At 62.9% G+C, this 57671-nt stretch carries 41 protein-coding genes and 1 pseudogene (2 of these 42 cut by a window edge); 29 read left to right on the top strand and 13 right to left on the bottom strand.

Annotation, left to right across the window (positions count from 1 at the left end; genetic code table 11):
• The 3 genes from glgX to VGG89_00450 form a co-directional block, all read left to right on the top strand.
• Positions 1 to 1169, top strand: the 3' portion of a protein-coding gene (gene glgX, locus VGG89_00460) for a glycogen debranching protein GlgX (protein ID HEY1974999.1). Its footprint begins 955 nt before the window's first position; the window shows 1169 of its 2124 coding nt (coding positions 956-2124); its start codon lies beyond the left edge, outside the window; the stop codon is at positions 1167 to 1169.
• Positions 1166 to 3172 (top strand): 4-alpha-glucanotransferase, encoded by a 2007-nt coding sequence (gene malQ / locus VGG89_00455; protein HEY1974998.1) that lies wholly within the window; start codon positions 1166 to 1168, stop codon positions 3170 to 3172. Before glgX ends, malQ begins: the two co-directional genes overlap by 4 nt.
• 152 nt (positions 3173 to 3324) lie before the next feature.
• The gene (locus VGG89_00450) at positions 3325 to 5826 is read left to right on the top strand and encodes a sugar phosphate nucleotidyltransferase (protein ID HEY1974997.1); all 2502 of its coding nucleotides are present in this window, start codon (positions 3325 to 3327) and stop codon (positions 5824 to 5826) included.
• Positions 5827 to 5911: 85 nt separating this feature from the next.
• Here the strand turns inward: VGG89_00450 and VGG89_00445 are convergent, their stop codons facing one another.
• Positions 5912 to 6259, bottom strand: coding sequence for a hypothetical protein (locus VGG89_00445; protein ID HEY1974996.1), 348 nt, complete (start codon positions 6257 to 6259; stop codon positions 5912 to 5914).
• Positions 6260 to 6496: 237 nt separating this feature from the next.
• On the bottom strand, positions 6497 to 7741 hold the full coding sequence (locus VGG89_00440; protein ID HEY1974995.1) for a glycosyltransferase family 4 protein: 1245 nt from the start codon (positions 7739 to 7741) through the stop codon (positions 6497 to 6499).
• Between the two features lie 58 nt (positions 7742 to 7799).
• Between VGG89_00440 and VGG89_00435 the strand changes: the two genes are divergently transcribed.
• The 5 genes from VGG89_00435 to VGG89_00415 are packed head-to-tail and all read left to right on the top strand — an operon-like array spanning position 7800 to position 11002.
• Positions 7800 to 9284: a GGDEF domain-containing protein gene (locus tag VGG89_00435; protein ID HEY1974994.1), complete on the top strand. Its 1485-nt coding sequence runs from the start codon at positions 7800 to 7802 to the stop codon at positions 9282 to 9284.
• Positions 9285 to 9845: a hypothetical protein gene (locus VGG89_00430; GenBank protein HEY1974993.1), complete on the top strand. Its 561-nt coding sequence runs from the start codon at positions 9285 to 9287 to the stop codon at positions 9843 to 9845.
• 25 nt (positions 9846 to 9870) lie between these two features.
• A complete protein-coding gene (locus VGG89_00425) occupies positions 9871 to 10065 on the top strand; it encodes a hypothetical protein (GenBank protein ID HEY1974992.1) in 195 nt (64 codons plus the stop codon).
• Positions 10066 to 10075: 10 nt separating this feature from the next.
• On the top strand, positions 10076 to 10771 hold the full coding sequence (locus VGG89_00420) for a hypothetical protein (GenBank protein ID HEY1974991.1): 696 nt from the start codon (positions 10076 to 10078) through the stop codon (positions 10769 to 10771).
• A 45-nt stretch (positions 10772 to 10816) separates the two neighbouring features.
• Positions 10817 to 11002, top strand: coding sequence for a hypothetical protein (locus tag VGG89_00415; GenBank protein HEY1974990.1), 186 nt, complete (start codon positions 10817 to 10819; stop codon positions 11000 to 11002).
• On the opposite strand, the gene VGG89_00410 is transcribed toward VGG89_00415, so the two are convergent.
• Both VGG89_00410 and VGG89_00405 read right to left on the bottom strand, forming a co-directional pair.
• Positions 10993 to 11256, bottom strand: coding sequence for a hypothetical protein (locus tag VGG89_00410; GenBank protein ID HEY1974989.1), 264 nt, complete (start codon positions 11254 to 11256; stop codon positions 10993 to 10995). The two genes, VGG89_00415 and VGG89_00410, sit on opposite strands and share 10 nt — an antisense overlap.
• A 14-nt stretch (positions 11257 to 11270) precedes the next feature.
• On the bottom strand, positions 11271 to 12620 hold the full coding sequence (locus tag VGG89_00405; protein ID HEY1974988.1) for an alkaline phosphatase family protein: 1350 nt from the start codon (positions 12618 to 12620) through the stop codon (positions 11271 to 11273).
• 107 nt (positions 12621 to 12727) lie between these two features.
• On the opposite strand from VGG89_00405, the gene VGG89_00400 reads away from it, so the two are divergent.
• Positions 12728 to 13804 carry an acyltransferase gene (locus VGG89_00400; protein HEY1974987.1) on the top strand — a complete coding sequence of 359 codons (1077 nt, stop codon included), beginning with the start codon at positions 12728 to 12730 and terminating at the stop codon, positions 13802 to 13804.
• Between the two features lie 147 nt (positions 13805 to 13951).
• Entirely contained in the window at positions 13952 to 14713 is a 762-nt protein-coding gene (locus VGG89_00395; protein ID HEY1974986.1) for a GDSL-type esterase/lipase family protein, read from the top strand.
• Here the strand turns inward: VGG89_00395 and VGG89_00390 are convergent, their stop codons facing one another.
• Complete coding sequence (locus VGG89_00390) at positions 14714 to 15508, bottom strand: hypothetical protein (protein ID HEY1974985.1); 795 nt, start codon at positions 15506 to 15508, stop codon at positions 14714 to 14716. It lies immediately after the preceding gene.
• A complete protein-coding gene (locus VGG89_00385; GenBank protein HEY1974984.1) occupies positions 15505 to 16758 on the bottom strand; it encodes a cysteine desulfurase-like protein in 1254 nt (417 codons plus the stop codon). Before VGG89_00385 ends, VGG89_00390 begins: the two co-directional genes overlap by 4 nt.
• A 103-nt stretch (positions 16759 to 16861) precedes the next feature.
• On the opposite strand from VGG89_00385, the gene VGG89_00380 reads away from it, so the two are divergent.
• The gene (locus VGG89_00380) at positions 16862 to 17290 is read left to right on the top strand and encodes a hypothetical protein (protein ID HEY1974983.1); all 429 of its coding nucleotides are present in this window, start codon (positions 16862 to 16864) and stop codon (positions 17288 to 17290) included.
• Between the two features lie 3 nt (positions 17291 to 17293).
• Here the strand turns inward: VGG89_00380 and VGG89_00375 are convergent, their stop codons facing one another.
• A complete protein-coding gene (locus tag VGG89_00375) occupies positions 17294 to 17878 on the bottom strand; it encodes a DUF4337 domain-containing protein (GenBank protein ID HEY1974982.1) in 585 nt (194 codons plus the stop codon).
• A gap of 430 nt (positions 17879 to 18308) precedes the next feature.
• Between VGG89_00375 and VGG89_00370 the strand changes: the two genes are divergently transcribed.
• The 7 genes from VGG89_00370 (at position 18309) to VGG89_00340 (ending at position 32015) form a co-directional block, all read left to right on the top strand.
• The gene (locus tag VGG89_00370; GenBank protein HEY1974981.1) at positions 18309 to 19163 is read left to right on the top strand and encodes an SDR family oxidoreductase; all 855 of its coding nucleotides are present in this window, start codon (positions 18309 to 18311) and stop codon (positions 19161 to 19163) included.
• Between the two features lie 22 nt (positions 19164 to 19185).
• Complete coding sequence (locus VGG89_00365) at positions 19186 to 20970, top strand: thiamine pyrophosphate-requiring protein (GenBank protein HEY1974980.1); 1785 nt, start codon at positions 19186 to 19188, stop codon at positions 20968 to 20970.
• A gap of 120 nt (positions 20971 to 21090) precedes the next feature.
• Entirely contained in the window at positions 21091 to 22350 is a 1260-nt protein-coding gene (locus VGG89_00360; protein HEY1974979.1) for a LuxR C-terminal-related transcriptional regulator, read from the top strand.
• 137 nt (positions 22351 to 22487) lie between these two features.
• Positions 22488 to 23987 (top strand): substrate-binding domain-containing protein, encoded by a 1500-nt coding sequence (locus VGG89_00355; protein ID HEY1974978.1) that lies wholly within the window; start codon positions 22488 to 22490, stop codon positions 23985 to 23987.
• Positions 23975 to 27196: a TonB-dependent receptor gene (locus VGG89_00350; protein HEY1974977.1), complete on the top strand. Its 3222-nt coding sequence runs from the start codon at positions 23975 to 23977 to the stop codon at positions 27194 to 27196. Before VGG89_00355 ends, VGG89_00350 begins: the two co-directional genes overlap by 13 nt.
• On the top strand, positions 27196 to 28383 hold the full coding sequence (locus VGG89_00345; GenBank protein ID HEY1974976.1) for a hypothetical protein: 1188 nt from the start codon (positions 27196 to 27198) through the stop codon (positions 28381 to 28383). Before VGG89_00350 ends, VGG89_00345 begins: the two co-directional genes overlap by 1 nt.
• Positions 28383 to 32015 (top strand): DUF4397 domain-containing protein, encoded by a 3633-nt coding sequence (locus tag VGG89_00340; GenBank protein ID HEY1974975.1) that lies wholly within the window; start codon positions 28383 to 28385, stop codon positions 32013 to 32015. Before VGG89_00345 ends, VGG89_00340 begins: the two co-directional genes overlap by 1 nt.
• Here the strand turns inward: VGG89_00340 and VGG89_00335 are convergent.
• Positions 32012 to 33520, bottom strand: a complete 1509-nt coding sequence (locus VGG89_00335; protein ID HEY1974974.1) for an adenylate/guanylate cyclase domain-containing protein — start codon at positions 33518 to 33520, stop codon at positions 32012 to 32014. The two genes, VGG89_00340 and VGG89_00335, sit on opposite strands and share 4 nt — an antisense overlap.
• A gap of 61 nt (positions 33521 to 33581) precedes the next feature.
• Here VGG89_00335 and VGG89_00330 point away from each other — a divergent pair, with 61 nt between their 5' ends.
• From VGG89_00330 to VGG89_00320, 3 genes are read left to right on the top strand one after another with little or no spacing between them, the layout of a single operon-like run.
• A complete protein-coding gene (locus VGG89_00330) occupies positions 33582 to 34559 on the top strand; it encodes an NAD-dependent epimerase/dehydratase family protein (GenBank protein ID HEY1974973.1) in 978 nt (325 codons plus the stop codon).
• On the top strand, positions 34556 to 35227 hold the full coding sequence (locus VGG89_00325; protein ID HEY1974972.1) for a 2OG-Fe(II) oxygenase: 672 nt from the start codon (positions 34556 to 34558) through the stop codon (positions 35225 to 35227). The genes VGG89_00330 and VGG89_00325 overlap by 4 nt, the downstream gene beginning before the upstream one ends.
• A gap of 35 nt (positions 35228 to 35262) precedes the next feature.
• Complete coding sequence (locus VGG89_00320) at positions 35263 to 37914, top strand: tetratricopeptide repeat protein (protein ID HEY1974971.1); 2652 nt, start codon at positions 35263 to 35265, stop codon at positions 37912 to 37914.
• Here the strand turns inward: VGG89_00320 and VGG89_00315 are convergent.
• Positions 37911 to 38051 carry a hypothetical protein gene (locus VGG89_00315; protein ID HEY1974970.1) on the bottom strand — a complete coding sequence of 47 codons (141 nt, stop codon included), beginning with the start codon at positions 38049 to 38051 and terminating at the stop codon, positions 37911 to 37913. The genes VGG89_00320 and VGG89_00315 overlap by 4 nt on opposite strands.
• 237 nt (positions 38052 to 38288) lie before the next feature.
• Between VGG89_00315 and VGG89_00310 the strand changes: the two genes are divergently transcribed.
• The 5 genes from VGG89_00310 to VGG89_00290 all read left to right on the top strand — a co-directional run bounded on the left by VGG89_00310 (position 38289) and on the right by VGG89_00290 (position 46290).
• Complete coding sequence (locus tag VGG89_00310; GenBank protein ID HEY1974969.1) at positions 38289 to 39374, top strand: enolase C-terminal domain-like protein; 1086 nt, start codon at positions 38289 to 38291, stop codon at positions 39372 to 39374.
• Positions 39371 to 42415 carry an FAD-linked oxidase C-terminal domain-containing protein gene (locus VGG89_00305; GenBank protein HEY1974968.1) on the top strand — a complete coding sequence of 1015 codons (3045 nt, stop codon included), beginning with the start codon at positions 39371 to 39373 and terminating at the stop codon, positions 42413 to 42415. The genes VGG89_00310 and VGG89_00305 overlap by 4 nt, the downstream gene beginning before the upstream one ends.
• Positions 42412 to 44856: a hypothetical protein gene (locus VGG89_00300; GenBank protein ID HEY1974967.1), complete on the top strand. Its 2445-nt coding sequence runs from the start codon at positions 42412 to 42414 to the stop codon at positions 44854 to 44856. The genes VGG89_00305 and VGG89_00300 overlap by 4 nt, the downstream gene beginning before the upstream one ends.
• Complete coding sequence (locus VGG89_00295) at positions 44853 to 45719, top strand: sugar phosphate isomerase/epimerase family protein (protein HEY1974966.1); 867 nt, start codon at positions 44853 to 44855, stop codon at positions 45717 to 45719. The genes VGG89_00300 and VGG89_00295 overlap by 4 nt, the downstream gene beginning before the upstream one ends.
• 259 nt (positions 45720 to 45978) lie before the next feature.
• Positions 45979 to 46290, top strand: a complete 312-nt coding sequence (locus VGG89_00290) for a GIY-YIG nuclease family protein (GenBank protein HEY1974965.1) — start codon at positions 45979 to 45981, stop codon at positions 46288 to 46290.
• 532 nt (positions 46291 to 46822) lie between these two features.
• Here VGG89_00290 and VGG89_00285 read toward each other — a convergent pair.
• Together VGG89_00285 and VGG89_00280 are read right to left on the bottom strand one after the other, a co-directional pair.
• The gene (locus tag VGG89_00285; GenBank protein ID HEY1974964.1) at positions 46823 to 47071 is read right to left on the bottom strand and encodes a hypothetical protein; all 249 of its coding nucleotides are present in this window, start codon (positions 47069 to 47071) and stop codon (positions 46823 to 46825) included.
• A 1-nt stretch (position 47072) separates the two neighbouring features.
• The gene (locus VGG89_00280; protein HEY1974963.1) at positions 47073 to 48116 is read right to left on the bottom strand and encodes an SDR family oxidoreductase; all 1044 of its coding nucleotides are present in this window, start codon (positions 48114 to 48116) and stop codon (positions 47073 to 47075) included.
• A gap of 223 nt (positions 48117 to 48339) precedes the next feature.
• On the opposite strand from VGG89_00280, the pseudogene fdh reads away from it, so the two are divergent.
• From fdh to nrfD, 3 genes and pseudogenes are all read left to right on the top strand, one after another.
• Positions 48340 to 51432: pseudogene (fdh, locus tag VGG89_00275) on the top strand (formate dehydrogenase).
• Complete coding sequence (locus VGG89_00270; GenBank protein HEY1974962.1) at positions 51429 to 52277, top strand: 4Fe-4S dicluster domain-containing protein; 849 nt, start codon at positions 51429 to 51431, stop codon at positions 52275 to 52277. Before fdh ends, VGG89_00270 begins: the two are co-directional and overlap by 4 nt.
• Positions 52274 to 53146 carry an NrfD/PsrC family molybdoenzyme membrane anchor subunit gene (gene nrfD, locus VGG89_00265; GenBank protein ID HEY1974961.1) on the top strand — a complete coding sequence of 291 codons (873 nt, stop codon included), beginning with the start codon at positions 52274 to 52276 and terminating at the stop codon, positions 53144 to 53146. The genes VGG89_00270 and nrfD overlap by 4 nt, the downstream gene beginning before the upstream one ends.
• 40 nt (positions 53147 to 53186) lie before the next feature.
• Here the strand turns inward: nrfD and VGG89_00260 are convergent, their stop codons facing one another.
• Positions 53187 to 56660: a choice-of-anchor Q domain-containing protein gene (locus VGG89_00260; protein ID HEY1974960.1), complete on the bottom strand. Its 3474-nt coding sequence runs from the start codon at positions 56658 to 56660 to the stop codon at positions 53187 to 53189.
• Positions 56661 to 56663: 3 nt separating this feature from the next.
• On the bottom strand, positions 56664 to 57671 hold the 3' end of the coding sequence (locus VGG89_00255) for a choice-of-anchor Q domain-containing protein (GenBank protein ID HEY1974959.1). The gene runs 2652 nt beyond the window's last position; only the last 1008 of its 3660 coding nucleotides appear in the window; its start codon lies off the right edge, out of view; it ends in the stop codon at positions 56664 to 56666.

Raw genomic sequence — 57671 nt, 5'->3', positions numbered from 1 at the left:
TCAACCTCGACCATCCGCGGGTTCTGAAGATGGTGACCGATTCGCTGCGCTACTGGGTCAACGAAATGCACGTCGACGGTTTTCGTTTCGACTTGGCGACCACGCTCGCCCGACGCGACGGTCACTTCTCGCCTAACAGCAACTTTTTGGCCTCGCTCGAGCAAGATCCGGTGCTTTCGCGCGTCAAGCTCATTGCCGAACCGTGGGATCTCGGCCCCGACGGTTATCACGTCGGCGATTTTCCAGCCGGATGGTCGGAGTGGAACGACCGGTTCCGCGACGGCGTGCGCCGGTTCTGGCGCGGCGACGGCTCGGTTCCGGACCTCGCGACGCGGCTGACCGGCTCGAGCGACATCTTCGATCGTCGCGGACGGCGGCCGCGCGCGAGCGTCAACTTCGTTACCGCGCACGACGGATTCACGCTCGCGGACCTCGTGTCGTACGACGGCAAGCACAACCTGGCAAACCTCGAGGACAACCGCGACGGCACCGATGAGAATTTGAGCTGGAACTGCGGCGCCGAAGGAGCCACCGCCGATCACGCGGTTCTGCAGATGCGCAAACGGCAGAAGCGAAACTTCTTTGCAACGCTTCTGCTCTCGCAAGGTCTGCCGATGATGCTGGCGGGCGACGAAATGTCGCACACGCAGAACGGCAACAATAACGCGTACTGCCAAGACAACGACTTGAGCTGGATCGATTGGCACGACGACGAGCTCGTTCCCTTCGTCCGCCACCTCATCGCGATTCGCCGCTCGCATCCGGTCTTGCGGCGGCCGCGCTTCTTCCGCGGCGTCGCCACCGATCTGCCGCTCAAAGACATCACCTGGTTCTCGCCGGAAGGCCGCGAAATGACCCAGAGCGACTGGGAAGACTCCGGCCGTCGCTGCTTCGGCGCAATGCTCGGCGGCGATCCCGGCGACCGGTTCATTAGCCTGCACGGCTATCCCGAGCTCGACGACACCTTCCTCATTCTCATCAACGGCCATGTGGACCCGACGGAGTTCGTGTTGCCGTCGACGCCCGGCATCGCCCGCTGGACGGCACTCGTCGACACAGCCGTCGCGGAGATACCGCCTCGCCGTAAGACGTTCGCGCCTGCCGAAACGCTCCCGATGATCGGCCGCTCGTTGGTGGTGCTCGTCGGCGACGGCGCTTTGACCGCGTGAGCGCGGCGTTCGAGCGTCTCGCCGAGCTCGCGGGCATCCAATCGAGCTTCGCCGACTACTTCGGAAAGGTTACAGGAGTCGACGACGACACCAAACGGTCGTTGTTGGTCGCGATGGGCTTCGATGTATCGTCGAACGCTTCCGTCGCCGCCGCCGTCGACGAACTCGAAGCACAAGAACGCAATCCCCCTTGCGTCTTCCTGGACCAATCGCAAACCGATCTTCCGCTGGGATACCATCGCGACGGCCAACGCACCGTGATCGTGGCGCCGTCGCACTGTTATTTGCCCACCGAGATGCGCGACGGACGCATTTGGGCACTGGCAACGCAGCTCTATGGCCTGCGCTCGGAGCGCAACTGGGGCGTCGGCGACTTCACCGATCTTGCTTCGTTGGCGCGACTCGCCGGCGATGCGGGCGCGCGCGCGATCGCGCTCAATCCCCTGCACGAACTCCATCCCAACGAACCGCTGGCGTGCAGTCCGTACTCGCCGTCGAGCCGCTCCTGGCTTAACTCGCTCTACGTGGACGTTGCGGCCGTTGCGGATTTTGCCGAGTCGGGTCAAGCCGGCGACTACGCGCCGCTTCGCGACGGAGCGATGGTCGACTATGGCGGCGCGGCGCGGGCGAAGCGCATGGCGTTCGAAATCTGCTTCACATCGTTTCGGCGCCGGCACTTGGAGCGCCCGGGCGACGCCCGCGCGGCTGCCTTTCGCGCGTTCGTGCGGGGCGGCGGCGAACCGCTCGAACGGCTCGCACTCTACGAAGCGCTCACCGAGCATTTTCGCGCGCTCGACGCAAACAGCTTCGGCTGGCTGCAGTGGCCGGGGTCGTACCAGGATCCCACGAGTTCCGGCGCCCGAGCGTTTGTCCGAGCACGCCGCGATCGGGTGGATTTCTACCTTTACCTGCAGTGGATCGCCGACGAACAGCTGCGCGCCGCGGCCGCGAGCGCCGCGTCGTCGGGTGTCGGCTTCTATCGCGACCTCGCCGTCGGCGTCGACCGCAACAGCGCCGACGTTTGGGGCGACCGCGAAACGATTTTGGAAAGCGTATCGCTCGGCGCACCGCCCGACGCGCTCAACGCCCTTGGGCAAAACTGGGGCTTGCCGCCGCTGTCGCCGCACGCGCTGCGGGCACAGGGATACGCGCCGCTGGCGCGGCTGCTGCGCGCGAACATGCGCCACGCCACGATTCTTCGGATCGATCACGTCATGGCGTTGCGGCGAGCGTTTTGGATACCGCTCGGCCGTGCTCCGCGCGACGGAGCGTACGTCAACTACCGGTTCGACGAGATGCTCGCCGTCGTCGCGCTCGAAAGCACGCTCAATCGCTGCACTGTCGTGGGCGAAGATCTCGGCACCGTCCCCGACGGCTTTCGCGAGCGCATGCAAGAGACTGGCATCCTCTCGTCGCGATTGGTGTATTTCGAGCGCGATTATCACACGGGCCGGTTTGCGCCGCCTTCGTCGTACCCCGAGCTCGCGGCCGCGAGCATCGGCACGCACGATCTGCCGCCGCTGGCCGGCTGGTGGACCGGTGACGATCTCGCGCTGCGCGCGCGCATTGGGCTGTTTCCCGACGAGACCAGCGCGCGCAACGCGACCGACGAGCGGCGCCACGCGCGCTTCATGCTCGTCGAAGCGCTCGAGCAGAACGGCTGCGCCGACGCCGAAACCGCCCGGCGGCTGCGCGCCGACGCGGAGACCGGGCCTACGCTCGCGGTCTACGATCTGCTGATGCCGGCCGTCTATCGCTTCCTCTCCAAGACGCCGTCGCGGCTGGCCGTCGTCGCGATCGAGGACGTGATGGGCCAGGTCGATGCGATCAACGTTCCGGGCACGACCGACCAGCATCCCAACTGGCGCCGCAAGCATATCGCCACCCTTGAAGAACTAGAACGAACGAATCTCCTGAAAAAAATCGGGTCACTTTTCAACAACCCAAGCGCGCAGCGTTTCAACGACCCAGGTGCGCCTGGTTTCAACGACCCAGGTATGTAGAAGCAATCCGTCAATTAGGGGGGCCCTAGGGGAGACTTTCGCATGCCAATCAAGTTGAATGCCCCCCATGGCCCGGGGGCCCCAGCGCAGCTGGGGGGCGCCCTTCGACTACGCTCAGGACAGGCTCCGGCTAGGCCGGAGTGCCTTAAAACGTGAAAGCAGTAGTTATGGCGGGTGGCGAGGGTTCGCGCCTTCGGCCGCTGACCTCGAGCAGACCTAAGCCGCTCGCGCCGGTCGCCAACAAGCCGGTGATGCATCATATCGTCGATTTGCTACGCCGGCACGGCATCACCGAAGTCGTCTCGACCCTGCACTACCTCGCCGACGAAATCGAAAACTATTTCGGCGACGGTTCCGAGATGGGGATCGCGATGTCGTACGTCGTCGAGGATACACCGCTGGGAACCGCGGGCGCCGTCAAGCTCGCCGAACCGCTGCTGGGCAAGCATCGCTTCCTCATCATTTCGGGCGACGCGCTTACCGACATCGATCTCACCGAGCTCGTCGAGTATCACGTCAAGCGCGGTGCGGCTGCGACCATTGCGCTGCAGCGCGTCGCCAACCCGCTCGAGTTCGGCGTCGTCGTCACCGACGAGCACGGCCGCATCACGCGCTTCTTGGAGAAGCCGTCGTGGGGCGAAGTCTTCTCCGACACGATCAATACCGGCATTTACGTGCTCGAGCCCGAGGTCTTCGAGTACATGGAGACCGGCAATAACTACGATTTCTCGCGCGACATCTTTCCGTCCTTGCTGCGCGACGGCAAACCGCTGTACGGTCACGTTACGAGCGGCTACTGGAGCGATATCGGCAATCTGCAGCAGTACGTGCAAGCCAACTACGACGCGCTTTCAGGTGCGGTTCGGGTTGAGATTCCCGGAACGGAGATTCGGCCGGGCGTATGGGTTGGTGAAAACGCTCGCATCTCCGCGGACGCCCACATTCAAGGACCCGTTTGCATTGGACGCAACGTGACGGTCGAGCCTGGCGCGGTCGTCGAAGAGCTGACGTCGGTCGGAGCCTCGTCGATCGTCGCGGAAAACGCGCGCCTGCATCGCGCGATCGCTTGGGAAGACGTTTACGTCGGCGAAAACGCGTCGCTGACCGGCTGCACGCTCGCCGACCGCGTCATCGTCAAAGATCGCGTGACGGTGATGGAGGGCGCGGTCATCGGCCGCGGCAGCACGCTCGGAAGCGGCGCGACGGTACCGTCGAACATCAAGCTTTGGCCCGACAAATCGGTCGCGGCCGGTTCGATCGTGTCGATGTCGCTCATCTACGGCATCAAGTGGCCGGGATCGCTCTTCGCCGCCGACGGCGTTTCGGGTCTGGCCAACATCGAAGTGACGCCGGAGTTCGCGCTCAAGCTCGGACAAGCGCTGGGATCGGTATTGCGTCCCGGACAAAACGTCATGACCAGCCGCGACGCGCATCCGGCGTCGCGCTTGACCAACCGCTGTATCATCGCCGGATTGCTCTCGGTCGGGGTCAACGTGCAGGATCTGCGCGAGAATCCGACGCCGGTCTCGCGCTATGCCGTGCGCACCTCGGGCGACGCGGGCGTGCATACCGGTATCTCGCCACACGATCCCGATCAGTTCTTGATCGAGTTTTTCGACTCGCACGGCGTCAACATCGACAAGAACACCGAGCGCAAGGTCGAGAACATTTTCTTCCGCGAAGATTTCCGCCGAACGCCGATGGCGTCGGTCGGGACGTTGAGTTTTCCCGAACGCATTATCGAAGCGTATACGAGCGGTTTCTTGGACGCGCTCAAGCCTCAAGCGATAACCGCCACCAATCTGCGCGTCGTCATCGACTACGCCTACGGGAACGCGTCGCTGATCCTGCCGCGCATCCTGAGCAATCTCGGGATCGAGATGGTCGCGCTCAACGCGTTCTTCGACAACGCGAAGGTGTTGACGTTCGGACAGAACCGGCGCAAGCACCTCGACCAGCTCAGTAACGTCACGACGTCCTTGGGAGCGACGCTCGGCATTCTGCTCGACCAGCACGGCGAGGCGCTCGCGCTCGTCGACGACCGCGGCCGCATTATAGAAGGAAGCCGGCTGCTGGCGCTGCTGACGGTTCTCGTCGCGAGCAGCGTCGCCGAAGCGCGGATCGCCGTCCCCGTGATGGCGCCCACGGCGATCGAGACGGTTGCCGAAGCGTACGGCGCGTCAGTCATCCGCACGCGCACCGATCGCCGCTCGCTGATGGCGCTGGCCGCCAGTGCGGGCGACTCACTGTCGTTTGCCGCCGGCGCCAACTACGAGCTGATCTTTCCCGAGTTTCAACCCGTCTTCGATTCGCTGTACGGCAGCGCCAAGATCATGGAGCTCATCGCGAGCGCCGGGCATCCGTTATCGGAGATCGTCGACGAGCTGCCCGAATGGCATCTCGCCACGCGGCGCGATCACTGCCCGTGGGAACGCAAAGGGCAAATCATGCGCCGGCTGCTCGACGAAACCGACGGTGAAAACGTCGATCTCACCGACGGCATTCGCGTGGGTCGCGAAGGCGGCTGGGTGCTCGTGATTCCCGACGCGTCGGATCCGCTCTTCAACGTTTACGCCGAAGGCCGCTCCGACGACGAAGCGCACAAATACGTCGACGAGATCGCAACGAGAATCGAAGAACTCGCCCGCGGCTAGACGCTCCAGCTTTGTCATCCTGAGCCCTAAACGCCTGTCCGGGCGGCTGGAGATCACCGTTGCCGACCTCGCGACGGAGGGCTGCTCAAGCCCCGCCGCACCAGTGCTCGGCGTTCGTGTAGACCGCAGCGTTATCGCTTTGACGATCGGGATCGCTGGTATAAACGTAAACCAAGAACTCACGTCCACGACCATCCTTGGCTGGATCGCAGCCATCGTGTTTCTTCGGCACACCGAGAAGGCACACACGCACGCGCTCGTGCCAACCTGCGACGGGGTGATCGCCGGGGGCAACATACAGTTCGCGAATCCCCGGCGCGATAGCGTCGCGAAACTCCATGTGGCCGCCCTCGGCCATTGAGCTCCCCGTCGGCGCAGCGGACCGCGTGACGATCGTTTCCACACAACCGAGGGGAGTCTCGATCTTGTTCACAGGCTGTGTTTGGTCAGTGGCGGCGCCCACGGCCCTCGAGAGCAGAAGCGCAGTGACTCCACCGATGGCGATGCGGGCGAGGATCGAGCGAGTTGCGTTAGCCACGGAAAGAGAATTGACCCGTGCGATAACTAGTCCTGCGATGCGCCTGCCCTTCGACTTCGTTTATCCTGAGCGAGCGAAGCGAGTCGAAGGGCTCAGGATGACAACGCGGGAAGCCGCCCGCTATGCAACTCGCTAAAACTCGAGTTTACGGGCTAAGACGTCGAGGACGATCGGCCATGTGAAATGCTCGGCAGTGGCTTCGCCGGCGATGCGAATCGAGCGTGCGAGCACGGCGTCGCCCAGGATAACGTCCAGATACGCCGCCAGTTCTCGGCCGTCGCCGGTATCGCAAACGATCGCGTTCTCGAACTGCTGCGCGTAGTCTTCACCGGTCGAGCCCGTCACGGCTAACCCTCCGGCCGCCATGACTTCGAGTCCGACCAAACCAAACGGCTCCTTTCCGCTGTTGGCCAGCACCGCGTCGGCGATATGATACAGCGCGAACAGCAGCTCTTCGGGAACGTAACTGCGGATGTTGACGATCGGTGCGGTCGACGCGGCAAGTTTTTCCAACAGCGCTTGCGGCTCGCGGGACTCCGCGCGCGCGTCTTCGATATCGAGCCCGAGCGCGCGCGCGCGCGCAAAAATCGTTTCGCCGTACGGCTCTCGTCCGCCGCGCACGACGAGCGTCGCTCGCGGATGCCGCTGCCGAACGAGCGCGAACGCTTCGAGCGCCTGCATCCACCGTTTGTCTTCGTCGTAGCGCCCGACTTTCACGAAGAGCGGCCGCGCCGCGAGCGCCTCGCCGGCGGCTTGTATGAGGTCTTGCGGCGGTCCGCCGATAAGCCGTTCGGGAATGCCGTTGGGAATCACCAGCGAATCGATTCCGCGCGCCCGCAGCTCGAACTTCATGTAACGACTCACCGTCGTCACGGTAGCCGCATTCGTCAGCGCGCCCCAGTTCATTGCGTCGAAGCCGTACGTATTATTGGCGTTCCACTGCAGGATCGCGCTATTGCGCAGTCCTGCGACGCGCAGCATGCGATCGAGCTCGATCGCCGCCGGCGCCGTTTGCCAATCTTCGGCGATGACGAGCACGCGTTCGCCGCGCTCTGCCGCCGGACGCACGATCGATTCCACCACGAACGGCGGCACGCTCACCTTGAAATCGTCGCTCTTGCCGTGCTCGCCGTCGTAAACGTTCCCGGGATGATACTCCGAAATCCACTGACACCACCGCCGATACTCGAGGTGCGGCCCGACGCGCTCCGCCGGCGGTTTGGCAGGATCGCCGACAAAGACCAGCGTCGTATCGATCCCCGCATCCGCCAGCGCCGCGCTCAACTCGGCGACGCGCGTCCCGAGGCCTCCGACCATCGAGTACGGATCGGGGCCTTCGAACGATAACAGTACGACGTGTTCCGGTAAAGAAACCATATCGCGCCATTCGGCCTTCGCGGGAGACGTCCCGGCCGCAGGGAACCTCCGCTCTAACATGGCCAACTCGGGCTCACGCGCGCCGTGGCTCGTCGCGTTGCTGGTCGCGGTGCTGGTTCTCCCGATCGTTTCAATAACGGTCTACTTCACCGTCGGCATCGAACGGCAAATCGCTAAAGCGCAAGAGGAGCGCGAAGGGCTCGGACAGCTCGAGCGTCTCCAAACGTTCTTCGCCGATGCCTCGACGTGGGCCCAAGCCGTGCGGTGTCCGGGCGTCCCGGCAGCGATGGTGTCCGCCGCAAACGCGCGCACCGAACAGGATCTCTCTTTTATAGAAGACCCAGGTCCGCGGCGCGCATGGCGCGCGTTGCGCGCGACCGGACCGACGGATCCCGCGCTCGATCATCTGTTTTCGTCGCTGTACGACTCGACGATGTCGCTGTCGGATCAGACCGGACTGACCTTCGATCCCGCGATTGCAGGCATCGATTTGAGCGACTCGCTCGCCTATCGCATTCCCAACGCGCTCGACGGCTTGCAGCGCGCGCGACGGATGTTATGTACGGCCCGAGGTCCGATGATGACCATCGCCGAGCGCGTCGCGCTGGTCAAAAGTCAGACGCGCGCCGAGCAGGCCATGGCCGACAACACGCAAGACGTTTCCGATGCGCTCGCCCGCGACAGCACCCTGCGCGACGTCGCGGGTTTGTCGTCGTCGCTTCGCCGCGCGCAGGCGGACGCTGCAATCGCGAGCGACCGTCTCGATCGGCTCGTCACCGAAACGTCGCCCCGCGAACGCACCGCGACGGTACGCGCGCTCGATTCACTGGTGGCATCGCTCTACGCGCTCTGGCACGAAGAGACGCCCGTTTTCCGAACGATGATCGCGCTGCGGATCGACGAATACGGGCGTCAGCGCTTGATCGCGCTCGTACCGGGACTTATCGGCGTCGTCGCTGCGGTCCTCGTCGCGTTTCTCACCATGCGACTCATCTACGAGCATGCGGCAAAGCAAGTCGCCGAGCATACCGCCGCCGAACACGAACATACCGCAATGCACGATCACTTGACCGGCTTGCTGAACCGTCGCGCGTTCATGGGCGTGCTGCAACGAGCGTCTGAATCCGGCAGCGGCGGCGTGGTCTGTCTTTTCGATCTCGACGATTTCAAAGGCATCAACGATACGTACGGGCACCTTGCCGGCGACGATCTCCTGGTGAACGTCGCGCGGATCATCGAAGCGTCGGTGCGCAGTACCGACGCGGTCGCACGGCTGGGCGGCGACGAGTTTGCCGTCTTCCTCCACTCGCCGATCGACCGGCCCGGTACCGAACGCGTCCTTTCCGCGATCGCCAATGAGGCGGCGTCGCCGACGATCGTTCGCGGCGAGACGATCCGCAGTTCGATCAGCGCCGGCGCGGCGATGGTCGACTGCGGTTTCAACATCGAAGAGGTGTTGGCCGCGGCCGATCGAGCGCTCTACGACGCCAAAGCCAACGCGCGCGGCGCGTTTCGGTTTGGGGAGATGGGTACAAGCGCATAGATGCGAATCCTGGCGCTCTTTTCCGCCACGGTGCTGCTCGCGGCGACGAGCGCGCCCGTCGATCAGTATTTCGGCAAGCTCAAAATGAGCGCGCTGCGCATCCGGTACGAAGTCGTGTCGATTCGCGACCGCTACGAGACGCACAAGATCCTTCCCGAAGATGCGCTGCATCTCGCGCTGCTGACCGAGGATGCGTTCGACGATTGGGCGCGTAAGTATCCCAACGATTCGTGGCTCGCCTCGACCGGCTACATGTTTGCGAAGGTCTATGCGGAGATGCCCGGCGCCATCGCGCGCGGTCACGCCGTCACGCTGTACACCTTCGTGAAATCGCGATTCCCCACGACGCGTTACGCGAATGAGAGCCGCGACGCGCTCCATCGCGGCGTGCCGGTCCGGCCCGACCCGGCGTGGGCCGCACAGCGGCGAGCGGCTTCTCCGGCGCCGTCCCCGTCACCGTCGCCGTCGCCGTCATCGTCCGGAGCGGCCTCTGCGGCACCCTCGCCGGCCGTTTCGCCCGCGCCGTCGCCCACACGCAGGGGGCCCTGGATTCGGCCGTAAACTGCCCTCCTCTCGGAGGTGCACTATGCGAAACATCCTTTTGATTGGCGGTACGCCGCTCGTCGGTATCGGCGACCAAGTGGATCCGGCCAAGATGGTCGCATTACCCGCCGGTTCGTTCGTCTCGGTCCCGGCCGGCCTGCATCACTACGCTAGGGCCAATACGATCCTTCAAATACATGGCGTGGGCCCATCGTCCATGCCCATGGTCAAAATGTAGCCGAGATCGAGTGGAACGAAAGGCCTTTATAGCCGCGTCGGCCGTCGTTGCGGCGCTGGCAACGGATGCCTGCGCCAAAAGCGCCTCGGCACTGGAAATGGTCGAGACGAAAGCCGAGTTCGATTACCCGGCTTTCGTGCGCCTCGTCAATCGTCCGTTCGACGTGCGCCAGTTGTGGGACGTCAACGGGTACGTGCCGACGGCGTTAGGCGCGATGAAGCACGCCTTTAACGGCTATCAGTTCGGCTACGCCATTCCCGCGGAGCGCATCGGCATTGCCGCCTGCCTCCACGGAACCGCTACCGCGTTCGCTTACAACGACGCGATGTGGACGAAGTACAAGCTGGGCGAAGCCTTCGGCTTCAAGGATCCCAGCGGCGACGTCGTGAGCACGAACATCTTTTTTCATGCCCGCTCTAAGAACGATCCGAACGCCGATGCCAACGACCCCGCCTCGATGTATCAGGACGGGACGCTCGAGGCGTTGCAGCGGCGCGGGCTGATCGTGCTCGTGTGCCATACGGCGGCGGCCGAGCAAGCGCGCTCGCTCGTCGGCGCCGGCGCCGCACCGCAATCCACGTCACCGGGTGACGTACTGCGCGACCTGCTCGCCAATATCGTACCGGGAGCAAGCGTCGTCCCCTCAATGGTAGCGACCGTTGGAATTCTGCAAAGCCGGTTTAAGTACGCCTACACCACGGAATAAATCAGAGCAGTCCCTCACCAGCTTCCCTTGGAAATGGCTGTGACGATGAACGCTTTGAAGTCACCCATCGAAAACGAAGAGCGGCGATTCACGCTGCCGTGCGGCTGCGTTGCCGTTACGAAAGACGACGCCTTTGCGGTGCAGTGGTGCCCGCATCACACGATGCTGCACGGCGTGCTCCCGGTCGATTTCGCTAAAGAGAGTCGCGCGGAACAGCGCGCCTATCGCTGAACCGCCCGCCAGCCTCCGCCCGGACCGTCCACCCACTCCACGAACCAACCGCCTCCGCAAGGAAAGGCGGGTTTTTCCAGTTGGCCGGGGTCGATGCCGAACGCCATCAGCACGTGCTTTGACGCCTCCCCCATCTCGCTTTTCCACCGTTCCATCTCCGGCGTCGAACTCTGCACGAGAACGCTCTGCGTCGCTTTGGCGATGCCGTTGAGCCCGTCGGCGATCGAGGTCGCTACGGTTTTAGAATCGATCATGTCGACGCTATTCGTTATTCGTCGTCGGGGGCCCGCAGCGACGGTTTGCGGGTAATGAAGAACGACGGCGGATACGGCGCCGGAATCTTCTTGAACGCACGCGGCCGCATCGAAAAGTCGAAACTGTCGGCGATGCTGTTAGCTCGCCGATCGGTATAGCCTCCGCTTTGCGGACCCAGCTTGGGCAGCCCAAACGTTTCCTCGACGAACTTCAAGATGCTGCCGAACTCGTACTCGGTGTGCGATACGTGCGGGCGCACGTACGGCGAAACGATGAGACAACCCACGCGAATCCCGAGCCCGCGAAAGTCCTTTTGAGGGGGCGGCACATTGTCGTAAAAGCCGCCCCAGTCGTCCCACACGATAACGATCGCCGTCGAACTCCATTCCGGCGACTTGCCGATTGTGTTGACGAGGGAAGCGATCCACGACGGTCCGTACGGCGACCCCGAATACGGATGATCCGACCAGTCGAAGTCGGGCACGACCCACGAAACGTTTGCGAGGTTGCCGCGCGCCGCGTCGACGAGAATCTGCCCCGGAGGCGAGACGACCTTCGACCAATCGGCCCCGTAGCGCACGGACGATATTGCATCGAACGACGACCAGAGGTCGCCCGAGTCGCCGCCGCCGATGACGGGCGCGTAATACTTCCACGATACGCCCGCTGCGTCGAGCGTGTCGGCCATCGTGTGAAACTGCGTAAAGCACGGCTTCGGTCCGCCGTAGGAGATCGCGCGCTGCGTGTTGACCGTCGCCGTGGTGGTGTTCGACGGCGCGTCGCATCCCCACGGCGATTGCGTAGGAAAGTCGACTTCGGACTGGCTAGGATTCAAATCTGCATTGCCGGCAACCAGCGTCAAATGCGCGGTAAAGCTCGGCCCGAACATCGTCGGAAACATGCGATCGGCCAGAACGTAGCGCTTGGCAATCGCCCAATACGGTTTGACCGCGCTGCGCTCGAGATGCGAATACGCAAACGCACCGATGGTATGTCCGGCCGACGTCCCGTTCAAGTCGAACTGGTTCATCTTGCCATTATTCCAATCCATGACGCCCGCGGCGAACCCGTGATCCATGTCGTGGACTTCGAAAGGAATCGGCGTAAGCGTCTGCTTCGTTCCGTTCGACATGTAGCCGTAGGGCAGCGTATCGGCTCCCGGAAAACCGTCGAAGACGTTATCGAAACTGCGGTTTTCCTGTACGGCGATGACGATATGTTTGATGTATCGCCCCGGGCCGCGCGCGAAAGCTACCTGTGCGGACGCATTGGGCAACGGTAGTGCGGCCGGCGGCTGCGCCCCGCACCCCGACATCGCTAAGCAAAGAGCCGCAAGAACGCTCGCGGAAATCCTGGACCGCACGCTACCCTCCGACCGGCAGGTAACGAGCGTACCCCTTAAAATCGCAACCCTAACAAGCACGCGGACGACCGGCGTCGGTCGAACGGCTTTCGGGCAAAGACCTGGCGATGGAGCGGCATCTCGACGCAATCGACGGCCTGCGGGGCATCGCTATCGCCCTGGTCGTTGCGTATCACTCGTGGCTGGTCTACGGCTTCAGTGCAGGCGTCGTTTCCCAGGGGGGCTTCCTGGGGGTCGAGCTCTTCTTCGCGTTGAGCGGTTTTTGCATGTTCTATCCGTTCGCGCGCTCGCGGTTCACGGGCCACGCTGCGCCGTCGTGGGGCTCCTACGCATACCGGCGTGCGATCAAGATTCTTCCGTCGTATCTTCTTGCGCTAACGGTCTTCGCACTCGCGTATTCGCATCGCGACGGTCTCCAGCAAACGGCGTACGCATACGCGGCGCACCTGCTCTTCGTCCACCCGTTTCTGCCCCACGAGTTTCAAGCGATCAGCGGACCGCTGTGGACGATCGGCGTCGAGGTGCAGTTCTACCTCATCTTCCCGGCTCTGTGCGGCCTATTTATGCGCCGCCCGCTCTACGGCGCGCTGCTCGTCGCGGGCTTCTCCGCCGCGTATCGCGGCTTCGTCGTAATCACCCACACCGACCCGGGGTTTTTCATCAGCAATCAAGTCTTCGCGTTCCTCGATCTCTTTGCCGCGGGCATGCTGGCCGCGTACGTGGTCGCGTGGGCGCAGACGCGTCCGCGAACTGTCGCACTTCCGGCCATCGCAACCGCCGGAGCCGTGGCCGCAATCGCCTGCGGCATCGCCGGGATGATCGCATTCACACATTCGAGCGCGATGAACGACAACGGCGATTTCTTCTTGTGGCAGATGCACTGGCGCCTCGGCATCGCCGCACTCCTGTTCGTGCTCGTCGCGGCGACGACGCTTTCGCTGCCGGCGATCCGGCGCGTCATCGCCAATCCCGTGACGGGTTTCCTTGCGATCATTTCGTACAATCTGTATCTGTGGCACCTGGAGGTTCTGTCGCTCGCGCAGCACGTCTCGCTGCCCTTGCCCGTCGCCCTGCTATGCGCGCTCGCGGTTGCCGCGCTGGTGACCTATGCGGTGGAACGCCCGCTGATGGGCGGACGCCGGCATCCCGCGCCCGCTCGGCAGCAATCCGTGCAGACGGCTTGATGTAATCATTACAGCGTAGCAACAGAGTGCACTCCTGCAGGCGTCGAAGTCAGGGCGCCGGTGAACACTCTCTCGCTACGGTCATTATTGCGGCGCGCTTTCTTTTGCGCGACCGCCTTTGCTCTGCTCGGCTTCGGAGCAATCCCCTTGCAAGCCCAACAAACGGCACAAGCGCCGCTGCGCGTGCTCCCGCTGGGCGACTCCATTACCGCCGGAATCGTTGCCGGCGGACATCCCGGTACGGGCGGTTATCGGACGCTGCTGGAACGCTTGCTGGCACAGCTGCCGCGCAAGGCCGTTCTGGTCGGTTCGCGCGACGACATGTCGCCGGAGATGACCGATCCGTGGCACGACGGATGGCCCGGCTACGTGATCCGCAGTACGAGTCCCGGTGCGCCGGGTGAACTGTACGGCGGCCTCGCCAAAGGCGTCGTCGCAGAGACTCATCCCGACATCGTGCTGCTGATGGTAGGAACGAACGACTTCCTTCGCTACGAAGCGACGCATGGAACGTACTCCGTCGACGAGATGGTACACAGCATGGACATGCTGTTGACCGATATTTACTCTGCCGCGCCCAAGACGCACGTGATCGTCGGCGCGATCGTCGACAGCCCCAAGGTCGATGCCTGTTACGTGGAGCGCTTCGATACCGGGCACAGCAGCTGCGATACGGGCTCGCACCCCAGCCTCGCCGGTTTGGTCGGGCAATACGCCGCGCGCGGCTACGCGATCTCCTACGCGAGCGGATTGCTCCACGCCGTTGCGCGGGATACCGAACACTTCCCCGACGGTATCCATCCGGTCGACGGGCCCCAAGGGTACGACGCCATCGCCCGCATCTGGTTCGACTCGATCCAAGGCGTGCTGCACGACACCGACCAAGTAGCGTCGGGCAATAAGAAATAGCTACTGATTCTGTTGCTGCACCCAGAGCGCTCGGTTGACGACGTCGAGCGTAAAGCTGCGGCCTTGCCAAAAATCGTTGCCCACCAGACAGTCGTAGATCAGATTATCGTACTTAACCGGCGGCCGGGTCAACTTCGTTTGAGGTGCGTCCTCGAGTGCTATGGAAGGGACGCCGTCTTTTTTAAAGACGTTATCGAGAACGATATCCTTGCGGGCGGTGTCGATCAGGCATAAGCCGCTGCGTCCGTTGCCGAAATCGAATCGCGCGAAGACGGCTAACGCCGTGCCGAGATCGTCTTGAAGGACCAGCGGAACGCGAGTGGCCGTTCGCCGGCGCTCCGGAAACGAGACCGCGTCTTCGATGATGATTTGGTGCGCGCCGAAGTCGACCGTAGCGTCGGTATCGCGAAACGCTTCGGCCGAGATCAGTCCGTCGACGCCGCGCGCGGCGAACAGTCCGTTCCACACGCCGACGGTCGTATCGCCGATGCGAGCGTCACCGAGCTGCAGCGAGACGATCTTCCCCATCGGCAGGTCGAGTCGTTGGCCGGTAAGGCGCAAGGTGGCGTACTTTCCTTGCAGCGATACCCAGGGCGCCAACCGTTCCGAAAGCACGTCGATGCCCGACCCCAGGTCGAGCAGCATTGGCGTCGGCGGCCTTCCGTCGATCGATGCGTTGAGCTTGATCAACCCGTCTTCGTAAGTGAAGGGAATCGTCTCGACCGCGCCGGCGGCGTAGGGAATCGCGCAAAGCACTGCGACGGAGAGAAGCGTTTGAGCAAATCGACGGATCATCCGATGGCTCCTTTGAGCGCTTCGAGCGCGGTATCGATCTCTTCGAGTGTATTGTAGTGCGCGGCGCCGATGCGAACGACGCCGTCATCCTCCGCGATGCCAAGACTGCGCACGACCTCTAACGCGAAGTTGTGCCCCGACCATACGAACACGTTCACGCGGGCGAGCGCTTTCGCGATCTCGGCCGAGGCGACGCGGTCGTGCGTAAACGAAACCGTCGGCACGCGAGAACGCCCGTCGGACGGATCCGTCAAACCACAGACCGCGACGCCGTCGTAACGCTGCAGTCCGTCGATCAGCCGGCGCGCAAGCCGTGCTTCCCACGCGATACTCGCCTCAAAGGCCGCGCGAATGCGGCTGCGCCGGTCGCCCGCGGCGCCATTTTGCGTTCCAAGCCAGGCGAGGTATTCGACGGTCGCGGTCAGTCCGGAGTAAAGCTCGATTTGCGGCGTACCGGTCTCGAACTTCGCGGGCAGTTCGTCGACCTGCGGCCGTACCTTATAAGGGTGTAGCCGTTGGAGCAGCTCCTCGCGTCCCCACACGATTCCCACGTGGGGACCGAAGAACTTGTAGGCCGAGCAGGCCAGGAAATCGCAGCCCAACGCCGCCACGTCGACGAATCCGTGGGGCGCGTACTGCACGGAGTCGACGTAACTGATCGCCCCCGCTTCTCGAACCAGCTTACACAACGCCGCCACGTCGTTGATCGAACCGGTCAAGTTGCTGGCGTGATTCAAAGCAACGATGCGGGTCTTGGACGATAACGTTTGCGCGAGCGCTGCGGGCTCGATGCGCCACGTCGAACGGTCGAACGGCACCCAACGCACGATCGCGCCACGCTCCTGCGCGATCGCCAGCCACGGCGCGATGTTGCCGTCGTGGTCCATCTTCGTCACGACGATCTCGTCGCCGGGCTCGATTGCGTGCGCGAGACTGCGCGAGAGCGTAAACGTCAACGCGGTCATGCTGGGACCGACGAGGATTTCGCGCTCGGAAGCCGCTCCGACGAGATCCGCCGCGGCGCGGTACCCGTCGGCGACGATTGCGCCGGCGGCGACGCTCGTTGTGAAGTAGCCGCCGAGATTGGCGTTGGTCTCCAGCAAGCAACGGGCAATCGCATCGGCGACCGAAGCGGGAACCTGCGTTCCGGCCGGGTTGTCCAGGTAGACGCGCGCTGCGTCCCCGTCGCGCAGCGACAGGGCCGGAAACGCTCGCCGGACGGCAGCAATAGGAAACGATTCTACCTGCATCGCCTGCGCGTGTTCGCGCTCAGGCAGCCGAGCTCATGGCGTCTGGCGACCGAGAGGAGTATCCGGCGCTGACCGACGCGGCGGTTTTGGGAAAAACGTCGGCATGATACGCACGTTGATTGCCATCCTGGCGCTTGCCGCCGGAACAATTTCTCCCCTTGCCGCGAATGCCGGACCCAACGGCGACACCGTCAAGCTGTCCCCCGTCAGCGGAAGCAGCGCGAGCGGCACCGTGGATTTGATGCAACAGACCGACGGAACGAAGGTGTTCGTTCACATCTTCGCCGGGAGCACCGACGGCCAGCAGGCGCGCATTGCAACCGGCACCTGCGACAATCTCGGCCCTGGGCCCGCGTACACGCTGCAGCCGCTTGCCGGCGGAAAGTCGACGACCGTGCTGCAGGGCGTGCAGCTCAACACGCTCGACGGACGCGTTTCGGGTCAAGCGCCCGACGCTCACTACGCGGTCGTCGTCGAACGCAGCAGCAGCGATCCGACGCCGGTCGCCTGCGGTGAGATCCGCCCCGGATAAATTCTAGGCGAGGAATCCCTCGACGAAGAGCGCGATGCCGCCGGCACCGGCCAGCAACCCGACGTACCACACGGGTTTGACTTTCGACAGGGCGGCAATCGCGCTCAGCGCAATTGCGACCTGAATGAGCCCGACCGAATATTCGAAATAGTGCTGCTTGTAAAGCTGCTCCGCGGATTCGCGTTCGAGCCGTCGCGCTGCGGCCGAACGCTCGAGTTGTTTTCCTATTTCGTCGGCAATCTTGGCGCGATACTGCTTCGCGCGAGACGTCACGCGTGGGGAAACAACGCCTTGGGTATCGAGCATTCCGTCGAGGGCCACCGCGTAGAGATGATATTTTTCGCGCGACGCTTGAAACTCTGCCCACGTGTCGGAGGCCTTAATTTGGCTAATCATCCCTTCGTTAACGAGTGACGTCGCTTGTACCGCCGCTATCGCGGCAAACACCGCAAGCAGCGCAGTGGTCAGCCCAACGTAGTCGAGCCACCCCGCGCGCTTGCGTTCGAGTTGGAGTTCGCGGCGCTCTTCGCGCGCCTCAGAAATAGCCTCCTGGAGCTCCTTCGTATCGACCTCAAGGTGCCCGGGCATCGGCGCGCCTTTGCGCTATCTCGGCTTTTTGCGAGACGGAACCTTACCGCCCTCGCGACGCGCCTCGCTCAAACCGATGGCGATCGCTTGTTTACGGCTCTTGACTTTTTTGCCCGAACGCCCCGAACGCAACTCCCCATGTTTCATCTCGTGCATGGCGCGTTTGACTTTCTTTCCGGCCTTGGCGCCGTACTTTCGCTTCGAGCTCTTCTTCTTACGCCCGGAGCTCTTTTTTCGGCCCGAACTCTTTTTGCGACCGGAGCTCTTTTTGCGACTGGAGCTCTTTTTGCGACTGGAGCTCTTTTTTCGCGTCGAGCCTTTGCGGCGCGTCGACTTCTTGCGGGATTTCTTGGTTGCTGCCATTCCGTGCCCTCCCTATTGCGAGCCTACCCGGCCTTTTGCGCGTGAAACCCGCGGGTACAAGACTGGAATGGAGAACACGATTCTTCCGAGCCAAACGCAGGCTCGCCAGCCCGGCCTGCAATCGGCAATGTCGCCGCAGCCGCGCAGCGATCGCGAAGAACATCCGCGCAGCGACCGCTTCATCGACCGCGTGTTCGTGGTTTCCGGCGGCGATAGCGGCATCGGCCGAGCGGTCGCCGTCGGTGCTGCCAAAGAGGGCGCCGACGTCGCGATTCTCTATCTGGACGAGCACGGCGACGCGGAGACGACCGGTCACGGCGTCAAGGAATACGGCGGCGAGTTCGTCAGCATTGCCGGCGACGTCGGAGACGAAGCGTTTTGCCGATCGGCGATCGATCGGATTTACCAGCAGTTCCAACGTATCGACGTTCTGGTCAATAACGCCGGCGAGCAGCACGTTAAAGAGGATATCGCGCTCGTTGACGAAGCGCAGCTCGAGCGAACGTTTCGCACGAACATCTTCTCGCATTTTTTCCTGACGAAAGCCGCGTTGCCGCACATGCGCGAAGGCAGTGCGATCGTCAACACCGCCTCCGCGACGGCATTCCACGGCAGTCCGCACCTGCTCGACTATTCGTCGACCAAAGGCGCGATTGTAGCGTTTACGCGTTCGCTCTCCAGTTCCGTCGTCAAGCGCGGCATTCGCGTCAACGCGGTCGCCCCCGGGCCGATTTGGACGCCGCTGATTCCCGCGTCGTACGACGACAAGCGTATCGCGGAGTTCGGTAAGGATACGCCGATGGGGCGCCCCGGTCAGCCCGATGAGGTCGCCTCAGCGATCCTCTTCCTGGCTTCCAACGAGGCATCGTACATTTCCGGTGAGGTTCTCCACGTCAACGGCGGCGACGTGGGCAATACGTGAGTTGAGAAAGGGACGTTAGCACGTGAACACCAGTGCATTCTTGCTGCAGCGCTTGGTCGATTGGAAGGTCAGCCGGATTTACGGTTACCCCGGTGACGGAATCAACGGTTTGCTGGCTGCGCTCGAAAAGTTCGAGGACAAGATCGAGTTCATTCAAGTGCGTCACGAGGAAATGGCGGCGTTCATGGCCTGCGCGCACGCGAAGTTTACCGGAGAGATCGGCGTGTGTATGGCCACCTCCGGACCGGGCGCGATTCACCTACTCAACGGTCTCTACGATGCGAAGATGGATCACATGCCGGTCGTCGCTATCGTGGGTCAAGCAGCGACGATGGCGCTGGGCGGATCGTACCAGCAAGAGGTCGACCTGCAAACGCTCTTCAAAGACGTGAGCGAGTACAACGCCACCATTACCAGCCCGATGGCGACGCGCCACATCGTCGATCGCGCGTTCCGCGTTGCAATGGGATTGCGCGGCGTGGCAACCGTTATCTTTCCGAAGGATCTGCAGGAGGAAGACTACACCGAGCCGCCGCGCAAGCACAATACGCTGCACAGCGGCGTCGGCTACAGTAAGCCTGAAGTCGTCCCGCGCGCCGTCGATCTACAGGATGCCGCCGAGATTCTCAACGGGGCTTCGAAGGTCGCCATACTGATCGGCGCCGGCGCGCGCAAAGCGGCCGACGACGTTATCGACGTAGCCGACGCGCTCCAAGCGTGCTGCGCCAAAGCGCTGCTTGGAAAAGACGTGCTCCCCGACGATCTGCCCTGGGTGACCGGCACCATCGGTCTTCTGGGGACGCGGCCGAGCTCCGACATCATGAACCAGTGCGACGCGCTGCTCATGATCGGAACGAACTTCCCGTACTCCGAGTTTCTGCCGAAGGACGGCTCCGTACCGGCGGTACAGATCGACATCGATCCTCGCTATTTGGGTTTACGTTACCCCGTGGATTGCAACCTGGAAGGCGACGCCGGCGACACGCTGCGCGCGCTGCTGCCATACCTGCAGCCCAAAACCGACACGTCCTGGCGCGAGAGCATCGCCAAGAACAAGGCAGAGTGGTATAAGATTGAAGCGGATCGCGCGCAGATCGCCGCCGAGCCGATCAATCCGCAACTGCTCTTCCACTCGCTCAATCAGCGTCTGCCGGATCGCGCAATCGTCACCGGCGACGCAGGCACGCCGACCAACTGGATGGCGCGCCACCTGATGGTGCGCCGCGGCATGAAAATGTCGCTTTCGGGAAATCTCGCGACGATGGGCTCGGCGGTACCTTATGCCATCGCCGCGAAGTTCGCCTATCCCGATCGCTGCGTCATCTCACTTCCGGGCGACGGTGCGATGCAAATGAACGGCATCAACGAACTCATCACCGTTTTCCAGCATTGGAAAAAGTGGAGCGACCCGCGCTTGATCTTCCTCGTGCTCAACAATGCCGATCTCAATCAGGTCACGTGGGAGCAGCGAATCCTTTCCGGCTCGCCGCGCAACATGGAGACGCAGCCGCTGCCCGACTTCGCCTACGCCCGGTTCGGCGAATCGCTGGGTTTTTTGGGGATTCGCATCGACCAACCGGAGGACGTCGACGCCGCGTGGGATCGCGCGCTCAGTGCCGACCGGCCCGTGGTCTTCGAAGCGATGGTCGACGGCAACGTTGCCACCTTGCCGCCCCATATCTCACGCGAACAGGCCATTCACTTCTTCCAGTCGATCCGCAAAGGCGATCCGAACGCCGCTGGCGCCGTGAAGGAGTCGATCAAGCAGATCATCTCCGGAATAGTGCCGCACCGCGAGAAAGCATAAACCGCTCGTAATAGACTCTTAAGAGTCGCTTGCTAGCATCGCCGCAGCATGTCTTGCACGGCGGCCGATGCGATTGAGGCCTTTTTTAAGGAAGCCCGCTTCGAAGAAGCTGCGCGGGTCGTGGCGGCGACGCATGCCGACACGCGCGGCGCAGACGAACCGCTTCGTCGCCTGGCGGCCGGCGTTTTCGCAGCGGACGGGCGCGATCACCGTCTCGCGGCGGTTGCCGATCTCAGCGTGCAGGGATGCCGTACGGTAGCCGACGCGGTCGCGTGGTGTTCGGGCATCGAAGGCGGCGCGCAAAGTCACGACTACCTGACGGCCGCCGTCGTGCTCGCGTGGTCCGGCGATCGCGAAGCCGTCTACGACCTGTTGCGCGAGGCGCACGACCGGGCACTCTACGAGCGGCGGTTTCACTTCGCCGTCGCCGCGCGCGAGCGGCTGGCGCACCACGCCGTCCTCTTCGGCGACACCTCGTATGCGCGTACCGCGCTCGACGAGTCGCTCATCATGGCCGCATCGTACGAGTTGATCGACTGGCGAACGTACTGCAGCTCCCGCCTGGCGGCACTTGCCGTCAATACCGACGACTACGTCGCAGCCGGCGATGCGGTGAGCGTCGCCGCGGGCCTTCCACGCGACGCTGAAACGCTCGCCCTTTTTGCACCGACGGCGATCCGCTTGGCCCTGCGCAACAACGATACCGTCCAATGCGAACGGTGGTCGTCGCCGGAGATTTTGGCGCTCGCCTTCACCGCCAGCGATCCTCGCATCGTAGTCGCCGCCGCCACGTCCTCGCTTCTCGCCGCGGGAACGGCGGCGCCGTTGCAGTCTTCTTCTGCGCGTGCGCTGCGGCGTGCGCTGCTCGCGATCGACACGCCCTCGAGCCACGTGGAGTTTTTGACTCTGGCCGCACGCGCCGGCGACGCCGAAGAAGCGCGCGTCGCTACGTCGATGCTGCGCGCGACGTTCGCGCCCCAACGCCGGTACCTCGAAGCGCACTACCGGCTCGCGCGCGCATACCAGCTACTCCGCGGTGACGACCGGTCCGCCGCGATCGATTCGGCCGGCGACGCCGCTCGCGCGTTCGACGCGATGAGCATGCGACACTGGGCCAACGAAGCGATGCTATTACTGGTCCGCCACGACGAGTTGACGGAGCGCCCGCTGCGACGGCGGCCGAGTGCGGTTTCGCTCACGCGCCGCGAACAGCAAGTCGCACACCTCATCCGGCGCGGCGCTTCGAACCGCGAGGTCGCCCACACGCTGCAGATCAGCGAGCACACCGTGGAGCGCCACGTGAGCTCGATCCTTTCCCGGTTGGGTCTGCGCTCGCGATGGCAGATCGTGGACGTGCGAATCTCGGGCGCCGAACATTAACGTTCGCCGAAGATCCTTATGATTGCGTAATCAGACTCGCTAGCGGATTAACGCATCTGGACTAACCCGGGATGCAGAGCGTCGCCCCTTTGGTTACCATCGTCCCAAACTCTACTTACAACGAGGGGATTCGACTTATGCGAAAGGTCCTTGCTACGTTGGCCCTGGCGACAGTCCCGGCAATCGCGCTGAGCGCGTGCAACGGACCGTCCAACGGGGCCTCCGGAGTCTCCGCCTTGCCGAATACGACGGTTGGGCACGCGAAACTTCGCCCGAACGATTTCAGTTCAAACGACCTCCACGCCGGCGGTGCGACGTTTCCGGCGTACGGCTACAACCTCGGATCGGAACCGGCCGGCCTTGCGACCAAACCGCAAGCACCGCCGGGAACCGGCTCGATCTTCGCATCGATCAAACTCGGCGCGAATGCAACCATCTACTACTGCTTGACCGGAAGCGGCACGGGTCGCGGCATCTTCGAAACGGGCTCGAAAGGCCAGAGCGACGGTTCGACGGCGACGACGACCGGCGCTTGCGGTCCGCTCGGTGCGACCCCCAGCGGCTTCGGCGCCCGCGTCGATCCCCCAGACTTTGCCGGAACCGACGTAGCGATGGCATCGACTGAGTATCCGACGTACAAGACGACGCGCGAGCCTTCGACCGGAACGAATTGGGGCGAGCCGTTCGAGTTCCCCGTCATTGGCGGACCCATCATCTACGCTTATCGTCCGCAGGATTTCAAGAAGTTCGGAGCGCCGCTCCACCTCTCGCGCTGGACGTACTGCGCGATGGCCAACGGCACCGTCAGTAACTGGAACGACGCCGCGATCACGGCGGACAACGGCGGCAAGTCCGTCACCAACGGCGCCAGCCGCCCGGTCACGTTCTACTTCCGCAGCGACGGCAGCGGCACGGGATTCAACTTCACCTCGCACCTCACCCTCGCGTGCAACGCCGCCTTCAAAAAGCCGTACAACGCGGCTCCTTACGAGAGCTCAGGTCACAGCGCGAAGTGGAGCTACGGCGTGAGCCAGAACTGGCCCGGCCCCGGTTCCTTGGCGGTTCCCAACTCGCACTTCGTCGGCGAGAGCGGTAATCCGGGCGTGCTCGCGGCAGTGCAAAGCTCGCCGTACTCGACCGGCTATCTGGAAGGCGCGTGGGCGAAGTCGGCAAATCCGGCGGTCGCGCAAGCGTGGCTCGGCAACGGCAAGAAGTCGGGCGGCAAGTTCGTCTTCGTCGATCCGACCGTCGCCGCCAACACGAACGCATCGTTCGCGAACGTGAGCGCGGCGAGCATCCAGCGCGGTATGGGATCGGACGGAATTCCGCTCGGTTCGTCGCGTCCGGATTGCCAGCTGTATCTCGATCCGGCGGTTTGGAACGGACCGATCGTCCGCGGAAAAGCCGGGCGCGATGCGTATCCGATCATGGCCGCGAGCTACCTGTTGTTCTACGGTAACAACAACAACTTCCACATCGTCTCCAAGAAGAAGATCATCGCGTTCATGGCCGGTGGCAAGGCCGCGAAGATCTGGGCCAACCTCGAATACACGCCGCTCAGCAAGGCGATTCTCACGGCCGCCAAGGATGCCGCCCTGAAGGATCCCGGCGACGGCAAAGGTCCGTGCGTCAAGTAACCACACTCGTTCCCTCCTCGCACGATCACGCGCCGCTTCTGCGGCGCGTGATTCTGTGTGGGTTCCTGACGCTGTGGCTGATCGCCGCAATGTTGCCCAGCATTTCGGCGCTTGCGGAAACCGCCGGCATCGTCAAGGGCGCGGTCACCGACGACCATACCCACGCGCCGCTGGCCGGTGTCGCCGTGACCGCTTCGTCGCCGAGCGCGACGTATCACACGGTCACCGACGCGCAAGGGCGCTACACGTTTTTGACCGTGCTGCCGGACAACTACGCCATTTCGTTCCGCGCGAACGCCTATCAGCCGGCATCGACGGTCATCGTGGTGCTCAACGGATCGCAGCAAACCGTCGATATGGCCCTCTCAAAAGTGCTCAAAGTCATCGCAGTCACCCACGCGCGCTCGGGCGGGAGCGCGTTTCAGCGCGGCATGACGATCGACACCTACACGGTGACCGGCAATCAGATCGCGATGGTTCAAGGGAAAACGTTCAACACCGACGAGAACCAGCTGCTGCGCAGCATTCCCAGCGTGACCATCGATAAATCCGGAACCGTTTCGATCCGCGGCGGTTTTGCGTTCGAGGCCGCGTACGAGTTCGAAGGCATCGACTACACGACCCCCTCGGCAAACCTGCAAAATACGCTGCAGAACATCGGCAACTTCGGGTTGCTCAACGGTGTGGGCAGCGTTCAGCTCATCCCCGGCGGCGGCGACGCGACGCACGGCAACACCGGCACCGGATTGGTGCTCTTTACCGCCAAGCACGGCACGTATCCGGGGTTTTTCAACGTCGATGCGGAAGCACTGATGTTCCCGTATCTGCATCAATTGGGACTCGAATGGGGCTGGGCCGATCCCAAGCAGCGGCTCTCGAACTACGCGGGGTTCATCGGAGTGCGCCGCAACTTTCAATACGGCGTGCCGGGAGTGGCGGCGGCTTCGCTGGGCACCCTCGGAACCAATGCGGCGACGCTCGGCAGCACCATCGACCCAAATCTCGTCTACTACGCGCCGTCGTATCTGAAATCGAACGACTTCGTCGACAATCTCATCTGGCGGTTCGGCAAGAACCAATCGCAGCGGCTGCAGTTCTTCATTCAGAACCAGGCGATCGACCAGGATCTCGACTATGGCGGATTTGCGCTATTGCCGTACATCTCGGGTGGCACGAACCCCGGGCAGTGCTGGTCGTATCCGATCGTCGGGCCCAACGGTCCAATCAATACGCCGCAGCAGAACTACGCCTGCGACCGGCTCATTCCACACTATCCCGGTCAACCCACAAGTTACTCGTACGTCTCGCAGCCGGATCAGCAGAGCAGCCCGTTTCTGGCGTATAAGTTCGAATACGGAACCAGCATCGGCTCGACGTCGGAGCTGACGGCCCGCTACGACCGCACGTTTCTCGAGCAATCGCAGACGATGCCGGCGCAGGGCATCTTCGCTTCGCCGTACGGCGGGTCGCGCACGACCGGCCAGCTCGACTTCGTGACCGCGCTCGGGCTCAAGCATCTCTTGAAAGCCGGCCTGCTCTATCAGTACGCGCGGCCGTTCGGCGACCGATACGATTTCACGTCGTACACGGCGTACACGGTGCCGGCCTACATCGACACCTACGCCATCACGCACCCGAACCAGCCGTTGCCGCTGCCGTATACGTATCAAGGGCTCTTGCCCAATAACAATCCGTCGGCGCAGCAAGGGCTCGAGCAAGACTTCTTCTCGCCCCAGCTCTGCGCTCAGTTGAGCATTACCGCCGGCTGCGGCTATCTGAACTCGTACTTTCCCAACGGCCATCGGTTTCCGTACGAGGAAGACGTGCCGACGGTCGGCCAGCAAGTCTACGGCGCATATCTGCAAGATACCGTCGAGATGTCGACGCGCTGGAAGACCGAGCTCGGCCTACGGCTCGACGGTTATAACTTCCACATCCCCTCGTCGCCCGGCGCTCCACCGACGATCGGAGCGGTCGCGCACCAGCGCCTCTACGAACCGCACTTCGATCTATCATATAGCCCCGATCCGCGCGACACGATTCGCCTGGGCTTCGGTCACACGCTTTCGATCCCGCTCCCGAGCCAGGTCGGCGCGGACGTCAGCATGACGCCGTATCTCCCCTACGAGAGCGTTCCGTCGTACGACAACTCGACGGGAAAAGCGGCGACCTACTGCGGGCCGCTTGCCAATCAAGTCTGCGCTAACTACGCCCAACAACTGTACTGGCTCGCTCGCGACTACCGGTTCGGCAGCTCGACCTTGGAAGCGCCGCTCAAAGGCGCGACGTTTACGAACGTCGATCTTTCGTGGGCGCACGAGTTCCGCGACGGATCGGCGTTGAAGGTCACGCCGTTCTATCGCCGCGGCTACGACGTCATCGAGCAAACGGCGCAGATCATCGGCTTTAGTTACCAAACGGGCACGCCGGTGTACGGCGACGTTCAGTATTCGAACCTCGGCATTCAGAAGGCCGCCGGCATCGAGGCGCTCTACAACCGCGACCTCGCGCAAGGCGTTTCGATGCAGGTCGGCGCCACGTACATTAGCCAGTTCGGAAACGAGCCCCCGGGCGCGTTCCTCGTGCCGGCCGCGCTGGCACTCGGCGTAACGTATCGCTCGCCGGATCTGTCACCGTTCCAGCTCAACGCGGCCCTGGACTGGAAGAGCAAGCACGGTTTTCGCATCAATCCGGTCATCGCCGTCAATAGCGGCTATCCGTACGGCGAGGGCTATTATACCGCGGTGTACTGCAACGGCAAGCCGGTGATCGTACCCAGCACGGCGCTCGCGACGATCTTCTCCCAGACTCCCGGATTCATCGATCCGCTCGATCCGGGAACGTGCACGGCGCCAAACATCGCCGCGACGCGCGGCATTCACGAACCCGGGTTGGCCGGCGGGTTTCTCACCACGCCGCGCGTCAACGTCGACGTCACGTTCGAATATACGCCCGACCGTTCGCGCTCGACGTTCGGCATGCAAGTGAAGAACCTGTTCAATGAAGTCTATAACGTTCCGATTTTCAACGGCTGTTACGGCTCGCCGGTCTCGACGGGCCTCACCAACGGAACCGCGCCGTGTACGTACTCGCTGGCGGCTCCGCAGTTCCAGCCGCCCGATCTTTCGGCGCACGGATCCGCGCCGTACCTTACGTATCCCAATCTCACGCCGATCACGTTCCGCTTCTACTATCAGGTGAAGTTGTAATGCGCCGTTTACTCTTGGCGTTCGTCGCCGTCTTAGCGCCCGCCGCGCTTTCCGCATGCGGAAACGGCGGGGCCTCCGAGCCGCCCGTTACCTCCGTCGATCCAAGTTCGGTGAGCAAGCTGCAGTTTGCGGTTGGTGTCGCCACGATCGCTTCCAACAACGGGCAGAGCGTCGCCTACGGATTGAACACGGTCGTCACGCTGCGCCAGCAAGACGGATTGTCCGGCACGCTCTATAACCAGCCGCAAATCATCGGCCCGTCGAGCTTCAACGTCTTGACCTCGACGCAGACCGGAAATCAGGTGCAGTTTGCCGGAGCCGATCTCGGCACCAATCACATCACCTGGGCGACGCTCAACCAATCGCAGTGGACGGGACCGCCGCGCGGCCTCAAGGCTGCGACGACGGGTGCGTTCGGCTACGGCTTCTGTCCGTGCAACTCCGATGCGGCACCGGTCAACGGCACGGCATCGCTCTACGAAGCCTTCAATCTTCCCGTCTTCGGCAACAATCTCGAGCGATTCTACGGCGGACCGCCGGCGTTCCCAGCCATCGATCCAAGCGTCGCCGCGCTGGGATTTCAAGGATACTCGCTCGGCTTTACCGATTTTGCCGTGAAACCAGTCATCGGAACGTACCATCTCTACGCTGCCGTTCCGCCGGCGTTCACGACGCCGGCGAATCCGACGCCGAGTCCGGGACCCGATGGCACGGCGACGCCGCCGCCCGGCGTTCTTTCCTCGAATGCGCAACTCGTTGCAACCACCGGTCTTCCGCCGTTTTCGACGCCGGCGTTCACGCCCGACGGAAAAGGCGGCGGCACGATTCACATGACGCTTCCGCGCGGATCGCGTGAGGCGCTCGCAGTCGTGCTGGCTTTTGGCGCGAGCGGCGTCGGCAACTGCGTGACGTCGCACACGACCGACACGTATTACGCCGTGCTCGCGCACGGCACCGGGAAACACAGCGTCAGTTTGCCGGATTCGCTCGGCCCGCAGACGCAGTCCGGAAAAGCCACCCCAACGATTTGTCCGCGAGGAACGTACGAGCTTTACGCCGTCGCGGCAAACTATCCGATCTTCGAATCGGCGTATCCGAGTAACTTGAGCCAGTTGCCGAAGATTAGCGGGAACAACGGCCAAGCCGACATCAGCACCTCGGACCTGTTCACGGGGACGTATCCCTAGTGCTTCGCACGCGCGCGACCGTCACCGGCTTCCTGCTCGCGTTGGCGCTGGCCGGATGCGGCGGTTCTCCCAATACGCCGAACGGCTCGACGGTGGGGTCACCCGGAGGCCCGCTACCGCCGCCGCCGTCGCTCGTGAGTGCAAAAGTCACGATAACGCTGCCGCGGCAACGCCGCTCGCGCGCGCGACGCAAACCGTCGTATCTCTCTCCCAACACGCACTCGATCTCGATCGGTTTGGCAAGTGTCGACGGGGGCCCGGTCAGCGGTGCGCGTACGACGGTCGTCAATACCGAAGCGAACGCCCCGGGATGCACGCTTCAAGACGGCGAGCTGAAATGTTCGGCAAAGGTCGACGCGGCAGCGGGCGACGATACGTTCAACGTCACGACGTATGCGTGGAAAAACGCGACCGGTGACGTGTTGTCGGCCGGCACGGTGCCGGCGCACATCGCGCGCGGCGCCGGCGCGGTGCGTCTCGACAGTGCGCTCTCGCTCTCCATCGGCGGCGTGATCGCCAAGTTGTCGATGCACGTCGCGCAGACGTCGATCGCACGCGGACGGTCTGCCGCCGTTCCGGTCGCGTTGGACGCATTCGATCCAAGCGGAGCGCAGATCGTCGGCGCGAGTGCGTTCTTGTCGCCGGTGTCGCTGTCGATTCAAGGCGACGGCATCGGCGCGTTTCACCTGCACGACGGCCACGCGAGCGGGAGCGTCATTTCCGTCGCGCGTCCCGTTTCTTCGCTCGAGTTGGTGTACGACGGCAACCGCCAGGCATCGTCGTCGATCAGCCTGCAGGCTAGCGTCACACAGCCCGACGCCGTCAGTGCAACGGCCTCGCTCGCCGTTTCCGGCACACCGCCGCCGCTGGCGCCGGGCACGATCTACGTGCTCAACGCCGGCAAGAAGGGGGGCCGCGGAGCGACCCTCACCGTCTACGACGGCTCGCACAGCGGAAACGTCGCGCCGGAGCGCACGCTTCAACTGAACGGCACGTTGTACGCGCGCAGCATCACCGTCGACGCTGCCGGAAACGTGTACGTGGGTTACCTGGACAACGAACAAGGATTTTCCACCGTCGCGGGCACGCCCGATGAAGGCAACGAGATTGCCGTCTATTCACCGGGTGCGCACGACAACGACGCACCGGCCTACGTGCTGGGCGCCGACAAAGCGCACGGGACGTCGCTCTTTCCGATCGCGATGGCGCTCGATTCGTCGGGAAATCTCGTCACGTACGGCGCGACGAACCTCGGCGGCACCGTAAGCGACGCCGTTTTGACGTTTGCGCCCAACAGTAGCGGGCCGGCGGCGCCGCTGCGTGCGTGGGCATTTGCCTCACCGTCGATCCGCTATTCGGGCCCGACCGGCCTGGCGCTCGACCTCGCGAACAACGCGTATGTCGACGGCATCCTGCACACGGCCCTCGCGCCCGCTCCCGGCATCTTCGTCAACGCGAGCGCGAACCAATCCAACGCGAGCTCGACCCCGTCGCGAACGATTCCGTGGGATAACCGGACGCAGCTCACGTCGGGGCAAGTCGCCGGCATCGCGCTCGATACCAGCGGTGAAATCTTTACGGGAAATTACGTCATCAATCGCGGGGCGCAGACGTCGTGTCAGGCGCGCGTCAACGTCTTCGCGGGCGGATCGGGAGGCGGAACGACCGACAATGCGCCGCTGCGCGTCCTCACGCTCGACGGCGTCACCACGACCAACTCCGGGTGCTACGCTCCATCCTATCCGCTCGCGGGATTCTATCCCTTCGTTACCGCGTACAGCGACTCGATCTTCGTCGCGGACGAGTTCGGCAACGCGGTCGACACCTTCGATGCAAACGCGAGCGGCTCGGTAAAGCCGAGCGCGACGATCGCCGGCTCGGCAACCGCGCTCGACGTGCCGATCGGCGTGTTCGTGCTTCCACCGGGTAAGACGCACGCGGACGTTGCTTCGGGTCCGGCACAAGTACGTTTCATCGAAGGCGCTCCGTTGCTGGAGACTCGAGTCGGCGGCGCGCCCGTCGGCCTCGGAACGTCGTTCCTACAGGTCAACAAAACAACCGTCGCGTCGTACTTCCCATACGGATGGATTTCGGCGTACTCGGGTTATCCCGCCGGCGTATTGAGCGTTCGGGTACTCGACAGCCTCGGCTACTCGATCGGTCCCTTTAAAACGGCGTCGCTCGCCTCGGGAAAATCGTATTCAATCGCGCTGGTCGGAACGTATCCGCACTATAAGCTGCTGACGTTTGCCGATGCGGCGCCGTCAACGGGAGGCGCGTCGCTGGCCGTCTACGAAGCGTCGCCGGCCGCACCGAAAGTCGATTTCGGCACGTTCAACGTCAAGGGCAACACGGGCTATTGGGAGCTCGGAAGCGCACGTGTGGGCGCGCTGGAAGTGCGATCGCTCGGCAAACGCGTATCGGGTACCGGGGCCTACGTCGGAACGGGCACGACGCCGATGACCGGCGGCACGATCGCGCTGCAGAGCGTCGACAGCTTCGACCGCCGTAACCTCTTGCCGTTTCACAACGTGTCGCGTCTCTCGCTCTTCGTGCTCGACCCGCTTTCCGGTTCGCTGCTGGGGCCGGTCTTCGGGGTTTTGGACGGTGCGAACGCGAGCGAGACTCCAGCGCCCGATAGGCAAGCCGTGCAGCAGCCGGCTCCGGTTGCGACGCTCACGCCGCCGCCGGAACACCTCTACGTCGATCACAACGGGACGTTCTACGAGTACAAGCTGCCGCTGTCGTCGTCGTCGCGCCCGTTAAAAGCACTCGTCGAGGAGCCCGGGTCGGCATTTGCGCCGCAGATCGCCACCGATCAATACGGGAACGTCGCGATCGTTACTGCATCGCAAATTCGGTTCTTTAGGAAGCCGATCGTTTCGTTTGCGCCGAACCGAGCGCACCGCACCGTCGCGCTAACGCCGGCGATGACCGAGATCGGACCGTCCGGCGCCGATCTCGTCGACGTCGAGTACGATCCATTCAACAATCTGTGGCTCTTTAGCGGGCTGGGCGGCGAGATCACCGAGCTGCGCGCTCCCCTTTCCAAGACGAGCGTCGCATCGGTCGTGATTCCGTTCGGCGCGCCGGGGACGAAGACGGCGGCGTACGGTGTCGTGCAAGGACGCTTCGACGTCAACTCGACCCTGTACGTCTACGGTCAGTCGGCGACGTCGGCATCGCTGTTCAAAACGAGCTTCCCGTACGCCAAGTCGATGTCGCCGCTCGACGGCCTCAACATCGCCCAAGCGGCGTTCGTCGATTCGAGCCAGTTTTTACCGACGGATCCCAATCCGGTTTCGGTGATCGTCGGACAGTACTTCGGACCGCTCGCAACGCCTCCGCCGCAGCAGCCTCCGCCCCAGCCGCACAACGTGCTCGCGCAATTCCCGCTGCCGCTCATGCCGGTGCAGGGACTCTTTCCCAACGCTATCGTCGAGGAAGTCGTCGGAGCGGTTGCGGCGGATGCGCCGGCACGGAGCGTCTTCGCCTTAGACGCTGCCAACGGACATCTTTCGGTCTATCCGCTGCCGCTCGTTCCAGGCGGAAAGCCGAACCTCACGCTGCGGTGTTTGGCCGGCGTGAAACACTGCAACGAGAAGCCCGAGCACCTGTTCCTCGCGCCTTAGGTGCGTTTTCCTAACGCATCGAGCGCACGCTGCAGCAGCGACCGCGCGCGCTGCGCGCCCTGCTCGTCGAGCATTCCGACGTCCAGGAAGAGATCGAGTCCGGTCGCGTGCTCGCTGAAGATTTGCGACGTCGCGCCCGTTTCGTCGAGTACTCCCTCGACGGCGTACGGGCAGACTTCGCGGCTGATGCCCTTGACGTGAATCGGATCGAGCGGACGCGCGTGCGCGATGTCGCGGACCAGCGCGTACGTTTCGTAGCTGACGACGATCGTGTCGGGCTCGGCGATGGTTTGCAGCCGCGCTGCAAGGTTCGCTTCGGCGCCGATGATCGTGTAGTCCATGCGGTCGGCCGAGCCGAAATTACCGACGTTGCAGAAGCCGGTGTTAATGCCCATGCGCACGTGGAACGGCTGCTCGATCCCGCGTTTGCGCCACGTCACGCGCAGCTCGGCGATCTTTCGCTGCATCTCGTCGGCCATGCGCAGCGCGGCTTTGGCATCTTCTGCCTCGCCGCGGGTTTCCGGGTCGCCGAAAAAGATGAGGATCGCGTCGCCGACGAACTTGTCGATCGTTCCGCCGTGCTTGAGCGCAATGATCGACATCGCCGTGAAGTACTCGTTAAGCAGCTCGGTCAACGTCTCAGGCTGCAGCCGCTCTGAACTCGACGTAAAATCTTTGATGTCGGAAAAGAAGATCGTCAGCTTCTTGCGTTTCGTTTCGATCTCGGTCGCGGTCTCGCCGCTGAAGATGCTGCGGTAGATCTGCGGGGACAGGTAGCGCGACAGCTTCTGCGAGATCGATCCCAGGAACGTTTTCTGCCGGTACTGGCTCAGGATCAATCCCAAGCCTAGCAAACCGGCGACGATGAAGTACACGACCAAGAACTTAAAGGAAAAGATGTTCGCCGCGAGCGGCTGCGTCACGACCAGCTCTTGAATCCCGCGGACGTCGCCCACTTTCCAATCCCGTTTGGGAGAGTCGGGATCGGAGTTGTGGCAGGCAACGCACGTCGGGCCCATGATGATCGGCGTCGCGAAGCGCGCCTGCGTTGAGAATCCGTGCCAGGAGACGGCGCTGATCGGTGTTTTGGGACTCTTCTGCAGCGCGGTCAACGCCGCGTCTTCGAACGCATCGAAGTGATGCTCCGGACGACCCTTGAACGGGAAGTGCGAGATGAAGCGGTATTCCACCCTCGACTGCCCGCTGCTCACGACGTTGCCTAACGCCAGCGAGAACGTCGCCGGAATCGGTATGGCACCGGGATGATGGAGGAAGTTCGGGGTGACGCTGACCTTCGTGCCGGCCGGAGCGTCGAGCACATTGCGAACGACCTTGTCAGCGTAGTAGCCGCGGATACCGCTGATCACTGAGTCGAAGTCGTTGGCCTGCAGCAACATGGCAGTGGCGCTCACGTCGCGCAGATCGAGCCACACAGCAACGGGCAGCCCGATAAGCAGCAAAACGACGACGCCAATAATAACGCGCAGACTGGTCATCGCAGCCATTCTGGTGCCTTCAGGCAAGAATCGGATGGCGCCTGCTTCCGGCGGGCGCTACAATGAGATCGTGATTCTGGTTTTGGGCGGTACGAAGTTCCTTGGACGCCATATCGTCGAAGTGCTGGCAGCCGCCGGCCACCCCACCGTTCGTTTCCATCGCGGGCAGACGCAATGCGAGCTTCCGGCCGGTGTCGAGGAGCGACTCGGCGACCGCAACGCCGACGTCAGCGCGATCGTCGACGAGTCTTGGGACGCCGTCGTCGATGTCGCAGCGATGGAGCCGGCTAACCTCGAGCGCACGCTCGAATTGCGATGCAAGCGTTACGTCTTTATCTCGACCGTCAGCGTCTACACCGATTCTGCGACGATCGGAATGACCGAAGACGGGCCCGTATGCGAAACGTTCGATCCAAATGACGAAGCGCAGCGGTATGGCGGCAACAAAGTTGCCTGCGAGCGCCTCGTTCGCGAACGCTTCGGCGATCGAGCAACGATTCTTCGTCCGGGGCTGATCGTAGGACCTTGGGATCACACCGGCCGCTTCTCCTACTGGTGCGAACGCGCGATGCGCGGCGGCGCTTTCGTCGCTCCGTTGCCCGCCGATCAAAAGGTGCAGTTCGTCGACGCCAGTGACGTCGCGGGTTTCGTCGAGCGTGCGATCTCGCACGACATCGGCGGAACGTTCAACGTGATCGGTCCGAAGGAAACGACGACGATGGGCGATCTGCTCGCGCTGTGTGCGAAGGCGGCCGGCGAGCGCGGCGCGCCCTCCGGCAAGCCCGTTTGGCTCGAGTCTTCCTTTCTGCTCGAACGCGGCGTCAAGCCGTGGTCCGATCTTCCGCTGTGGCTTCCCGGCGACGAGTTGCAAGGCATATTGCAAACCGATCGCAGTAGAGCAGATGCCGCCGGTCTCGAACTGCGCACGGGCCTCGAAACGGTGCGGCGCACGATGGCTTTTCTCACCGCACATCCGGAGTTTCTGGCGCGGGGCGGCTTAACCCCCGAACGTGAGGCCGAGCTGTTACGGGAAGCAGTCCAAGCGTGATCGATCTTTCAACTCTAGACACGGATGGCTTCGCGCTGGTTCCATCGTTCATCGATCCGGACGTCGCAAACGATCTACGAGCGATGTACGACGACGATGCCCGCTTTCGCAGCCGCGTCGTGATGCAGCGGCACGCGTTCGGCCGCGGCGAGTACAAATATTTCGCCAATCCGATTCCGCAAGCGATTGCCGGTTTACGCGAACGGCTGTACGCCGCGCTGGTTCCGTTCGCCAATGCGTGGGCGTCACGCTTGCATCTCGACATGACTTTCCCGTCGACGCACCGCGAGTTCGTCGAACGCTGCTTCGCTTCGGATCAACGCCGGCCGACGCCGCTGCTGCTCAAATACGGGACCGGCGACTACAACTGTCTGCACCAAGACCTCTACGGCCCGGTCGCATTTCCGCTGCAGGCCACGGTCTATCTCAGCCGGGCCGGCGAGGAGTTCGGCGGCGGGGAGGTCGTGTTGAGCGAAAATCGCCCCCGAGCCCAAACCCGCGTGCACGTACTGCAGCCGCAGCAGGGCGATATGCTCGTACTGCCCAGCCGGAGCGTGCCGCGCGACGGCACGCGCGGCACCTACCGCGCGCAGTTCAAGCACGGCGTCGGCACGGTGCACTGGGGCACGCGGTACGCGTTAGGCGTCGTTTTTCACGAGGCGCTGTAGGCCGCCGCCCCGGGCCGGGCGAAGTGCGAGCTTCGATGAACTTGACGTTTCTGTTCACGGACGTCGAGGACGGAACGCGCCTGTGGGAGCGGGCCGAAGGAACGATGCGGCGCGCGATGGGACGCCACGACGAGCTCCTTCACAAGGCCACGCAGCGCCACGGCGGCAAAGCCCTCAAGACGGTCGGTGACGCGTTTTGCTGCGTCTTCGAATATCCGCACGATGCAGTGCGCGCGGCCGTCGACGCGCAGCGTGCGCTGTCGATGGAACCGTGGCCGAACGGAATCGGCCAGCTACGGGTTCGGATGGGGCTGCACACCGGCGACGCGGTCCTGCGGCGCGGCGAGTACTGCGGTCCGTCGATCAATCGCGTAGCGTCGCTTGCCGGCGCGTCGTTGGGCGGACAGATACTCGTCTCGTCGGTGACAGCGTCGCTGCTGGCAGGCGATCTCGGCGACGTCGCGTTGCGCGATCTCGGCAAGCACCGGTTCAAGGAGCTCAACGAACCCGAAGTCGTCTTCGAAATTGTCGGTCCCGGACTGCGCGAGATGCCGAGCGCCGCGCTCGTCGACGTCGCGCCCAATAATCTTCCGACGCAGGCCTCCGCGTTCGTCGGGCGCTCCGAAGAGCTCAAGCGAGTGCGCGATCTCATCACGCTCTATCCGCTGGTCACGATCGCCGGCATGGGCGGTATCGGCAAAACGCGGCTCGCGTTACACGCCGCCGCGAAACTCTTGCGCAGCTACAAAGACGGCTGCTGGTTCGTCGCTCTCAAAGAAGTCGAGGATCCGGCGCTCATCGCGCAGGTTGCCGCCGACGGAATGCGCGTGAGTCCGGTACCCGGCGAACCGATCGAGACGACCTTGTTCGAAGCGCTCTTCAAAAAGAAGTGCCTCATCGTCATCGACAACGCCGAGCATATGCTCTACGAAGTCACGAACTTTACCCGCCGTCTGCTCAAAGCCGCTCCCGGCATACGCATCATCGTCACCAGCCGCGAGCCGCTGCACGTCGGCGGCGAGCACGTTCTGCGCATCGGCGGCATCGAAGAGGGCGAGCAGCTGTTTTTGGATCGTGCGCGCTCCGTGCGGTCCGACGTCACACTCTCCGATGCGACCGTCGCGACGATCTGCGGGAAACTCCAAGGTATTCCGCTGGCCATCGAGCTGGCCGCTGCGCGACTAGCGGACCCGTCGATGACGCAGCTCGACGAGTTGCTGTCGTTTGCGGGTCATCCGCTCGACGCGACGATCGATTGGAGTTACGGCCTCTTAGCCCGCGACGAACAGCGCTTCTTCCGCCGCCTCGCCGTTTTCGAAGGATCGTTTTCGTCCGACGCGGCCCAAAAGATCGCCCTCGACGAGGGGTCCGCTGCCGACGGCTTAGCGCTGCTCGCATCGCTGGTCGACAAATCGCTGGTCTTTCAGTTGACTACGGTGGAGGGCGCGCGCTACAGCCTGCTCGAGGCAGTCAGAGATTTTGCGATGGTTCCGTTGCGCGAATCTAACGAAGTCGACGACACGCTTCGGCGTCACTGCGCCTATTACACGAGGTTCGTTCTTGCGGCTGCGCCGGCACGCGATAGGGCCGACACCGGTGTTCCCGTTATCGCGACCGAATGGAGCAATATCCGAAGCGCGCTCCATCTGGCACTCGAACAGCGCATGGATCCCGAGGGCGGCCGTTTAGCCGTCCACGGGCTCTTCGAATTTTGGAGGAGCACCGGACGCACGGCCGAGGGATGGTATTGGATCAACCGCGCGCTCGAAGGAATGGACGTTGCACCCCATCTGCGGACGGAGTTACTGCAGCGAGCCGCTCAGATTGCCTCCGTTCGGCAGGACTACCGGGCGTTAGATCCGCTTGCGAAGCTTCTCGTCGAGATTCACGAACGAGCGGGCGATGCCGCGGCTCTGGCAAACGCGCTGCAGCTGCTGGCAAATGCGAAACAAGGGCTTGGTAACGGCGCGGAAGCCGAACCGCTTCTGCGCAGGGCGCTTGAGTTGTTTCGCGTTCAGAACGATCGTAAAGGTATTGCCGTCGCGCTCTGCAATCTGGGGCTGCTCGAGGAAGAGCTGCACCTCAATCACAGTGCCGCGCGGCAGCTGCTTCAACACAGCTTCGAGTTATTTAAAGAACTTGGGTCCGCCCCTAACTGCGCGCTCGTCCTCGGGAATCTCGGTATCGCGTGTTTGCGAGCGGGCGATCCAAAACAAGCGCTGACGTACGCGCAGCAGAGCTTGCTGCTCTATCGCAAGCTCGGCAACGACGCCGACGCCAGCAATCAATATCTCAATGTCGTGGAGATGCTGCTCGAGTGCGACCGGGTAGACGAGGCACTTTCGGCATTGAAAGCGGCGCGCGAAACGATGGGCGAGCGGCCCAATCGCCTCTTTCTGGCGTGCTACTTCGAGGCCGCATTCAAGGTCGCCGTCGCGCTCGAAGCTCGCGAATCCGCGGCGAAAATCTATGGCTTCGCGGTGCGATTCAGAAACGTCGTGCGTGTGCCGCTGCAGCCGCTCGAGCACAACGCGATGGAGTCTTGGAATCAGCGACTTCGCCAAACGCTCGGTGCGCTGGCGGCCGACCGTCTGGCGAGCGACGGCGGCATTTTGCAAGAACAAGCGATTGAGGGGCTGATCTCCGCATTGGGATCGGCCCCCAAACAACCGTCTGCAGCTTCTTAGGCGATTTTCTTCAGGATTTCGAGCGGAAGTACGCCGTGCTCGAGAAGCGCGAACGCTTCGAGAAATGACTGCAGCTCTTCTTGAAGGTGGTTTTTGGGATCGACATGCACGTCGCCGGGTGTTGCAAGGATGTTCATGATGTTCGCTCTCCCTATATCATCTTAGTGCGCAAGTAGATGGTGAAAGGCTGAAGCAAAGCCCCAGTTGCTAATGGCCGTTCGCAGGTCCCCAGACGACCCTCCTCTGGAAAGCAGACCGACCGAGCTTAAAAAGCCTTACATTTTCGGCAAAAGCGCCTTAATGTAACGATCTGCTTATGCGTTAACGAGGCGAAATCGTTTGTCCGGTTGAGGTCCTGGAAACAGTTTTCTTATATGACTCCGATTGAGGCTGTCTCCGTCCGCACCTATAAAGTGCCCACCGAGACGCCCGAATCGGACGGGACGCTCGAGTGGGCCTCGACGACCATGATATACGTCGAGATCCGCGCTTCCGGGAAGACCGGAATGGGATACACGTACGGCAGCGCAGCGGTCGCTAGCTTTATCGAGGCCGACCTCGCACCGGTTCTTCGCGGCGCCGACCCGCTGCAGACCCAAGCCCGCTGGGCCGATCTCGTCGCGAAAGTGCGCAATAACGGGCGTGAGGGCATCACCGCGATGGCGATCTCCGCCCTCGACATCGCGCTGTGGGATCTCAAAGGGAAGCTGCTCGGCGCTCCGGTGTGCGTGCTGCTCGGAGCTGCGCGCGATTCCGTACCGCTGTATGGAAGCGGCGGCTTCACGTCATACGACGTGCACCAGCTTGCCAAGCACATGTCGCACTGGACCGCGATGGGCATTCCACGCGTCAAAATGAAAGTTGGGCGCCAGCCGCAGTGCGACGACGATCGCGTCGCGGCGGCGCGGCATGCCATCGGACGCGACGCCGAACTCTTCGTCGACGCAAACGGCGCGTATTCCGTCAAACAGGCGCTCGCAATGGCCCGGTGTTTCGAACGCCACGGCGTCTCATGGTTCGAAGAACCGGTGTACCACCGCGATCTCGCCGGCAATGCAGCAGTCTGCGCGCGTGCGCCCGCTTCCATGGAGGTCAGCAACGGCGAATACGGCTACGCGCCCGACGATTTCGAGCGTATCGCCGAAACTCGATCTGCCGACGTCATGCAAGCGGACGTCACGCGCTGCGGCGGGTACACGGGATTTGCCATCGTCGATGCCATCTGTGAAGCGCACTCGATCCCGCTCTCGAGCCACTGCGCCCCATACGTGACGCTCCCCGCGGCGCTCGCCGCCAAGCGGATGCGTCACGTCGAGTATTTTTTCGATCACGTCCGCATCGAACGGATCTTCTTCGACGGCGCGAGCGATCCGAAGGACGGTGCGCTCGCTCCCGATTTGAGCCGCCCCGGGATCGGTTTGGAACTCAAACGCCAAGACGCAGAAAGGTACGCACAGTGATATCCGTCGTCGACTCCGACGCCCTCCGTCTCGAACGCGAACTGCGTGAGGTCGTTCGCGGTGAAGTGCATTTTGACGACGGCTATCGCGCGATGTACTCGACCGACGCGGCCAACTACCGGCAGGTACCGATCTGCGTCGTTCTGCCGCGCGACGCCGACGACGCGACCGCAGCCATGGCCGTCTGCCACCGTCACGGAACCCCGGTCACGCCCCGCGGCGGCGGAACGTGTTTGACCGGCGCGAGCTGCAACGTGGCGGCGATCTTCGACTACAGCAAATACATGAACCGTATCCTGGAGCTGGATGCCGAGCGTCGTATCGTCCGCGTCGAGCCGGGAACGGTCCTCGACGACATCCGCTCGCGGGCCGAGCAGTTCGGCCTGACGGTGGGCCCCGCGCCCGCAACGCACAACCGCTGCTCGATCGGCGGAATGTTCGGTAACAACTCGTGCGGGATGCCGGCCCAGTTTGCCGGACGCATGGAAGAGAACGTGCTCGAGGCCGAGGTGCTGCTGCACGACGCAACGCGTTTGCGTGTCGGGTCGACCAGCCCCCGGGAGCTGGAAGCCATCATTGCCGAGGGCGGCCGTCGCGGGGAAATCTACTCGAGACTGCGCGACATCGCCCAACGCTATAGCGGTCTCGTGCGCGAGCGGTTTCCGGAAGTCCCTCGCCGCGTCTCCGGTTATCCGCTCAACCAGCTCTTTGCCGAAAACGGCTTCAACGTCGCGCGCGCGCTCAACGGGACCGAAGGTACGATCGTCCACGCCCTCGAGCTCACCCTGCGTCTCGTGCCGGTACCCAAAAAGACCGCACTGGCCTTGATCGGATTCGACGACATCGCGACGGCAGGCGATCACGTCGCGCGCTGCAACGAACACGTTCCGCACGCGCTCGAAGGCATGGACGAGACGCTCTTTGAGAACATGCACGAAAAAGGCAAGAACCCGTCGGCGCGTCACGAGCTCTTTCCCAACGGTCACGCGTGGCTAGTCCTTCAGTTCGGCGGCGACACCAGCGCCGAAGCCGAGCGTAAAGCGCACGCGCTGGTCGAGGACTTGCACAAAGGCAGCCACGCCGTGCGCGGCACGCGCGTCGTGAGCGACGACAAGTCGATGAACGAGATTTTTGAGATTCGCGAAGCCGGCTTAGGCGTGACGTCCAAGGTTCCGAACCAGCCGGATTTCTATCCGGGTTGGGAAGACGCCGCCGTCGCTCCCGAGCATCTCGGTAAGTATCTGCGCGTCTTTCAAAAGAAGATGGAGCAGTACGGCTATTGGGCGTCGGTCTACGGCCACTTCGGTCAGGGCTGCGTCCACTGCAGCATCAACTTCGATCTCTTCACCGCCGAAGGCATCGAAAATTACCGCCGTTTCGTCACCGAGATGGCGCATGAGGTCGTCAAATACGGCGGCTCGATCTCGGGCGAACACGGGGACGGGCAGAGCCGCGGCGAGCTGCTGCCTATCATGTACGGAAACGAGCTGGTGCACGCGTTTTGGGAGTTCAAGACGGTCTTCGATCCCCAGAACAAAATGAACCCCGGCAAGGTGGTCAAACCGCGCAAACTCGACGAAGATTTGCGGTGGGGTACGCAGTACGAGCCTTGGAATCCGCCGACGAAGTTTCAGTTTCTCGAGGATCGCGGCAGCTTCGCCGAGGCAGCGAACCGCTGCGTCGGCGCCGGCGTCTGCCGCAAACACGACAAAGGCACGATGTGCCCGAGCTACATGGTTTCAAAAGAAGAGCGCTACTCGACCCGCGGGCGCGCGCGTCTGCTCTTCGAAATGCTCCAAGGCGCACCGATCGATCGCGGCTGGAAGAGCGAGGAGGTCAAGGAGTCGCTCGACTATTGCCTGGCCTGTAAAGGCTGCAAGCACGAGTGTCCCGTCAACGTCGACATGGCGACGTACAAATCCGAGTTCCTCCACCACTACTTCGAGGGACGCGTTCGGCCGCTGTACATGTGGCTCTTCGGTTACATGTTCGTGTGGGCGAAGGTCGCGTCACGGGCTCCCGCGATTGCCAATTTCTTTGCGTCAGCACCGCCGTTCTCAACGGTCCTCAAGCGATTAGCGGGTATCGCTCCGCAGCGTCACGTGCCCCTCTTTGCCGATCGTACGTTCCGGCAATGGTTCGATTCGCGCGCGCCGCGCAATCCGCAGGGCGAGCGGGTGCTGCTGTGGGTGGACACGTGGAACAATCATTTTCATCCGCAAACCGCGCAGGCCGCCGTCGAAGTGCTCGAGGACGCCGGCTATCGCGTGCTCGTCTCTCCCAAGCAGATCTGCTGCGGCAGACCGCTCTACGATTACGGGCTGCTCAATCCGGCGAAGCGCCATCTGCTGGCCGTCCTCGACCAGTTGCGCCCGCTCGTTCGCGAAGGCGTTCCCGTGGTCGGCCTAGAGCCCAGCTGTCTTTCCGTCCTCAAAGACGAGATGCAGCAAATGCTCGGCCGCGACGTCGACGCGATGCGGCTGGCTCAGCAGACCTTCACGCTCGAAACGTTTCTCAATAACAAGACGTCGTACCGTCCGCCCGAGCTTGACCGGAACGCAATCGTACACGAGCATTGCCACAAGAAATCGGTTCTCGATCCGCTCGCCGAAGAACACGTCTTCGAAAAAATGCACCTCCCGCACGAGAAGCTCAACAGCGGCTGCTGCGGGATGGCTGGTGCGTTCGGGTTCGAGGCGCATCATTATGAGATGTCGGTGGCGTGCGGCGAGCGCGTGCTGCTGCCGAAGGTTCGCGAGGCTGCTCCGCAGACGATCGTCGTTGCCGACGGATTCAGCTGCCGCGAGCAGATCGCCCAGACGACGGGGCGCCAGGCGCTGCACCCCGCGGAGGTCCTGCGCATGGGCTTGGCCGACCGTGGTGCGACCCGCAATGATCCCAAACCCGAGCGGCGCTTCCACGAAGATCCGCACGTGCGCCGGCGGCGCATCGTGCGCCGAGGGTACGCGGTACTCCTTGCGATCGGCGCGCTCGGCGTTGGAGCCGCCGCGGCGATCGTGCTGCGGCAACGCAAACGATGATCGCGAAAATCTCCGGGCCGGGCCACGAAATCTCCGAGTACGCGATTTCGGACCGCGAAATGTCCGTCGGCAGCACGCTGGGCGCGCCGAAGGGCGCCCTTATCATCAAAGCGACGGGCGCGCTGGAGAAGATTTTTTCCTGCGAGGCGGGTGTCGACGTCTTTCGTTCGCTCGTCGTCCATCACTGGGATCTGCGCAGCGGGATACCGCTCCTGCCGAGCCCGGGCGAGTTCATCATCCATCCCGACCATCAAGAGCACCTTTTCGAACTCGCTAACGGCGCTACGGTCGCTGAAAAAATCTTCATGCTCAACGGCGCACCGACCGGAAACGGCAAGCGCAAGGTCGATCCGCCCGCCGCCTATTACACCGTAGAGCTGCGCAATGACGGCGACCAAACGGTAGAGATGTGTACTTTCTCGTCGGTTCGCTTGGCAGGCGGATACGAGAGCCCCACACACACGTCGTACGACAAACGCCGGCGCGCGTTCGTCGCCTACAACGAAGAGGCGCCCGACGTCGTGCGTATGGCGGCATGCTCGGTCGAACCCGATAGTTACGAGGTTACGGTCGACATCGCGAAGACCAACGCCGCGCAGTTTCCGGGTAAACTCAGCGATGAAGTCATCGAGCGCGGTCACGATCCATTGGGCATCTTCCATTTGAACCACCGCCTCAAGCCCGGTGAACGCGCGTCCTTCTTCTTCACCTTGACATTTTCGGTCGAAGGCGCCGACGCAGCACGTAAGACGCTGAGCTCGCTGCCCGATGCGGAGGCGGCGCTCGAACGCACTCGCGAGCACTACCACCAGGCGCTCGGGCGTGCGGTGTTGATGACGCCGGAGGCCGAAGTGAACCGCGGCGTCCTGTGGGCCAAAGCCAACATGCTGCGCGTCCAACTCCTGGCGCAACAGGGATGGTGCTTCGTCAACGACCCAACGCGTTCCAACAACAGCGTTGCGCGAGACACCGCGTGGTTCGCCTACGGCGGCGATTTCGTGACGCCGCAGTTCACGCGCGAGTCGCTCCTCTGGTACGCCAATCACCTAACGCCCGACGGCATGGTGGTCGAGTACTTCGATATTCGCAACGGCAAGACCGAGACGTACGGACTCACTATGAACGACAACACGCCGCTGCTCGTCCTGGCGTTGTGGCACCAGTACTGCGTTACCGGCGATCGCTCGTTTCTCGAAGCCGTTTACCCCAACGCGCGTCGCGCAGCCGAATACATCCTTTCGCAGCGCGGCGACCACGGGCTAGTGTGGTCTCGCGCGGACGGCACCGGAAATTACGGCATCGTCGGCTGGCGCAACGTGATTCAAGGGTATCGCCTCGACGGCGCTACGACCGAGATCAACTCCGAGTGTCACGCTGCGCTGCAGGCCCTTGGCAAGATCGCCGCCGAGCTCGGCGACGACGAAGCCGCTCGCCATTTCGACGATTCGGCCAGCGACCTGCGCGCGGCAATCAACGAGCACCTGCTCGATCGCTCGCGCAATCTCTACTACCTCACGATCGACTGGGAGGGCCGCAAACGGACCGACGTTACCTGCGACCTCGTCTTTCCGGTGCTGTTCGGGGTCGCCGAGCACGAAGTCGCGACGAACATCGTGGCGACCTTGAGCCGTGCGGAGTTTTGGACCGACGCGGGACTGCATACCGTTGCGCGTACGGCCATCGACTACGGCCCGGCGCACGGCGAAGGTCTGCTCGGCGGAGTGTGGGGCGGTCCAACCTTTTGGTTTGCGGCGGCTGCGTCGGCATTCAACGCCGAGTTCATGGCTTCGGCCCTGACGTCGAGCTTCAAACATTACGCGCAAGATCCGCGGCGTTACAATACCGTCCCGGGGCAGTTTTCCGAATGGCTGCACGGCGAGACGCTCAACAATCGCGGCATGATGCTCTCGCCCTGGTTTCCGCCTAAGTACTTGTGGGCGGCGATGGAAGGCGCGGCCGGCCTCGAGGTGACGTCACGACCACCCAAGCTGCACGGCCGGCTACCGCCGGGTTGGGCGTGGTTAGGCGTTCGCAAGGTGATGGTTCGCGGCCGCGACGTCGCGTGGTTCACGGTACGGTTAGAGAAGCTGACGACGTACGCCAACTCAGCGAAACTCGAAATCAACGCCGATCGACAGTACGACTCCGACGTCTCCGACGACGTTCTCGTCGGCGGCGACCACGCCATGAGCATCGCGTTGCGCCGCGACGGCGACATGGCGATCTTAATCGGAAACACGCTCGATCGCACGATCACGACGTCGCTGGCCGTTCCCTCGCGTCACCTCCCCCAGCGGTGCACGCTGCGACTGTACGACAGCTTAGTGGGCGAGTGGCGGGAGTTTTCCGATTTCGAGCCGTCGCGGCTTCACGATGGCTTCCCCGTACAAGTTTCGCGCCACGGCTTTTGCCTTCTTGAGGTTTGCGAGAAAACATCATGACCGACCTACCCCGCTTCGGATACAGCGAGTTCACCACGTGGCCGTGGCCGTTTAAGAAAGACGTCGAACGCTACCGGCACCACGGAGCTACCGCTATCGAAGTTTGCGAGTTCAAGCTGCCGTACAACGACTACGGCGATCACTTGTCGCTGCTCGGGAACGGTCTCATGCCGTCATCGGTTCAGATGCAGGTTCACTCCGTCTTCGTCGATTCGATGGCGAACAAGCCCGAGGATCCCGACGACCGCGTGAAGGCGATGAAGCAAGGCATCGCGATGAGCGCGCCGCATTTGCCGCTTGGCACGCCGTTCATCGCCATTACCGGAGTCGCGCCCAAAGGCAACGTGCGCGAGGCGTTCGACCGCACGGTCGAGGCGCTCAAAGAGCTCGGCGAGTTCGCGGCCGGGCTCAACATGCGTATCGCATTCGAGCCTCTCAACCCGATCAACGTGCATACCGACACCGCGGTCTGGTCGCTCGAGCGCGGACTCGAGCTCGTCGATCGCGTCAACCATCCCGCCGTCGGCATCTGCATCGACACGTGGAACATCTGGCAAGCTTCGGATGTCGAAGAGCTGATTCGTCAATGCCGTAACCGCATCTTCGCCGTTCAGCTCAGCGATTGGAAGACGCCGCGCTCGACGGCGGACCGCTACTCGCTCGGCACCGGCGAGATTCCGCTGGCGTCGCTCATGCGAGCGATCCGCTCGACCGGCTACAACGGCGCGTGGGTCGTCGAAATCCTCTCATCGATGCACTTGCCGGGTTCGCTCTGGAAATCGAACCTCGACAACCTGCTCGAAGACAACAAACGAACCTTCGAACAACTCTGGTCAGCGTCCGCACCCCCACTGTCATCCTGAGCGTAGCGCCCGAAGGCGCGAAGTCGAAGGGCAGGCGCATCTCACCTCTTGTCATCCTGAGCGTAGCGCCCGCAGGGCGCGAAGTCGAAGGGCAGGCGCATCTCACCTCTTGTCATCCTGAGCGTAGCGCCCGAAGGGCGCGAAGTCGAAGGGCAGGGCGTCTCACCTCTTGTCATCCTGAGCGTAGCGCCCGCAGGGCGCGAAGTCGAAGGGCAGGCGCAGACTAGACAAATGCGCGGCACTGCGCAGTTGTGCCGGTATGGAAGGGTATTTCGTCTATATGCTGTTCTGCCGCGATGGCAGCTACTACGTCGGTATAACGAACGACGTCGAGCGGAGGGTATGGGAGCACAACGAAGGCTTCGATGAGGACAGCTATACGTTTTCTCGACGTCCCGTCGTATTGGTGTACTCTACGGCTTTCGATTACGTTGGCGATGCTATCGACTGGGAGAAGAAGCTTAAGAGATGGAGTCGCCGCAAGAAGGCGGCTCTGATTCGCGGCGACTGGAAGATGATCGGTAAGTTTGCCAGAGGTTCGCATAAGCACGAGCGCTCCAGCAACCGCTGAGATGCGCCTGCCCTTCGACTTCGGCGCTGCGCGCCTACGCTCAGGATGACAGTGCCGGAGATGCGCCTGCCCTTCGACTTCGGCGCTGCGACCTACGCTCAGGATGACAGTGCCGGAGATACGCCTGCCCTTCGACTTCGGCGCTGCGCGCCTACGCTCAGGATGACAGTGCCAGAGATGCGCCTGCCCTTCGACTTCGGCGCTGCGCGCCTACGCTCAGGATGACAGTGCCGGAGATGCGCCTGCCTTCGACTTCGGCGCTGCGACCTACGCTCAGGATGACAGTGCCGGAGATACGCCTGCCCTTCGACTTCGGCGCTGCGCGCCTACGCTCAGGATGACAGTGCCGGAGATGCGCTTGCCCTTCGACTTCGGCGCTGCGCGCCTACGCTCAGGATGACAGTGCCGGAGATGCGCCTGCCCTTCGACTTCGGCGCTGCGCGCCTACGCTCAGGATGACAGTGCCGGAGATGCGCTTGCCCTTCGACTTCGGCGCTGCGCGCCTACGCTCAGGATGAGAGAGGCGGCGCGGCTAGATTTTCTGCCAGCCGCGGACGATTGGGTAGCTGGCGAATTCGAACTCGACGTCGCCCTCGTCGCCGTCGGCGGCAAACGCCGCGGCCCACGGCTCGAAACCGTTGCGAAGCCGGTGAGTGAAATCGAATCCGCGGCCTTCGGCCGTCTTCTTCGCCGCCTTTTCTTGGCCGCGAACGACCGATGCGTCGCCGATATGCTCGGGAAGCGTGTGCACGTAATCGCCCCAGACGTGCCAGATCGCCATGCTAACCTCCGTTCCCGTTGCGTCCGCTCTTGACGAGGTATGCGCCGGCCGCGGCTCCGGCCAACGCCAGTCCTCCGATAATCCATTGGCGATTCATGATCAGCTCGGTCTCCCAACTGCGGGGCTTCGCCATGTCGTCAAACTCTCCGTGGGCGCCGAAGTCCTTCGTGCGATCGGCGGGTTGGAACAGATTGTCGGGGCGGCCGGGATGCAGCGGCTCCTGCGTCTGCTGAGATTTGTAACCGGTCATTGCGAGGTACAGGTCAGCGATGCGCGGCGCGAACTTTTGAACGAGAATTGCCAGCACCGTCGAGAAGCCGACCCACATCTCGCGCGGTTTTTTATGCGCCGCCCAATAGATGGCGCGTCCCGCGACTTCGGGCTGGAAGATCGGCGGCAGCGGCTGCGGATGCCGTAGACCACTCTTGACGCGGTTCCAGGTGAACTGCGGCGTATTGACCGCCGGCATGTGAACCATCGTCAGACGAACCTTGCTACGATGGTGAATCAACTCGCAACGCAACGAATCCGTAAAGCCGCGGATTGCGCTTTTCGATCCACAGTACGGCGACTGCAGCGGGATGCTTCGGTAGCACAGCGCGGAGCCCACCTGCACGATCGTTCCACGATTGCGCCGGCGCATTCGCCGTAACGCCGCCATCGTGCCCCAAACGTAGCCGAGGTACGTGACGTCGGTGAGACGCTTCCATTCCTGCGGCGTCACGTCCCAGAACTCCGAAAACACGTTGGTAAACGCGACGTTGACCCAGGTATCGATTGGGCCGAGCTCGTCCTCGACGCGCTGCGCGGCACGCTCGACTTCGTCCGGATCGGCGACGTCGACGGGAATGCCGATCGCTTCGGCGCCGAGACTCTGCGCATCGGCTACTGCGGCATCGAGTCCCTCTTCACCGCGGGCGAGCAGCGCGAGCTTGACGTTCGGTTGCTTGGCAAACTCACCAACGGCCGCACGCCCGATTCCGCCGGATGCGCCCGTTATTACGACGACTTCGGAACGAATTTCTTTCGATAATCGATCTTGCATCTTAAATTTCTACCCACAAATGCAACCGCACGCTGCGATCGTAAGCAACGGTGCAACAGGTCCGTCGCCGCGTTTGGCTCGCACGCGACGAAGGAATGACGCTGTTATGCACGGTGAGTTCTCATGGCCGCTTGTCCGTCAGGCAGAGGGAGGCGATAAGCTCGCCTTTGGTCCGTCCGTCCTGTCGGACAAAACGCGCGACTGGCGCGCGCGCATAGAAGACGCCAAAGTCGTTAAAAGCGTTTGTCCCTATTGCGCCGTCGGCTGCGGACAGAACGTCTACGTCAAAGACGAAAAAGTGATTCAGATCGAGGGCGATCCGGACAGCCCGATTTCGCGCGGCCATCTCTGTCCCAAGGGAGCCGCCACCCGCACGATGGTACAGAGCCCGCTGCGCGAGTACAAGGTAAAATACCGCCGCCCGTACGGGATGCGATGGGAAGAGCTTCCGCTGGATCGCGCGATGGACATGATCGCCGACCGCGTGCTGCAGACGCGCCGCGAGACGTGGGAATCCACGGACGAGGAAGCAAAGGCGATCAACCGCTGCTATGGCATCGCGAGCCTGGGCGGCGCGACGCTCGACAACGAAGAGAACTACTTAATGAAAAAGCTCTACACTGCGCTGGGCATCGTGCAGGTAGAGAACCAGGCTCGAATATGACATAGCTCGACGGTTCCCAGTTTGGGAACCTCGTTCGGCCGCGGCGGCGCCACGACGTTTCAGCAAGACCTGCAGAACTCCGACTGTATCTTGATCATGGGCTCGAACATGGCCGAAAATCACCCGGTCGGCTTTCAATGGGTCATGGAAGCGCGCGAGCGCGGCGCGACGTTCATCCACGTCGATCCGCGCTTCACGCGCACCAGCGCGATGGCGACCATGCACGTACCAATCCGCCCTGGAACCGATATCGCCTTCCTGGGCGGCGTCATCAGATACATTCTCGAAAACGACCGCGCGTTTACGGAATACGTCGTCAACTACACCAACGCGCCGGTGATCCTTCGCAACGAGTTTCTCGACACCGAAGATCTCGACGGCTTCTTTTCCGGCTGGCAGCCCGATAAGAACGGCTACGTCTTCCATAGCTGGATGTACGAGGGCATGGATCTTCACGGGGCGTCGGGCCAGCGCGAGAGCGAAGAAGGGCTCGAAAAACAGGAAAGCACGAAAGCCGACACGATGGATGCCTTGAAGCGTGGCGAGCCGCCGTACTTGGATAAAACGCTGCAGCATCCGCGGTGTATCTACCAAGTGCTCAAACGCCACTACAGCCGCTACACGCCCGAAACGGTGGCGAAGATTTGCGGCATCGAGCCCGCGCAGGTCGTAGCCGTCGCCGAAGCGCTCTGCCAAAACAGCGGGCGCGAGCGCACGTCGGCCATCGCGTATTCGGTCGCCTGGACGCAGCACACGTTCGGCGTGCAAATGATTCGCGCGGCCGCCATCGTTCAACTGTTGCTTGGAAATATCGGCCGCCCGGGCGGCGGCATTCTCGCGTTACGCGGACATGCCTCAATTCAAGGCTCGACCGACATTCCCACGCTGTTCGATCTGTTGCCGGGGTACATTCCGATGCCGCACGCGAAGGCGCACAGCAATCTGCAGCACTTCGTTGAATCCGAAGGCGCGAAAACCGGCTTTTGGGGTAACCTCGACAAGTACGTGGTCAGCTTGCTCAAGGCGTGGTTCGGCGAGTATGCGACGGACGCCAATCAGTTCTGCTTCGACCTGCTGCCGCGCATCAGCGGCGATCATTCCACCTATCGCAGCATAATGGGCATGGTCGACGGAAAAGTCAAAGGCTTCTTCATCTGCGGCGAAAACCCGGCGGTCGGATCGGCCAACGCCGGCTTGCATCGCCGCGCGCTGGCCAACCTACAATGGCTAGTCGTGCGCGATTTCAACGAAATCGAAAGCGCGTCATTTTGGTACGACTGCCCCGAGATCGAAAGCGGCGAGCTGCGCACCGAAGCCATTCCCACCGAAATCTTTTGGATGCCGGCCGCCGCGCATACGGAAAAGGATGGATCGTACACCAATACTCAACGGCTGCTGCAGTGGCATCACAAGGCGGTCGAGCCCCAAGGCGAAGCCCGATCCGACCTATGGTTCTATTACCATCTCGGCAAGCGCATCAAGGCAAAGTTGGATTCCAGCCGGGATCCGCACGGCGATTTGATCCGCGAACTGACGTGGGAGTATCCCGAGCTGGGAGAGATTGCCGAACCCGACGCCCACGCCGTGTTGCGCGAAGTCAACGGCTGGGACGCCGAAGGAAAGGCGCTTTCGTCGTATACGGAACTCAAAGCCGACGGCTCCACGGCTTGCGGCTGCTGGATCTACTGCGGTTGTTTCAAAGATGAAAAGAATCAAACGGCAAACCGCACACCGAGAAGCGAGCAAAGCTGGGTAGCGCCGCAATGGGGATGGGCGTGGCCGTCAAACCGGCGAATTCTCTACAACCGCGCGTCGGCCGATCCCGACGGCAATCCGTGGAGCGAACGCAAGCGCTACGTCTGGTGGGACGAAGCGAGCGCGCAGTGGACGGGCCACGATTCCCCGGACTTCCAGAAGACCAAACGTCCAGACTATACGCCGCCCAGCGGCGCCAAGCGCGAAGAGGCGATCGCCGGCTGGCACCCGTTCATTCTACAAGATGACGGTTTAGGCTGGATCTTCGTCCCAAACGGCGTCGTCGACGGGCCGCTCCCGACGTATTACGAACCGCAGGAGTCGCCGGTTCGCAATCCGCTCTACGCACAACAATCCAACCCGGCGCGTCAGCAGTTTCCGCGGAAGTTCAACGAATACAATCCGTCGCCGAGCAGCGAACACGGCGATCTGTTTCCGTTCGTGCTTTATACGTATCGTCTTACGGAGCATCACACCGCCGGCGGCATGTCGCGCAGCGTTCCGCACCTGAGCGAGCTGCAGCCCGAGTTTTTCTGCGAAGTAAGTCGCGAGCTGGCGCAGCTGCGCGGGCTGCGTCACGGAAAGTGGGCGACGATTACGACGATGCGTGCGGTCGTCGAAGCGCGCGTCATGGTTACCGATCGCGTGCGGCCAATGCGCGTCGACGGCAAGGTCATCCATACGGTCGGCCTGCCTTACCATTGGGGACGCAAGGGCTTGGTCACCGGAGACTCCGCCAACGACCTCTTGCACGTCGCGCTGGATCCCAACGTGCACATTCAGGAGACCAAAGGTTTGACGTGCGACATTCAGCCAGGCCGCCGGCCGCACGGCGTTGAGATGCGCGAGTATCTGTCGGCCGTGCAGGGCCGGGCGCGCGCAAAGGAGCGATCGTGAGTACGTTTTTTGTGGACTTGATCGCCCAAACGTCGGCGGCCGCACAAGCCGCGACCTACGGTTCCTCCGAGCGCGATCGCAAAGGTTTCTTCACCGACACGACGCTCTGCATCGGCTGCAAAGCCTGCGAGGTGGCGTGCAAGGAATGGAACGAGCTGCCGCAAGACGGCTATACGTTTACCGGCATGTCGTACGACAACACCGGCGAACTCAGCGGTTCGACGTGGCGGCACGTCGCGTTCGTCGAGCAGATGGACGACAACCGGTGGCTCATGGAATCGGACGTCTGTAAACACTGCACGCATGCGGCCTGCCTCGACGTTTGTCCGACGGGCGCCCTGGTTCGCACCGAGTTCGGCACGGTCGTTTTGCAGGATGACGTCTGCAACGGCTGCGGCTACTGCGTGGTGGCTTGTCCCTTCGGCGTCATCAGCCAGCGCGTCGACGAAGTTTCTCCTCGGGGCGAGACGAGCGGCCGCGGAACGATGGGCAAATGCACGCTTTGTTACGACCGGTTGAAGGTGGGTGACGAGCCTGCGTGCGCCAAAGCTTGCCCGACGCACTCGATCCAATACGGGAACGTCGAAGAGCTGCGCGAGCGAGCGCAGGCGCGCGTGCAAGACGTCGTGGATCGCTTTCCGGACGCGCGATTGTATCTCGACGATCCGAAGGACGGCATCGGCGGCGGAGGCTCGATATTTCTTCTTCTCGATCGTCCCGAGGTCTATGGATTGCCGCCGAATCCCGTCGTGCCGACGAAATATCTCCCGCAGATGTGGCGCGCCGCCGGCGTAGCAGCGGCGGCACTGCTGGCGGCGATCATCGCAGCGAGTATCGGACCGTGAAGACCGCATCAGCAAACGGCGCGATCGGCGGCTATTACGGCAAGCCGATCGTCAAGCCGCCGGAGTGGACGCCGCTGATTCCAACGTACTTTTGGGCCGGCGGCTTGGCCGGCGCGTGTGCGGCGCTGGGACTCGTTTCGCGCGTTCGCAAAAAGCATGGGCTCGCACGCACGATGACACTCGCCGCGGCCGCGGGCAGCGCGCTTAGCGGTTTCTGCTTAATTGCCGACCTCAAGAAACCGTCGCGCTTTGCGAACATGCTGCGCGTCTTCAAGCCCACGTCGCCAATGAGCGTCGGCGTGTACGTGTTCTCGATATTCGGCGGATCGTCCATGGCTGCGGCCGCCTCCGAGCTCACGGGCATCGCAACGCCGCTGGGACGCGCGTTCGAAACGATCGCGGGACTCGTCGGACCGGTGATGTCGGTCTACACGTCCGTGCTCATCAGCGATACGGCTATGCCTGCGTGGCTCCACGGCCGGGAATCGCTTCCACTGCTGTTCGCCGCAACGTCGGCGTCGACGGCAGGCGCGGTCGGCCTTTGCTGCGCGCCGCCCGACGAGAACGGCGCTGCACGACGGCTGGCGTTGGTGGGCGCGATCGCCGTTCGGTTCGCGCTCAAGCGCCTGCATCACGAGCTCGGAAAAACCCAAGCGGAGCCGTATGAAAAAGGTCGGGCGGGAATGCTCGCATTCCTAGCTGGAGCACTCAACATCGCGGGCACGATTGCCGCCGCCCGCGGCAAAGGGTTGGCGAAGGCGGGCGGTGCGCTTCTTCTCGCGGGCGGCCTAGCCGAACGCTTCGCGGTGTACCACGCCGGAAAGCAATCCGCCAAAGATCCGAAATACATCATCGCCGCGCAAACATAAAGAAACCCCGGGCGCTGCCCGGGGCTTCTCTATCGTCGGTTTACGATTTTCCGCGTTCGTGCGGTGGAATGTGCCGCGCGTGCGGATGAGGGCGAGGCTTACGCGGATCCGGCCGAAGCTTCGCGTGCGGACGAACCTTGATGGCGTATGGCGAGCCCGAGAGTTCGTACGCGCCGACGTCGCACTTGTTCCCGCCGCCGCGCGTGTAGCCACGTTGATCGAAGCCCATATCCGTGACCGTGCCGCACGTTCCGTTCGATGCGGACGTCCACGGGATATACGCTTTGCCGGGACTCGTCGACTGGTCGGCGTTGGTGAACGTCGGGCCGCCGTTATTCGAGAGCGCGAGCAGGTTCGGATTAGCGGTCTTGTCGCCGGTCGCCGGGGTAAACGTTCCGCCGCCGACCTGCGCCGTCTGCAGAATGTTGTATCCCATCGACGTCATCGTGCCGCTGTTATAGACGTCGGCGCCACCGGCGGCTCCGGCGGTCCCACCGGCAACGATCGTGTTCGCGAGCGTTACGTACGGCGAGGTGTTGTTATCGTTGTAGATGTTGCCGCCCTTGCCGGTCGCCTTATTTTGATACATCGTGACGTTATCGAGGAACGCCGCATACGCGCCGTACTCATCGAAGCCGCCGCCGTCGATCGACGAGCTGTTGCCGCTGATCGTGTCATTGGTATACGTTCCGGAGTCGTAGCTGAAGATACCGCCGCCTCCGGAATGCGTCCCGGTGCCGGTGACCTTGTTGCCGGAAACCGTCGAGCCGGACATCGTAAAGGTGTCGTCGACGTAGATGCCTCCCCCGCCGGCGTCGGCGCCGTTCACGGCCGCCGCGTTCCCCGAAACCGTCGTATTCGTAATCGACATGACGTAGTCGTTGAAGATACCACCACCGCCGCCGTAGTCGCCGGCACCCGATGCGCTGTTGCCTGAAACGGTGGAGTTGTTGATCGTTACCACGTCCCCATCTCCATAAATGCCCCCGCCGGCGCCGCCGACAACACTATTGCCGGTAGCCGTGATGCCGCTGATCGTTACGCTGGTTTCGGCGTCGATCGCACCTCCGCCGTGATCGTAGACATTCGTATATCCCGTCGAGGTGGATTTGTTCGCGCTGAACGAGCCGCCCGAAAGCGTTCCCGATGAGTGCGTGCTCAAACTCAAGGCGCCGCCGAACGCCTTGCCCGCGCTAGCCGTAACCGTATTGGAACTGAACGTACCGTTGGTTATTCCAAAGGTACTATAATCGGCGTAGAGTGCACCGCCGTTTGCCGACGTCCTACCCGTCGCCTTGTTCGAGCTGAACTTGTCGCCGTTGGAATAGTAGGAACTGTCGGTATACACGGCGCCCCCGTAAACGATCGTCGAAGCCGTTGCCGATGAGATCGTGGCGCTATTGCTCGTGAAGGTATTGCCGTTGCTGATCAGGGTGCCGTCACTGTAGATCGCGCCGCCGTACGCATAGTCACCGATCGCGGTCTGCGCAACCGCTCCGTTGGTACTAAACGTGTCGCCGGTAAGCCGCGTGCTGAGATCGGTGTAGATCGCACCGCCGTACGCTTCGGCATCGCTCGCGCCGTGCAGGCCGGTCCCGACCGCACTGTTGCTCGTAAACGTGTCCTTGCTGAGCAACACCGAGCCGCTCGTGTCGGTGTCGATGGCACCGCCATAAGCCTCCCCGCTCCCCTTTGCCACGTTGCTCGTGAACGAGCTGTTGCTCATCGTGATGCCGTAGTCCGCCTCGAGGGCACCGCCCGCGGCTTCACCGTATGTCTCGCACGCGCTGCCGGTCGCGTATGCCTGGTTCGAGGTGAACTTATTGCCGCTGCCGTTGTCGGGATCGCTGTCGTTGTAGACGGCACCCCCATACGAATCGTCGTCGCCGCCGGCGATGTTGCCGGTAAAGGTGTCGTTGTCGAGCTCGATGGCGTTGCCGACGTCTTCGTAGATGGCTCCGCCCTCGCCGTACGAGCAGTTCGCGGTGCCGCCGCCGGCTTTGTTACCGGTGAACGTACTGCCGGTGATAACCGGCGATCCGGTCTCGAGATTGATCGCGCCACCCTCGCCGAAAGAGCTCGCCGACGTCCCGCCGGCGAGGTTGCTGGTGAAGGTGCTGCTGGTTACGGTAATACCGGGTCCTTCGCCGTCGTAAATCGCGCCGCCGTAGCCTTCGGGATACGAAGTCGTACACTTCGCAGTGAGCGTCGAGCAGCCCGAACTCGGACAACCCGTGCTCGTGCCGCAACCGGTGTTTGCGATGAATTGATCGCTGGTGAACGACGCTTCGCCATACGTCGTATTGACGTAGACCGCGCCGCCGTAGTATGCCGCGTTGGCGCTGTAGATATTGCCGCTCGACGTCAAGGTCGAGTACTCGTCGGTGTAGATGGCGCCGCCGTACGAGTAGACGGAATTGAAGCAGTTCTGCAGCACGTTCGAGGCAAACGTCGAGCCGCTCACGACGATATTGCCGTGATTGTAGATCGCGCCGCCGTACTGCGTACCGATCGTGCAAGCGTGCGGGCGAAGACGATGCGGCTGCTCGGGGTGACGGTCGCGATGCCGCCGCGCGTGCGGATGAACTCGGATGTAGGACGTGCTCACTTGCGAGCCGTTATCGGTAAACCCGTCGTTGTGCAACGTCAGACTGCCCGCGTTGTAGATAGCGCCGCCCGGCTGATTCGTCGTGGTGGCCAAACCGTCGGTGAGAACCAGGCCCGAGATCGTTGCGTTCACGCCGCCGTTGACGACGAAGATCTGCTGCGTGCCGGCACCGCTGATTTGAAGACCGCTCACGCTCACGGCACTGGTTAGGTCGGGATGGCGCGAGTCGCTATGCGGGCGAGCCGTCGTCGTGGTGCCCGGGCCCGCAATGGTCACGTTCGCATTGAGCGTCAACGATGACGCCAGCGTGATCTTCGACGTCGACGGAATCGTGAACAGGATCGTGTCGCCGGAGTTGGCCGTCGCGATCGCGTAGCGCAACGAGCCGGCGCCGGAGTCGGTGGCGACGCTCACGACCGGACCCAGCCGGATCGTCGGGGCGTTCGCCTTTCCGGCGGTAATCGTAATCTTTGCAACCGCGCGGTCGAGCGCCGTACCGGCGCCCCCCGTCGAGCTGTAGGTCGTCACGATGAAGCTATCGCTTCCCGGCGGCGCTTTCACGGAGAACGTGCAGAGCGTCCCGCTGGTGGTCGCCTTGCAGTTCGAGGAGCTCGTCGTCGCGTTGAAGATCTGCGCGGCTCCCCCGTTGATGACGAAGCCGACCGACCGGGTCAAAGGAGAGATCGTCGCGGGATGAAGATCGGCGTGGTCGCGGCGATGGCGCTTGGGGATGCGCATCGTCACGTGCACGTCGAGTACCCGGTGCCGGCCGTCGGTCGTTAAACCGCCGCCCGGCGCGCGAACGTTAGGACTCATCCCCGGTAAGAGGTTGCCGCCGTTGATTCCGCCGCCGCTGCAGCCCGTAACGAAGGTGAGCGCTACGCCAAGCGCAATCGCGCGTTTCATCGGTTATTTGCCTCCGGTCGACGGATGATGCTTCTCGTGGGGGTCGTGTCGCTTATGTTTGGGCACCCGCTGCGGGATCGGGTGATGGCGGCGGGCGGGCCCGAGTCGATGCGGCGCTGCGTGCACGCGGATCGCGCTTGCTACACCGGCGTATTCGTAGGCGCCGATGTCGCACTTGCTGCCGGCTCCACGCGCGAAGCCGCGCTGATCGACGCTAACCGGCGGACTGGCATTGCTGCCGCAGTTGCTGCCGGTAAACGGGATGACCGCGCGTCCCGGGCTGGTCGAGGTGTCAGCCATCGTAAACGTCGGGCCGCCGTTGTTGGTCAGCGCCAACAGCACCGGGTCCTTGCCGATGATGTCGTGATCGGGATTCGGCGTTACCATCGGATTGACGGCGGGCGTCGTTTGAACGAGGTTATAGTCCTCGGAGTAGACGACACCGCCCGCGTTATCGATGTCCTTGCCTTGTCCGCCGGCCGTACCGCCGGCCACAATTGTGTTATAGAGATAGACGTAATCGTTGTTCTCGATGTTCCCGCCGTTGCGCGTGGCTGCATTCTTCGAGAACGTGACGTTGGTGTAGTACGAGTCGAAACTGTCCGGGTACTCGAGCACTGCACCGCCGTCGACTGACGAGCTGTTGCCGTTGAAGGTGCTGTTGACGACCGTCGCGCCGCCGTCGTAGTCGAAGATCGCGCCGCCGCCCGTGCCGTCGATCGACCCGAGGGATTTATTGCCCGAGAACGTGTCGCCCGATAGGCTGATCCCGTAGGCGTTGGAGATCGCACCGCCGCCGGAGATGAACTGCACGGCGGTATTGGTATTTCCGGTAAACGTCGAGTTCGTCACCGACGTGAGGCCGTTGCTTGTATACGTTCCGATCGCGCCGCCACCGTAGTAGGCCAGCCCGGCTGGAACCGTGTTGCCCGTGAACGTGGAGTTCTGGATTGTCACGCCGTTGTAGCTGTAGTCGCCGATCGCGCCCCCACCGGCGGTCGCGGTGTTGTT

This window comes from Candidatus Baltobacteraceae bacterium (genome assembly GCA_036488875.1).
Lineage (GTDB): Bacteria > Vulcanimicrobiota > Vulcanimicrobiia > Vulcanimicrobiales > Vulcanimicrobiaceae > JAFAHZ01.
Note: the sequence above shows the minus strand (reverse complement) of the source record. Positions and strands in the feature narration are given on the sequence as shown.

Excerpts from the sequence above, each read along its gene's own strand:
- VGG89_00440 (HEY1974995.1), bottom strand. The coding sequence starts at position 7,741 with ATGGTTTCTTTACCGGAACACGTCGTACTGTTATCGTTCGAAGGCCCC.
- VGG89_00435 (HEY1974994.1), top strand. The coding sequence starts at position 7,800 with ATGGCCAACTCGGGCTCACGCGCGCCGTGGCTCGTCGCGTTGCTGGTC.
- VGG89_00430 (HEY1974993.1), top strand. The coding sequence starts at position 9,285 with ATGCGAATCCTGGCGCTCTTTTCCGCCACGGTGCTGCTCGCGGCGACG.
- VGG89_00425 (HEY1974992.1), top strand. The coding sequence starts at position 9,871 with ATGCGAAACATCCTTTTGATTGGCGGTACGCCGCTCGTCGGTATCGGC.
- VGG89_00415 (HEY1974990.1), top strand. The coding sequence starts at position 10,817 with ATGAACGCTTTGAAGTCACCCATCGAAAACGAAGAGCGGCGATTCACG.
- VGG89_00410 (HEY1974989.1), bottom strand. The coding sequence starts at position 11,256 with ATGATCGATTCTAAAACCGTAGCGACCTCGATCGCCGACGGGCTCAAC.
- VGG89_00400 (HEY1974987.1), top strand. The coding sequence starts at position 12,728 with ATGGAGCGGCATCTCGACGCAATCGACGGCCTGCGGGGCATCGCTATC.
- VGG89_00390 (HEY1974985.1), bottom strand. The coding sequence starts at position 15,508 with ATGATCCGTCGATTTGCTCAAACGCTTCTCTCCGTCGCAGTGCTTTGC.
- VGG89_00385 (HEY1974984.1), bottom strand. The coding sequence starts at position 16,758 with ATGCAGGTAGAATCGTTTCCTATTGCTGCCGTCCGGCGAGCGTTTCCG.
- VGG89_00380 (HEY1974983.1), top strand. The coding sequence starts at position 16,862 with ATGATACGCACGTTGATTGCCATCCTGGCGCTTGCCGCCGGAACAATT.
- VGG89_00375 (HEY1974982.1), bottom strand. The coding sequence starts at position 17,878 with ATGCCCGGGCACCTTGAGGTCGATACGAAGGAGCTCCAGGAGGCTATT.
- VGG89_00370 (HEY1974981.1), top strand. The coding sequence starts at position 18,309 with ATGGAGAACACGATTCTTCCGAGCCAAACGCAGGCTCGCCAGCCCGGC.
- VGG89_00355 (HEY1974978.1), top strand. The coding sequence starts at position 22,488 with ATGCGAAAGGTCCTTGCTACGTTGGCCCTGGCGACAGTCCCGGCAATC.
- VGG89_00345 (HEY1974976.1), top strand. The coding sequence starts at position 27,196 with ATGCGCCGTTTACTCTTGGCGTTCGTCGCCGTCTTAGCGCCCGCCGCG.
- VGG89_00335 (HEY1974974.1), bottom strand. The coding sequence starts at position 33,520 with ATGGCTGCGATGACCAGTCTGCGCGTTATTATTGGCGTCGTCGTTTTG.
- VGG89_00320 (HEY1974971.1), top strand. The coding sequence starts at position 35,263 with ATGAACTTGACGTTTCTGTTCACGGACGTCGAGGACGGAACGCGCCTG.
- VGG89_00315 (HEY1974970.1), bottom strand. The coding sequence starts at position 38,051 with ATGAACATCCTTGCAACACCCGGCGACGTGCATGTCGATCCCAAAAAC.
- VGG89_00310 (HEY1974969.1), top strand. The coding sequence starts at position 38,289 with ATGACTCCGATTGAGGCTGTCTCCGTCCGCACCTATAAAGTGCCCACC.
- VGG89_00300 (HEY1974967.1), top strand. The coding sequence starts at position 42,412 with ATGATCGCGAAAATCTCCGGGCCGGGCCACGAAATCTCCGAGTACGCG.
- VGG89_00295 (HEY1974966.1), top strand. The coding sequence starts at position 44,853 with ATGACCGACCTACCCCGCTTCGGATACAGCGAGTTCACCACGTGGCCG.
- VGG89_00290 (HEY1974965.1), top strand. The coding sequence starts at position 45,979 with ATGGAAGGGTATTTCGTCTATATGCTGTTCTGCCGCGATGGCAGCTAC.
- VGG89_00285 (HEY1974964.1), bottom strand. The coding sequence starts at position 47,071 with ATGGCGATCTGGCACGTCTGGGGCGATTACGTGCACACGCTTCCCGAG.
- VGG89_00280 (HEY1974963.1), bottom strand. The coding sequence starts at position 48,116 with ATGCAAGATCGATTATCGAAAGAAATTCGTTCCGAAGTCGTCGTAATA.
- VGG89_00260 (HEY1974960.1), bottom strand. The coding sequence starts at position 56,660 with ATGAAACGCGCGATTGCGCTTGGCGTAGCGCTCACCTTCGTTACGGGC.